This is a genomic window from Pelagihabitans pacificus (assembly GCF_009371985.2).
Classification (GTDB): domain Bacteria; phylum Bacteroidota; class Bacteroidia; order Flavobacteriales; family Flavobacteriaceae; genus Pelagihabitans; species Pelagihabitans pacificus.
The window spans coordinates 576,716-633,234 of record NZ_VIKU02000001.1 but is presented as its reverse complement, the minus strand read 5'-3'; the positions used below and the strand labels follow the sequence as shown (position 1 = coordinate 633,234).

Sequence of the window (56,519 nt, the reverse complement as noted above, 5' to 3'; positions counted from 1 at the left end):
TCGTTCCTGGCCATGAGGGTAACGCTGGCACCACTGGCGGCCAATTGTTGCGCGATGGCCTTGCCGATTCCGCCACTGCTTCCGCCTACAAGTGCTTTCTTTCCTTTGAGTGAGATGTTCATGGCAACCGTTTCCGTTTATTTGTATTCTTCCCTAACGGGACTGAAAATATCCATCAGTTTACAGGGGGTCAGGGCCTTACCACTGTGTTTTTGCCATGAGGAAATGACCACGATATCCCCCGGATGGTATACGTTGGTCGTTCCATCCAGGGTAAACTCAAACTCCCCTTCCAAGACTTGCATCACCTGCTCGTTCATATGTGAGTGTTCGGGCACGACAGCACCTTCTTCGACCTCCCAAAAGGCAATACTCATAGTCGCCGTGTGTACCAATTTGCCATGATAGCCCGGCATGATTTCCTTGGAAGGAAGGTTGTTGGGGTTTACATCCATTTTTCATGTTTTTACGTACGAATATAACAAGAATCCTTTCTTAAAAATAAAGACTCCAAAGGTTTTAAGGCCTTTGGAGTCTTTACTTCAATAGCAATTTAAGCCCTTGTTCCGGGACGGGAGATTATTCCCATTTCACGATTACGAACTCACATCGTCGGTTCCATTCATGGTCTTCTTCGGAACAGGCTTCCTCGGTGGCACACTCAACAATGGGTTGTGATTCCCCATAACCTTTGGCAATTACCCGCTTTTCGTCAATACCATTTTTGATGAGAAAATCCCTCGCAGATTCTGCTCTCTTTTGGGACAGCTTTTTATTGTAACGGGCATTACCACGAATATCGGTATGGGTACCAATTTCCAAAACGATTCCAGGATTGGCTTTCATGATTTTAATTACCTTTCCCAATCGTTCACGAGATTCCCTCCTTAGATACCACAGACTATAATCAAAATGAATTTCCTCGGTTTTGATGACCGTGCGTTGCTGCTCTTTCACGATCGCCTCCTCCCTTTCAATGGCTCCGGCTATTCTCCGTTGCCGTTCTTTTTCTTTATTTTCCATGGCTTGTCTTTCCTCCAAGACCCTCTTTTCCTTTGCGGCGATTTCTTCTTTACGTCGTTTTTCCTCCAATGCCTTCGCCCTTCTTTTCGCTTCCTCCTCTTTTTGTTTTAAGACGATGGCTTCCTGTTTCGCCCTTTCCTCGAACGAATACAAGTCCATAGACCCATCTATTACAGTGTCTCGCTCCTTATTGGTCTGAAAGATTTTTGAGTTTCCTTCATAACTTTCTTTATGCGCTTCAATACGATAACCAGTATTGCATTCCAATTTGAACTTAAACTTGGCATCTTCCTTGGTCACTCGGGTTTCCAATTCGTTACCGGTTGCATCCAACAGTCGTACTTGGACATTGGTAATCGGCTCTTTGGTCGTACGATTGGTAATAGTACCTGCAATGAACTGTTTGCAATCCTCGATAATTAGGGGTTTGGTCTCGCTAAAACTATAGATATCGTCACTTCCCTTTCCTTCGGGCCGATTCGATGCAAAATATCCGGTTTTCCCATCTCGATTCAACGACCACGAGAAATCGTCGTAGCCACTGTTCACAGGTAGTCCGAGATTATCGGGCTTTTGAAAAATTCCGTTTTCATTTGTGGCGATAAAAACATCCAACAAACCAAAACCGGGATGTCCGTTCGAGGCAAAATATAAATTGCCGTTGGTATCCAGGAAAGGAAATTGTTCCTTTTTATCAGTGTTAATGGTAGGCCCAAGATTTATAGGGGCGCCATAAAGGCCATCCGATTGGATCGCCACTTCGTACAGGTCAAAGGAGCCCTGACCACCAGGCCGGTCCGAAGCAAAATAGAGCTTGGTGCCGTCAGGACTTAATGCTGGATGTTCAGTCGAAAAATCATCGCTGTTGAATGGTAATTCGATGATGTTTTGCCATTCACCATCAACCAAGTCGGCCCGATATATTTTTAGTCTGGAAATTTTATCTCCATCGGTTTTTCGCTTTCCGTTCAAAAAATTGTTTCTGGTGAAGTAGAGCGTTTTTCGATCTTGGGTCATGGCAAAGGTACCCTCATGCATCTTGCTATTCACCGTTTTTGAAAAATCGGTGCTTGAAGTATCGCCTTTATCTATCGTAGAAAGAGGTTGGGAATAGAGGTCCAAATAATGTTGGTTGTTCCAACGGTACCGCTTGGCCGTTCCCTCTTTTTTCTTTAGGGCCGCCGAGAAGACGATGTGTGAATCTATTTGAACGGCACCAAATTCGGCCGTTGGGGTATTGATAGCCAAATTCATGATGTCGAAACGATTTCCTAAGGCCCTGATGTTTTCGAGGTACGAGTTCTCTTTTTGCAATTGCTCCAGTTTCTGGGTATTCCCCTGAGCCGTGTAGTAGTCCGTTAGTACTTCCGACGCCTTTTCGTACTCCCCGATTGCCTTAAGCGATTGGCTCCATTTAAAGTGATAATCGCCCTGTATTTTTGAACCATAATTCGAAATAAGGTACTTGTACCAACGGGCGGCATTTTTCATGTCGAAGGTATTATAGTAACAGTCTGCCAAGTTTTGAACAAGCGAGCTACTTTTGTTTTGGGGTAGGGCCGATTCATAGAGCGGAATGGCATCCATATAATACGCTTTCCCAAAATAGGCGTTGGCCCTTTTCAATTCTTGCTGCGCAGAGACCATATGTGCAAAACAAACGGCCAAAACAGTATATGTAATTCTTTGTATCATAGCTTCTAATAGAATCTTGGAGATTTGTCATAGCCTTTGTTGAGGCCTAATAGATCAAGGTCAAAAAGAGCGAATATTTCGTGTGAGCCCGCGCTGAAGTCGCTAAGGTTCGATAAGGTATAATCATAGGCATATCCGATTCGCAAAGAGGGTATAATCGACATGTTGAACATCGCACTAATCGAGTCTTCCAGTCGGTAGGAAGCACCCACTTCAAACCGCTTATTGAAGAGCACGTTCAACGAACCGTCGATACTCAAGGGCGAACCTTTGACCACTTTGGTCATAATCGAAGGTTTTATTTTCAGGTCCGGGCTCATTTCATAGACATAACCTGAGATAAAGAAGAGGTGCAACTCCTCGGAACCCAAGCCAGCAACACCATTTTGATTTTCCAAATGGGTAGAGGTCAGTAGGTTTGGTATCGATACACCGGCATAGAAATTGTCTCGGTTGTAAAAAGCGCCGACCCCGACATTGGGAAAGGTGCTATTTAAATTTTCATTAAAAGCAGGGTCGTCCTGTATTTCCGGTAACTGAAATCCTGTAAAGTCGGTGTTGAAATTGGTGAGCCCAGCCTTGAGCCCCAGCGAGAGATTGCTCATTTCATCCAATTTTAGAATATAGGCAAAATCGACATAGAAATTGTTTTCCTTTACGGCACCATCCCCAATATTATCGGTAATCAGCGAAAGGCCCATCTCGATTTTTTCACTGATCGCGGCATGACTAAAGAAAGTTAGCGTGGTGGGCCCGCCTACGGCACTTACCCATTGAGATCGATAGAGCGTACCCAAGTTGAGCATACCCAATTCGTTGGTTGTATAGGCAGGATTGATGACACTCATATTATACATATATTGCGTGTACTGCGGGTCTTGTTGGGCGCGGAGACCGGCTTGAACAAGTAGCAATAGGATGCCAAAGTGTATTATTTTTTTCATGTTGATCGTATTGATTGCCACTTGGGTTTATTGGTTGAGGTATAGTCGACCCTGGATGGGATCAAATCCTTCCTTATTGTAGTCGATGATATAGAAATATACGCCGTTGGGGGCTATACCTGCGCCATTGCGACCGTCCCAGGCGGGATTGTTTCTGTCGCCCTTGAACAAGGAGGTGCCGTACCTATTGAGGATTTCCAGTGTGAAATCTGGAAAAATGACTTCGATGTTGGGAATAAGGAAAAAGTCGTTTCGGCCATCCCCGTTGGGAGAGAACCCATCCGGGATAAAAAAACCATAGTCTTCGGGATTACAGTTGCTCAATTCGATCGTGACGGCGATTCGATTCGGGTTGATGCAACCTGTATCCGGATTAAAGCTTTCAGCGTAGTACATTACGTTTTCCGAAAGAGGTGTGTCATTGGTGAGAGGAGTGCCATTTTCGGGCTGATCGTACCACAACACGACATAATCGGCATTGGTCTCCAGCTCCCTCAAATCACCTACGGTTGGGTCGTCGAGTCCACAGAGTGCCAGCTCAGTGAACTGAAGGGATACCGGTTCCAGGCCTATAACCGTGGGGATGAATTCCAACCGTTCCGTACTCGAGCATTGCCCGTCAATCTGATTGGCTGCAAAATAACTATTGCCATCCTCCAACAGGGTACCGGGAGGTAGGGGATTGCCACCTGTGTCCGTATCGAACCATACCGCGGAACCTGCTCCCGGCAGTGTCACCGAAAAATCGGTCAGTGTGGGCATATCGGCTCCGCAAAATACCGGATTTGTTTCATTACTGGTGGGTGCCTCCGGGTCTACTAGGGTAACTGTAATTTGAACGCGATCGGACCCTTCACAATTATTATCGGGATCGATATTGGCAACAAAGTAGGCTTCCCCGTCTACCAATGGTGTGGTCAACGATAAAATAGACATATCGGTTGCGGTGGCGTAAAAGAGGATTTGACCGTTCGCGGTCACTTCGATATCTTCGAGTGTGGGCCCGCTGGTTCCGTAGTCGCTTAGACAGAAGATTTGTTGGTCGGCCGCTTCGGGAATGCTCGGAATTCCCTCAATAGCAAAGTTTTCGGATACTTCAAAATCGAAAATCGTTCTACAGGGTGTTGTATCGTTTTGGCTACTGCGTACACTTGCGGTATAATTCCCTTGGGGCAAGGACTCCACGTCAATTTGATAGTTTGCGGTGCCACCATTGAAATTAATGGTATTGGTGGTGAGCACGTTGCTCGAATTCAGTTCGGTGACATCATAAGTGATCGCATAGCTTCCGTTGGGCAAAGTAGGGGCATCGACAATCACATCGATTTGGGTGGCGTCGCAGTTGTTGTCGACTAAGAGGTCTAATTGTATCGCATCGGGTATGGCACTGAGTTCAAAACTACCATCTAAAGTGCAGTCGATGTCAAAGCTTCCAACAATTTCGAGAGAGATATTGTAGGGACCAGGAGTGGTCAAGTTGGTTGACGAAACGGTAAAAGTTGCACTGCCATTGGAAAAGGCAACGTTCTGGGCGGTATCATTGCTGATTCCTCCACTTGTATCCGTTAAGGTATATGAAATATCATAAGTGTCGTTGGAAAAGTTTCCGGCGTGATCCAAAACGTTGGTCACCGATACCATAGCCTCTGTCCCATCGCAAGTGTCGCCGACGTTTACCATGGCATCCGAAACCAAGAACGAAGCTTGGGGTACTAGGATGGTAGGACAGACATCTTGGATGGGATCGATTCCTTCAATTTCCATGATGTCCACGGTAACAAGCTCATTGACCGGTACTAATGTAGCGTCGATTTCGAAAGTAGCTTGCCCATTGCTGAGGATAGTATCGTCGAACGCCTCGCCCGTGGTGCTGTTATTTATTCTATATGTGATGCGATATTCTCCGTTAGGCAAAATTGTATCGTAATACGTCAAGGGAACATCATAAGGGGTTCCAACACAAAAATTCGGTGGGGAAAGCACACCTTCCAGCACTGGAAGTATGATGATGTTCACCGTGGAATAGTTTTCAGGACATACGGGATGGGTTGGAAATACCGTATATCGAAATTCATACGTCCCATAGCCAAAATTATCCCTGATTTCCTCCACATTAATAAAACTATCCGATAAATCGCTCAGCTGATTGGTACTGCCCTCTGACCAGGTGCCATTGGTTTCTTCCCCAGACAGGAGGCTGTTGAGGTCTAAATTGGTATACGCCGAAAGGTCGTCGTTGACACAGACGACTAAATTTGTCGGAATACCTGGGTTGGGTGCGGGATGTACCTCGAGCACTACGGTCGAGAATCTACTTGGGCAACCAGCCACGAAACCGACCGAATAGGTAAAGGTATAGATGCCGGGACCTGCGGCCAAGGCATCGAACATATTATCCACCCGAAAACCGGTAGGGGTCCCTGGCTCTTCTTGCCAAGTACCGTTAAAATCCTGTACCTTGCCATCAATTTCACTACCCAAGAATCCATGAAGGTTTACGAAGGGATTATCACTACAGGCATTGGCGCTCCCATCTATGTTATCCTCCCCCGGATACCCTCCGAGATTAACTGTAACGGTAGCGCTCTCACCGCAAGCATCATTCGTGTATAAAAATTGATGCACCCCGAAGTTGTTGATGCGCCATAGATTTACCGTGCCATTCACGCCATCGAGTGCAAAAAAATTAGCCGGGTTAGTGGTTGACCAGGTGCCTCCTGAGGTCGGGGTGCCCCCGAGGTTGGCGAAGAGGTCGAAGTTTTGTGTGCTGGTATCGGTGTCTTTATTACAGACCGTTACTGTATTATCGGTACCGGCGCATTGGGCTTTTATATCGGGGATACCCAAGACGCACAACAAGGCTATCCATATAGAAATGGGGCCCGCTTTGATAAGGTGGTTCATATTTGGTTGGTTTACTATGTGCCCAGGGCAACATAAGTGATTGTAAATGTATTTGTGTTATGGGCTTTCATCGTAAAGAATGTTGTGAAATGTCAAATTTGAAGGGTGAATCTTACTTTTTTTGATAAAACATCGGTTTTAAAAAGGCGTATTTCGTCGATCATACACCATTTTTAAAGCCGATTCCGTACCTGAAAATTTGTGGTTTATACCTTAAACCTTTGAACTCAATTCCTATCTTTGAGGCTTAAATTCGCATGTATGCAAATTCATTTTATCGCTATCGGCGGAAGCGCCATGCACAATCTGGCTTTGGCCTTACATCATAAGGGATATACGATTACTGGAAGTGATGACGTCATTTTTGAACCCTCGGCGGGTAGGTTGTCCGATAAAGGGCTTTTGCCATCGGCTTTCGGATGGTTCCCCGATAAGATACACGCTGAACTGGATGCGGTTATTCTAGGCATGCATGCAAAACCGAATAATCCGGAGCTTATGAAGGCCCAAGAATTGGGAATTACAATTTATTCCTATCCGGAGTTTTTGTACGAGCAATCCAAGAAAAAGACAAGAGTGGTCATTGGAGGTAGTCATGGGAAGACTACCATTACCTCGATGATTCTACATGTACTGAAGTACCACGGCAAGGATGTAGATTTCATGGTAGGGGCACAATTGGAGGGTTTTGATCGTATGGTCCATCTTACCGAGGAAAATGACTTTATGGTCCTAGAAGGGGATGAATATCTGTCATCACCCATCGATAGGAGACCCAAGTTTCATCTGTACCGTCCGAATATCGCCTTATTAAGCGGTATCGCATGGGATCATATCAACGTGTTTCCGACTTTCGAAAACTACGTGCAGCAGTTCCGTATTTTTGTTGATAGCATTGTCAAGGGGGGTAGCATCACCTACAACGAAGAGGATGAAGTGGTTCGAAAAGTGGTAGAAGCCTCGGAAAATCCCATCCGAAAATTACCCTACCGCACGCCTGAATACAAAGTGGATGACGGACTCACACTTTTGGAAACTTCGGAAGGGCCGATGCCGATCGAAGTCTTTGGCAAGCATAACCTGAATAATCTGGCAGGTGCTAAATGGATATGTCAACATATGGGCGTTGACGAGGACGATTTCTACGAAGCTATCGCTACTTTCAAGGGAGCTGCGAAACGATTGGAAAAAATTGTTGAAAAAGACGCTACCGTGGTGTACAAAGATTTCGCCCACTCCCCAAGTAAGGTAGCCGCTACCACGAAGGCTGTAAAGGAACAATATCCCAATAGAAAAGTAATCGCATGTCTTGAATTACACACCTATAGTAGTTTCAATGCGGAGTTTTTAAATGAATATAAGGGGGCTTTGGATGGTGCCGATCAAGCCGTGGTTTTCTATTTACCTGAGTCGGTGAAAATAAAACAATTGGCCCCGGTGAGTCCTTCACAGATTTCGGAAGCCTTCGGGCGTACCGATCTTCGGATTTTTACTAGAGCTGTCGCTTTCAAGGAGTTTATATTTGATCAGGAATTGAATAATTCGGTGTTGCTGCTTATGAGTTCGGGTAATTATGGTGGCTTGGACCTAGCTGCATTAAAAGCAAAGATTCTCGATTAATTTATGTTCAGCAATCTGAAGATATGTCAGGTATCCAAACAAAGGAACGGATTTTGACCTTGGTGCAGCATGAATTTCTGTACCTTAACCAATGTTGCACGTTCAGTGCATAACTATTTTTTACGGAAAGTGTCGATGCTTTTAATTGCTTTTATGTTGGGCATGTCGAACGTAATCCTGGAAGAGACAAGAATGGTGCACGATACTAGGGAACAGATAGAGCAACAAGAAATAGTACCCGATAATGATTTAGACGATGCCGTGTACTACGAAGACGTTTTCTGAGCATTTTCATGATTTTCAAAAATACGTTTCACAAAGGCGGAAACATCTTTTTTCTGACTTCGAATGAGTTCCTCCTTAGCCAATTCCCGATCTTTTTTAAGCTTGTCCTGTGAGAATTTGAATTTGCCTTCCCAATGGTCGATTTTTATCTCAAAACCTACGATATAGTCTACCAAACGCTCCATCCGGGAATCATCATAATCTAGGGTATATTTTGGATTCTCACCTTCTAGGAACCGGGTCATTCGCACCATCGTTTTTTTTACGGATTCTTTGTCTCTCAACAAACGAACCTTTCCTTTTAGATGGGCAAAAATGTAGTTCCAGGTCGGTAATTGTCGAGTACTATATACGGAAGGTGAAATATAACAATCGGGACCATAAAACACCGTGGTCACATCGGCACCGTCGACCAAGGTGGTAACTTGAGGATTGGAAGCGTCGATATGTGCTACCAACTTTCCATAATCCCCTTCTTTTGGCTCATACACCAAGGGGATATGGGTGATGAACGGTTTATTGTGCTTTACACTGATCAAGGTCCCGAAAGGATAGTTTTTGACCACTTCGATAACATTGTCAAAACTAGCTTCTTGATGGTGTCTAGGTGGATATTTCATAGCGCAATAAGATTCATAGATCGAAGGCGCCTTACACACCGAATTGTCTTAAATGATGGTCGAGATGTTTATATTCAAGTTGGCCCCATTGCTCTGGTGTAAAGGTTCCGAACATCGGGTGCGGATTCCAGGTTTTCCTGTTTCTGGTGTTATGGAAATCGATTACCAACTGCCGTAGTTTTGCCAGCTCCACCTTAAAATCCTTTTCCTCACGGGCCTTGAGCGCAGGGGAGGTTGGCAGGTTTTTACGAAAGGGCTTGTCATTGTAAAGCGAATTTTTAAAGAACAGTTTTGCCAATAAATTGCCGTTGGTCTTCGGTTTCTTGTTTTTCACTGCTATGGCGAGCGGAAATTGACAATGCCATACCATTTGGCCTACGGTCATTTTGCCCCATTGTCTTTTCGAATTTTCATCCAGGTTGTCGATACGGGCCAATACCTCACTATAGACCGATTCGTCAAAAAGTGATTTCATCCACTGCAAATATTAGGCTATAAATTTACGACAAAATAGCTTCTACTAATTTTAAAAGCTATGTGCAAATAACTATTTTTAGGGAATGCAAGAAAAGCCGACCCCATTTTCCATTAAGTACTGGTCCGACGATGATAAACCAAGGGAGAAATTGGTACATAAAGGAAAATCGGTTCTTTCCGATACGGAATTGATCGCCATCTTGATCGGTTCCGGAAGTAGAAACGAAAGTGCGGTGGAATTGTCGAAACGAATTTTGGCGTCCGTCAATAACAGTCTTAACGAACTGGGGAGGCTATCGATCAAACAACTAATGCAGTTTAAAGGTATTGGGGAGGCAAAAGCGGTCACCATTGCCGCTGCTCTTGAAATTGGACGGCGTAGAAGGGGAGAGGGCCTTCTAAAGATTGCAAAAATAAACAGTAGTAAGGACGCCTTTGAGCTTCTTCAACCATCACTAGGCGAGTTACAGCACGAAGAGTTTTGGATTGTTTACCTCAATAACGCCAATAAAGTGTTGCTCACATCACAGTTGAGCAAAGGAGGTCTGACAGGAACCTTGGTCGACGTTCGGATTGTTATGAAACAGGCCTTGGAACTAGGCGCGGTCGCCTTGATATTGGCGCATAATCATCCGTCGGGAACGCTCAGGCCCAGTAAGGCCGATAAGGATGTCACCCAGAAATTGAAAGCCGGCGCAAAAGCACTGGACATAAAGATTCTTGATCATTTGATCATTACGCAAAAAGATTATTTTAGTTTCGCCGATGGCAATTTGCTTTAGTAGCGTTGTTTTCGGGAGAGGCTAGGTCAGTGTATTGAGGCTTCATGGTAGTTTTGCAATTCGCCTATTGGCCCTTAGATTTGAACAGTGGAATCAAAAGAACATATGTTACTCATCTACACCCACAGGATTACTCCTCGCTTCAGTTATACTATGAGGCAGTTGTTCACTAGGATTCTGGGAATAGAGATTACTTTCACGACCAAGGTAGAAGACTTCATTAAACACACGGGTCCTAAGATTACCTATACCAAACAACCCTTGCAAAACGAGTTTTTTATTCGTAGTAATGACCTTCTTTTCGAGCAGGGAATCAATGATATCCAGATACATATTGGGGATTGGGACGGGGTGCCCTGTTTTTTCACTACTGGGGAACGAAGTACGATTCCCTTTGACATTTTTTCGGCTAGCTTTTATTTGCTAAGCCGGTACGAAGAGTATTTGCCACATGTAAAGGATATGCATGGCAGGTTTCCCCCTAAGGCCAGCGTGGCATACAAAAACAGCTTCTTAAAGCGACCGGTGGTCGACATCTGGGCTTTTAAGCTTTTGGAAAAACTACAACAACGGTTCCCCGATATGGAGTATCAACAACGGGAGTATCGCTATACTTCCATTATCGATGTCACTACCTCGCATTGTTTCGCCTATAGGGGGTTCGTACGCGGTGCCGCAGGGTTTTTGTTGGATTTGTTCTCATTCAAGCTCAGACGCGTTTCACAACGCATTTCGGTATGGTTCAATCCCAAGAAAGATCCCTATAATAACTACGCAAGTCTTATAGAACTACACAAAAAGTATCGGATTAACAGTATGTTCTTTTTTCAATTCGCGGATTATTCCACTTATGATAAAAATGTTTCCCCTAATAGCAACCGGTTCAAATTTTTGATAAAGTCAGTGGCGGACTATAGCGTGGTATCCTTGGCTGCATCTTACAGCTCCTTTTCCGATATCGAACTATTGCGAAAAGAAAAAAAGAGGCTCTCCAACGTCATTAACAGGCCCGTTAATTTTTCAAGATTGCGCTATAATAGGGTCGATGTTCCGGAAACCTATCGAAATTTGGTAGATGCGGAGTTCACCGACGATTACACGATGGGGTATACCCATGAGACGGGTTTTAGGGCGGGGACCTGTACCCCATTTTATTTTTACGATATAAATTTGGAAATACAACAACCGATTCGCATCCATCCTTTTGCCATACACGATTATGCTTATATAAATTATAAAAATAAGGAAGCCATTATGGAACAGGTTTCCGTACTATATGAGGAAATAAAGGCTGTAGACGGTGAATTTATTACCGTATTTTCGAATGAACTGTTGGGCGGTGACCAGAAGGTAAATTGGATGAACCTCTATCAAACGATTATAAAAACATATCATGTTTAGAGAGCTTGTAACCGATGTTTTCTTTGATCTGGACCATACCTTATGGGATTTTGAAAAGAATTCGGCGCTTACCTTTGAAAAAATTTTGGACGAGCATCGTGTTGGGGTCGACTTACATGATTTTTTAAAGGTTTACGTCCCTGCGAACCTGGCCTTTTGGAAACTGTATCGAGAGGAAAAAATCAGCAAGGAAGAATTGCGTTACCAACGGTTAAAATCTGTTTTCGATACCCTGGGGCACCCTATCTCGGATGACACGATTAACCTATTGGCAGAAGCGTATATAAAACTGCTTTCAACCCAAACACACTTATTTCCCAATACTCTTGAGATTCTTGAATACTTGAAACCGAAATACCGCCTGCATATTATTACCAACGGTTTTCAGGAAATTCAAGATAAAAAGCTTAAAAATTCCAACATATATAGTTATTTCGAACATGTTGTGAATTCCGAAATGGCAGGGGTAAAAAAACCGAACCCCTATATTTTCGAGTTGGCCTTGGCGCGGGCCAATACTTCTGGAGAGCGCTCGCTTATGATAGGGGACAGTTTAGAGGCTGATATTCAAGGAGCGATGGCTGTCGGACTTCACGCCCTGCATTTCGACCCCCATGAGGGTCCAAAGCACGATTTTTGCGATATGATTCACGATTTACATGAAATAAAAACCTATTTGTAGAGTTATAATAGCAATAACGTTTCACCGTTTTTTTGCTTACAAATAGGTTTTTAAATGAAGGGAATCAATAAAATAACGACTTTCTTTTTGATGGGTATTGCCCTTTTCTCCTCGTGCATTGAAGATCAGGACTTTGACCAGTACGACGATCTTGCACTGGAACCTGTTCTTGAGGCAAGTATCCTATATGTGGAAGCGCCCGAAAGGGTGATTAATTTGGCTACCGCGACGAATTTTTATACCGAAGATTTCAATTTTGATGCTTTTAGCGCCGATGTCTTCGCCGATAGGGTCATCGATGGCTCCATCACCTATATCGTAACGAATACCACCAGCAAAGAATTGGAGGTTTCCATACAGTTTTTGGATGAAGGTGCGAATGTTCTGGATACCGAAAACTTCACCATCGCACCGGCACCTACAGCCGTATTACAACGGGAAATAGCTTACGGCGGTACCGGAAGAAGTATCGATATTATCAGAAATACCTCCAGCATAAGGGTAAGCGCATTGAACCTTGGCGATACGACCAGTACCTCAAACCTTCCGGATCCGAAGGTTACGCTACAATCTAGTGGTAAATTCAGAGTGGAAATAAAATGAGAAAGTGCACATTACTTTTTTTGACCCTTTTTGGGTTGGTTTTCTGTGCGCTCGGTCAAAACAAGCAGCTGCTGTACGACTTTACCGAAATCCCACAATCGTTGATTGTCAATCCCGGGGCTAAAACCGATGTTAGATGGTATAGCGGTATTCCCGTGCTTTCGGGAATTTCTTTTCAGGCTGGTTCAAGTGGCCTTTCTGTAAACGACATTTTTGCCGATGACGGGATCGATATCAATACCAAAGTTCGGGAGCGGGCCATTTTTGGAATGAATCCCAGGGATGAACTTAGCGGTACCTATCAATTGGAACTGATCAATGCAGGATTTAGGGGTAAGAATCCCGATATTTTTTATTCCTTCGGAATTTATAATGAGGGGGATGCCATTGGCTATTGGTTTCAGGATTATGCGATTTTGGCCTTCGAGGGCAACGCAGATCGTTTGAACCAACGATTTGATCTCGGCCACCTAAAAACGAGGGGGGAGCTTATGAACGTTTTCCATTTCGGAATTAACAAAAGAGTGGACAACCAATTGATAGTAGGTGCAAGGGCAAAAATTTACTCCAGCATTTTTGATTTCAATTCCACCAAAAATAAAGGATATTTTGTAACTACCGAAGGACAGAACAATCTGTTTGCCAGTACGTTGGAGGCAGACATGCAATTGAGAACTTCCGGAATCGAGGCCCTAAGGGAGGCCCAGGATGACGGAAATTTGGGATCGACAATCTTAAAAAGAGGCTTTTTTGGCGGCAATCTTGGAGTCGGAGTCGATTTGGGATTTACCTATCACTTGAACGAACAGACCGTTGTCACTGCAAGCCTTTTGGATGTAGGGTTTATTTATCATGCCAACGATGTCAAGAACTATACGTTGAATGGTAGCGCCACCGTTGAGGGTATCGAAGTAATACTCCCTGACGCGCTGACCGACCCAAACGCGGACTTCTGGCAAGATTTGGTCGATGAGATTGAGGAATTCGTGCCATTTGAAGACAATGCGGAAAGTTATATCAGCTTTCGACCGACCAAGTTGAACGCCTCGCTGCGCTATAATTTTGGGGAACAGGTCATGTCTCGAGCCGATTGCGACTGTGAAGACCTGATTTCCGGCGGAAACTTCAGATCAAAATACGCGAATGCCGTTGGAGGGCAGTTGTACGTAATCAATCGACCCCGTGGTCCACAGCCCGCTCTTACTGCCTTTTATCTAAGACGATTGGGGAACATCTTGGCTTTGAAAACGACCTATACGGTCGATAAGTTTTCGTTGAGCAATGTGGGACTTGGATTCAGTCTTCAAGCGGGTCCTGTAAATTTATATCTTTTGGCCGATAATCTATTAGCCTATCGGAATGTTGCCGCCAGCCGTTATACATCTTTCCAGTTCGGATTAAATATTATATCTTGGGGCCGGAACTAATTCTTGATCGCGTTATTACTTTTTCTTGTTGAAGTCGTTTTTGGCACGCTTTTTTCAGTGATAGTTCTATAAACAAAAAATAGAATTCTCTGATGCGCAGTTTACTTTCCATTTTCATAATGATCCTTGTTGTAGGCAATCTGCAAGCGCAGTTGAACGACTATAAATATATTATCGTCCCCAAGAAATTCGATGATTTCAGGGAAGAGAATCAACATATGACCAGTACGTTGGTCAAATACCTCTTCACGCAAAAAGGTTTTAACACGGTTTATGATGACGCCATGCCAGATGATTTGAACAGGAACCGGTGTTTGGGACTCTTGGTAAAACTCGATGATAATTCCTCGATGTTTACGACCAAAACCGCATTGGTTTTGTTGGATTGCAATGGGCAGGAAGTTTTTGTAACCCAAGAGGGTAGGAGCAAGAAAAAAGACTATAAGGCATCCTACAACGAGGCCATCACGAAAGCATTTGCATCTTTTGGTACGCTTGCTTATAGTTATAGTGGAAAAGGAGAGACCGAAGAACCGGTAACCATCAGTTTTAAAGACGACGTAAAGGAACTGAAAGGAAAGGATACGGTACAAAAACCGAAATTGAACAAGTACCAGGACCCTATGGTACAGCAGGAAGCGACCCCGGAAAAGCAATCTTACAAGGATATGAAACCGGTTGAATCGGAATATGGAAAGGCCGAGGAAAAGGCTAAAGACCTGACCGAACAAGTGGCCACTCCCGAGGAGCAAAGGTACACCACCAAAGAGCCGATGCCATCCGATATGGTCAAGGCCGAAGATATGGAAGGGTCAAAAGAAAAGGGGCCTCTTACTGGTCAAGGGCTGCTTTATGCACAAGAAATACCGAATGGGTATCAATTGGTTGATAGTAGTCCAAAGGTAGTCCTTAAGATTTTTAATACTTCGGTAACCGATGTATATACCGCTCAAAGTGATAATAGAACCGGAGTCGTTTATAAAAAGGAAGGGAAGTGGTTTTATGAATATTATGTAGGTGAGGACCTTACCGTTCAAGAATTAAATATTAAGTTTTAGAGCTCATATTTATCCTTCCATCTATTTCTTAGAAAGTCCTTGATCGCTTTTTCCCGCTGGTTGCTACCGGGTTGGTAGAAGGCGCTCCCAACAATTTCTTCCGGTAAATATTCAGCGATTACGAAATTGTTATTGTAATCATGGGCGTACTTATATTCCTCCCCGTACCCTAAGTCTTTCATCAATTTTGTAGGCGCGTTGCGCAATGCCAAGGGTACGGAAAGGTCTCCGGTTTCCCTAACTTTTTGCTGCGCCTTTTTGATAGCCATATAGCTAGCATTGCTTTTCGGGGAGGTAGCCAGATAAATGGCGCACTGACTCAAAATGATGCGAGCTTCGGGATAGCCAATGGTAGTTACTGCCTGAAAGGTCGCATTGGCTATAACCAAAGCAGTCGGATTGGCCAGCCCAATATCTTCCGAGGCGGAAATCAGCATTCTTCGAGCGATAAATTTTACGTCTTCCCCACCTTCGATCATTCTCGCAAGCCAGTACACGGCTCCATTGGGGTCACTACCTCGAATCGATTTGATAAAGGCCGAAATGATATCGTAATGTTGCTCGCCCGTTTTATCGTACAAGACCGTATTTTTCTGTACTTTGCCCATCACCAAACTATCGGTGATGGTTACTGTGTCCGTTTCTTCCGAATTGATAAGGAGTTCGAAAATATTCAGGAGTTTACGACCATCACCACCGGACAGGCGCAATAGGGCTTCGGTTTCCTCAAGCTTGATTTTTTTTGTCCTCAGCACCGAATCTTGTTCCATAGCCCGTTTCAATAGGGCCTCCAGGTCCTCTTTCCCAAAGGCATTTAATACGTATACCTGACATCGCGACAAAAGAGCGGGGATTACTTCAAAACTGGGATTTTCGGTCGTGGCACCGATAAGGGTTACCCAACCTTTTTCCACCGCTGCGAGAAGTGAATCTTGTTGCGATTTGCTAAATCGATGTATTTCGTCGATGAACAGAATCGGATTTTTGGCGGTAAATAACCCGCCGCTTTGTTTCGCTTTTTCAATGACTTCCCGAATATCCTTTACCCCGCTATTGATGGCACTCAAGGTGTAGAATGGCCGTTCGCTTTCGTTGGCGATGATATTGGCCAGGGTGGTCTTGCCGGTTCCCGGAGGTCCCCAAAGTATAAGGGAAGGTATAATGCCTTTCTTGATCTGGTTCGTTAAAGAACCATGTGTTCCCACTAGATGCTGTTGGCTGATGTACTCCTCGAGGGTTTTAGGTCGTATGCGTTCTGCAAGGGGTTCGTTCATACTGTAAAAGTAAAACAAAGTAGCGATAAGGTCGATTCTTTTAATTGATAGATTAAAGCACCTGGCTTTGACTACCGAGATGCTTTTTGGGGGAATGACAATATTTCAGGTAAGGTCGCTGTGGCCGGTTTATTGCTAACTTTGTGCTATGTCGGAAAGCCAATATTTCAAATTTACCAATTCGGTGCTGATTGCTCCTCTAGTGGCCGTATTGCTGATTTGGACCGTTTTTTGGTTGGAACTTCGCTTACAAACGAACTTTAATGACTACGGAATTTTTCCAAAAACGCTTTCAGGTCTTCGGGGCATTGTTTTAAGCCCGTTGATTCACGGTTCTGTCGAGCATTTGTACAATAACACAATTCCATTGGCGGTTCTTATGGCCGCATTGTTCTATTTCTATAGGAACAACGCGTTCAAAGTATTGGTTACGGGAATATTACTATCTGGTTTTATAACGTGGGCGATAGGAAGACCTTCTTACCATATTGGTGCGAGTGGAGTGATTTATTTTTTGGTAAGTTTCATTTTCTTTAAAGGGATAGTTACCAAGTACTACCGATTGATTGCCTTGTCGTTGGTCGTCGTTTTCATCTATGGCAGTATGTTGTGGTATATTTTTCCGGTAAAGGACGGAATTTCGTGGGAGGGTCATTTAGGAGGTTTTATGACCGGATTACTATTAGCCTTTTTAGTGCGGTCAAAAATGCCTTCGCCCAAAAAGTACGATTGGGAAAAAGAGGACTATAACGAAGAGGAAGATGCTTTTTTAAAACATTTTGATGAAAATGGAAATTTTATCGAGTCTAGTGAAGAGGAGATCACTGCTGAATCAAATAAGGTGAATATAAGGTATCATTTTAGGGAAACCCCGACTGACAAGAAAACAGAGTAGACAAAAACCGATAGGCATTTGTATCCCTGTACCTTCAAGATTCCCTTGTTATTTTTTCTGGGCCTCTTTATTGACTACCACGCTGTCGTACCGCCTCGTACAGAAATACGGCACAGGCCACCGATACATTTAATGACCCGATTTCTCCCAACAACGGTAATTTAGCGGTATGGTCTACGACCTTTAAGACGGAAGGGGAGATGCCCTTATCCTCGGAACCCATTACAATAGCACAGGCATCTTTTAGGGAAACGTCGTAAAGCAATTGTTCGGTTTTTTCGCTAGCCGCGATTACGGTGACGCCACTTGCCTGCAAATAAAAAATAGCATCCTTAATATGGTCCACCTTTGCCATAGGAACCAAAAATGCAGCGCCAGCAGAGGTTTTAATGGTATCGGCGGTCACCGGAGCGGCTCCTTTTTTCTGAATGATAATACCATCGACCCCGGTGCATTCAGCTGTTCGAATAATGGCTCCGAAGTTTCGAACATCCGATAATTGATCCAATAACAGAAATAAGGGTTTTTCCTTTTGCTCCATAGCGGCTTCAACTAGCTCTTCAAGTTCTTGGAAGCTAATAGGTGAAATGTTGGCGACAACGCCTTGATGGTTATCTTTGGTAAGCCGGTTCAGCTTTTCAAAAGGAACATAAGAAACATTGATGCCGTTTTTGCGGATCAAACCTTCCAACTCTTTGGACAGGTCTCCTTTAAGTCCTCGTTGAATAAACACTTTATCGATTGGTTTCTGCGCATGTATCGCTTCAATGACCGCTCGGACACCATAGATTTGGGTAGCATTCTTCATGGACTTCAGATAAAAAAACCATCTCGTTCTCGCGAGATGGTTTTTCGTATTTTCCTAGATTATCAATTTACTATAGCTGCTCCAAATATTGGAACGTTTTGATCAAATCTATTTCGTTCTTAATATTGAGATTGTTTTCTTTGAGATATTCCTTTACTCTCCCTTTTTTATCACTGTCTAACATTTTCAGCAACTTATTATTTTTCAACGGAATTTCATCGATTCTATTAACGCCCTCCTTTTGGAAATAGTACTCGGTAAACTGTGTAAAACGCGCGGGTACATCTTTTGTGAATGAATTGGTAGCAGGAGTACCTTCTGTAAACTTGATGTGGATACGTTTGTATAGGTCATACGTTTTCCCGTCTAGCAACGACATTAGATAACCGTTCATCGTTTTGTTTTTTTCGGTGATGAAGGTTTTGAAACTCATCTTTTTATTTCCGTCTACCATAATGCTGACATCCTTGTCCCTGGAAAGACTTCTAATCGGTTCGTCCTCTGAAGTGGTTTTCTTTATCTCAACTTCCTCGTTCAAGGCGTTGTAGCGATAAAAGACTTGCCCATTGTTTTCATCTTGGTAGTAAACCGTGGTTGGAAGAAACGTATTGGCCACATATGGTGATCCCTGCATTTCGCCAAAACGGTTTTTGAGTTTTGCCTCACGTTCCGATATGGAACCTAGATAGCTGTCGACCACCGCCGCGGAATTAATATTTCCGGCGGCACCGGACCCATAGTTCATTACTTGACCTGAATATTGTGCAAATGAAAAGCTTCCCACTCCACAAAAAAGTGCTACATAGAATAATTTTCTCATAATCTTCGGTTATTGAAATGTAAAAATAGGAAATTTTAAGATATCTGGTCTTAAGACAACGTTAATTTGAACCTAGTTTATAAGTAGTTAAACGATTATTATTGCGGGCCGACAACAAATGAGGATGGCCGTTTACGTCGATTAAATCCAAGTCTTTGACATTTCCTTCCAGATACAAACCCGTGTCGTGATATGGCTGCACTTTGTAGCCATCCTTTCCGTTCGACAGTAAAACAATTCCGGAAACCGCATCTAATCTAGGAGTTTCGACCTCCGTTTCATAGATATTTCCAGCCAGAATGCAGTCTTCGTACCCGTCCTTGTCGATGTCATAATGAACGGTGGAAAATAAAGGCAATTGTTGTGCATACTTGGGCAAAGGTTTCTTTTCGAAGATGCCATTTCCTTTATTTAGCACGAGGACCGATTGAAATTCAGTAACCTCATTTTCGTAGGAATCCTTTAACTTTTCCCCGTAGATATCGGTTAACGTCGCATTGGCAAATTCACTGTACGTTCCAAATTTTTCCTTGATAAACGGCATTTGTTGCGAAGAGCACTCGCGGCCTCTTACGGGAACGTATTCCCCTTGATATTTCTTGCTTAAAACGATGTCGTTAATACCATCGTTATCAAAGTCATTGGAATATATTTTAAAAGGTTTTTCAGGACTAGCCTTGAACTTGATATTAAGACCTGCATTACCTATGATATAGTCTTTTAGCCCGTCATTATTTACATCGGTCTCACTAACGGAAAACCACCAGCCTCTTTCCGTGAGCACATCCCCTTCTTTAGACAAAAGCGAGAAAGTACCTTGATTATTTCTAAAAACACCAATGGTTGTCCATTCCCCAACGGCAATGAAATCATCCCATCCGTCATTGTCTATATCGGTGGTTAGGATACTGTTTATAATACCGAAATCTTGAAGTTCCGCCGCTATTTCAGAAGTAACGTCCTTTAAATTTCCCCCAACATTTTCGTACAGGGTAGATGGACTGTAATTGGGATATGATTTGGGGATTATGCGATTGCCGACCAAAATATCCGCATCCCCATCTTTATCGAAATCTATAGTAGTTACCGTTTTACCACTTTTAGGAAAGGAGGCTAGCACCTGACTTTGAAAACGGGTGAAATTACCGGCACCATCATTTAGATAGATACGGTCCGTGTAGTACGATGAATTTTCCTCGAATTCATTACCGCCACTCACTACATAAAGGTCCATGTCGTTATCGCCGTCAAAATCGAAAAAGACCGATTCCATATCTTCAAATCGGCGGTCGGTTTCGAAAACAGGGTTATTGCTTTTCTCAAAACCATTTTTGGTCTGTAGATACAACTGTCCGGCTTGATCTGCAGCCCCACCGATGAATAAATCGATTCTTTTATCACCGTTTACATCTGCTTTGGAGATGAAAGGGCCCAAATTAGACTGCTTATAGGGTAAAAGTACCTCGGTAGAAAAATCGTCATAATCATTCTCACGGTGTACAAAATCGATACCGATGGTGGAGGCATCTACCTTTTTGAAAATACGCTCTTTAGATTTTTCGACGTTCTTGGATGTTTGTAAGGCACTTTTTTGTTCAAAAGTTAAAATACTATTGGTTTTAACATTATATTTCTGTTCAGTTTTGCCATTTAACCATTCCACGGAAACCGTGTCGATAACAAGCGTTTTTCCCAGACCGAAATGTAAGGCGTTTTCATGTGCAGACATGTAACCCCTAACCCTTTTTGACTCCTGTATCTGCGATTTACCCTCATATGAAATTTTGACCTTGGCGAAGCTTTCCGAGTTTTCCCCAACGAGTTTTACCTTAAGAAAATTTCCAAAATTCGAATCAACGGTCCGGTTCCGGTATAGAAATGTATTCTCATCCATATTGTTTACTATCAAATCCAAATCTCCGTCGTTGTCCAGGTCGCCCTGTGCCGCGCCGTTGCTAAAGGAAAAATCGCCCAGACCCCAGTCCTTGGCCTTTTCTTCAAATTCCAGATTCAGATTGTTTTCGTAAAGGATATTTGACAATTTTTCGGAGGGCATGTCGGCATACAATTGTCTTTTTACTTCCAAAGGAATGTTTTTGCCATATCTTTTCCGGGCTTCGAATACTTTTAGTTGAAGATCATTGTCCAGCGCATATCTTCGATAGCCATTGGTAATGAAAATGTCTGCATCTTCATCATTATCGAAATCGGTCATAAGTACGGACCAGCTCCAATCGGTGTTGGCGGTTTCGGTCAATTGCGAAATGTTGTTGAACTTATTATTCCCGATATTGAGATGCAGCGAGTTGAACATATATTGGTGGTGAAAATCCGCCTTGTTTACTAAATAATCGAACCGGGCGGTGTTCATCGATGCCATCAAGGTTTTAGATCTCACATGGTCACTTGAAGACATGTCTAGAACAAAGATGTCCTGTAGTCCGTCATTATTGACATCTGCAATATCCATTCCCATACCAAAAAAGGAGGTGTGTTGGGTATAATCCTTGATGCGATCGGTAAAGGTACCATCCCCATTATTGGTGAATAAAACATCGGGAATATAGTAGTCGCTCGCCATGTAAATATCGAGCCAACCATCATTGTTGATATCGCTCACGCATAGCCCCAGACCAAAGAAAGGTCGTTGCAAACCGGCTTTTTCGGTGACATCTACGAATTTACCTCCCTCGTTTTGATAAAGATGCGAACTGTTGAAGTAAATTTTTTCCTGGTCGTTTCCTATTGTATTGTACAGGCTGATGGGGTCTAATCCGTACAGTTCGTTTTCATTCATGACGAGACAGTCCAAATCGCCATCCTTGTCATAATCGAAGAAGACCGATTGGGTACTGATGCCTAAATCTGCCAGTCCGTATTCCTCGGCTTTTTCTTCAAAGGTAAGATCACCGTTATTGATAAATAGGAGATTTTTGCGATTGAACCTGGTATTTGGCCCTCCTTGGGAAACGTAGATGTCTTTGAAACCGTCGTTATTGATATCGACGAAGGTAACGCCATTTGCCCATTTTTTACCAGAGTTGATACGGGCCGTTTCCGACACATCCTTGAATCGGAGACCACCTTCATTAAGAAACAGTTTGTTGGCTACTTGATTTCCGCAGAGGAAAACATCCAGTAATCCGTCGTTGTTCAAGTCTTCGATGCCCACACCAGCTCCGTTATAGAAGTAGTCAAAACTGAATAAATTGTCCAGGGTTTCCAAGTTTTCGGTAATTCGGTTCTCGAAAACCAAACCTGTTTCGTTCGGGGAAGTCTTTTCAAAGATTTTAGCCCTTTGTTCGGTAGGGACCTCCGAATCGGCAGTTAACCCTGGCTCGCTTTCGTTTGCGTCTTTACAACCGATAAACACCGTTAAAAAACATAAGAAAATCTTCAGAAATCTCATTACTTGCTAAGACTTAATTTGATAATTGCCGGATCATCGGAATAAAAGTTATAAGCTCTCCAGTAGGGTACAGGGCCTTTGAATTTCCATACCACTTCGCCCCTGGGATTAACTTCCCACAATCCAAAATCACCCTCGGTAATCAAAGTATTCCCGTTTCTAAGGCGAACCGCTCCGGAAATTCTCTGGGAGTGTAAGGTAGGGTCGGTGAAACTCCAAACAATTTCCGGGGTTTCGTTTTGCTGCGTAGAAATTACATCAGCGGTGGGGAGTACAAATTCGTACACCGTAGACTCCGAAATATGGTTGCCATTCATAAATAAGAGCATGTGTCTGTTTTCCTCAAGAATATTGGGGTAATGATTATTATAGAATAGTCGATCTTCGGTAGGTCCTCCATACGCTTCGGGATTTCCGAACCGATACAGGATACGACCACCTTTGTTGAAATTACCACCCAAGTTACTTGCGGCTTCTTCGGTCGTTGTACTATGATCGATAACCCATATCTCACTAAAGAAATTTACGCTGAGATAAATCAAATCCATTTCCGGGTCGTACGACAAACCATTCGCATGCATGATATCCCCATTCGTAATGTCACTGTAGTTAATGTCAACCAGGTCTTGCTGCTCCAGAGGCATTCCAAAATTTAATTTTGTTTCATCGTAATTTTGGATAATGTGATTCCAGGAATGCCACTCCCAGACGATTTCTTCACTTTGTATATCGTATTCGATAATCGCTTCGGGATAAATATCGATGGGTAAACGATACCCATTTGCTTCCGCTTCGGCCGCAGGTATTCTTTCCCAGACTAAAAATAGAATGTTCCCATTGGGCAACATTTCAACGTCATGATGTGCTACCTTATCCGCATTTGAATATAGTAATTCCCAAGCGATTGTATTGTCGGAATCGATTAATTGAAGGAGCCCTCCATATCCTCCGTATGTTATTTGTGCATTGGGATCTTTGGAAATATTCAATAATTGTCCGTTAGGCAAAAGGTAGCTATCGTTTCCCAATTTTTGCTTCAGGTCCCATTGAAATAGATTTTCCCCATCCTTGTTCATTAAAAACACCCGATTACCACCTCGTTCATTTACTAAAATATGGGAATCTTCAATTTCTGAAACCTTTAATTTCTCCACTTCACCCTCCAAAATCACGGTGGTCTCTGTATTTCCATCCTCCTGCAGTTCTTCGGTGCTTTCCGTGGTGCCGTCCTGGTTTTGGATTATTTCATCAGGTTCATCAGTATTTTCCTCCGAGCACTGAATGCCAAATAGGGAAAGTAGAATCAAAGGAACAAAAAGAATTTTGTATCCTCTTTTCATAATCTATTTTAGGGTAAAATTAAAAAAAGGGGCTGAAAATACAACCCCTTTACCGTTATTTATGAGAGATATACTTTGATATCAAAAACCTAATAACTCCCAGTCAGAGCCATCCTTGGTTGTCAATGCTACGGTGGCAATTTCACCATATGCACTTTCCCAAGTGAATGTAAGCGTGTCCCCGCTAACCGAAACATCATAGATTTCCCATGGATCGCCAAACTGGTCTGCACCTAAGAACGATAATGTGCCACAGGTATCTTGGATTTCCAAGGTTCCGGCTGCACCATCGCCGCAATCCGATGCGGCACCGCCGTTATACACGGTACAGTAATAACCGAAGTCAAAAAAGCCGGAAGCGGTCGTATAGGTGGTTCCGGTCAAGGCTACGAAGGCATCTTCGCCCGTAGTCGATTCCCCTGCAGCAAAAGGCCCTTGCATATTGGAAGTCACATAGGTGAATTCCTTTGCAAGCTCGGATAAGCATACAACGGCCGGTGTATACAGGAATGGAGAACTAAAGAACGACCCGGTTAGTGTACCGGAGTTATTGGCGAACGAATATCTTCTACCATCGTCCAAAACCAACTCAAAACGAATAGTAAATTGGTCACTACCGTCAATGTCATCATTGTCTAATCCCAAAGCAGCAAGCATTTCAGGCACCGTGATGGTATAGGTTGTTCTTGGAAAACCAAATTCTCCAATACTAAATGAAGCAACATCTAAAGTGGTAATCAATATCTCGTCTTTGTCCAAATCGGTGCCACCTTCCTCAACCGTGTTATCCCTGAAACCAAGGTAGACTTCGATGGTATTTACCAAATCACCACTTTCGACATCTTGAACCTCCACTTCCACGGAAAAATTTGCATCCTCCTGTCCGAGGGGCAATTCGTTGGAAATAAGATTCACGGTTCTTAAAATAGCACCGCGCTCAGTATTTGCGGTAACATCGTCGACTATGGCGTCTCCCTCATCACAGGCATGGAAAAAAAATGCGAGAAGCACAGTTAGACAGGATGTAAAAAGTAATTTTTTAATTTTCATAGAGCTATAATTATTTAGTGGAATGTTGTTGTAAGCAATTTCCTTAAAAATAAGAAAATGATAATCCATTCCCAAATGAATGGGAATGGATCATTTCATTTCTGTATTTGAATAGTATCAACGTATTACTTACTGTTTTACCAGCCTACCTAAAACATTGGCGGCTGTACCACAATCAGCGGCTTCATCTTCGGTAAACCAAAAGGTGATAACGCTATCGTCTTGGGCTGAAATGTCATAAGTGCCGTTCTCTTGGTCATCCGAGGGGGGGCCAAAAGTAATACCGGCCGAACATTGAAGCCCACTAGCTTGACCTGCTGGTATAATCACCTCTCCACAGACCAAATCCATCGTGAACGGACGTGGACCGTTTCCAATACCCAAATCGGCTAAATACACCGCTTCGAATATTCTTTGGGAGCTAGTCTCGCCTACTGTCAACTCAACTTCTACACCTCCATCGGTCCAAGTGGCTCCACCACCGGCAGGACTAGGGGTGGAGGCGTCCGTAGTCAATAAATAAGTTCCTACGAATTTATCGGCAGGTACTTCACAAATAACCGTTGGCGTATAAAGGAAGGGAGAGCTAAAAAACGATCCTGTCAACGTACCGGAATTGTTGGCGAAGGAAAACCTTCTTCCATCATCCAATACTAATTCAAACCGAATACTAAACTGATCGCCGCCATCCAAATCGCCTCCATCCAAGCTTAATGCGCTTAGCATTTCCGGCAAAGTAATGGTATAGGTAGTTCTAGGAAAACCGAATTCTCCAACACTAAATGATGCAACATCTAAAGTGGTTATCAGTATCTCATCTTTGTCCAAATCGGTACCTCCGTCTTCAACGGTATTGTCTCGGAAACCGAGATAAACTTCGACACTGTTTACCAGGTCACCGCTTTCAACATCCTGGACCTCAACCTCAACTGAAAAATTGGCATCGTCCTTACCTATCGGAAGCTCGTTTGAAATCAAATTGACGGTTCTCAAGATTGCTCCTCTTTCGGTCTCGGCGGTCACTGTGTCAACGACAGCATCACCGTCATCACAAGCCGTAAACATCAGCGAAGCGAGAGCGAAAACCGTAAAAATTTTATAATAAGTTTTCATCATTTTTCTTTTATATTGTTAGTTCGCTGGCGGAAAAGTAGGGCTCGCTGGATTCGTGTCCCAGAAAACTTGCTCCGTTAAAGCGGTTCGCTGTTCCAAATTGGGATTCGTGACCACTTCGTTTTGCGGATATAGGAACGTTCTTGGGAACGGACCTGGATTCAACTCCCAGTTTGGCAATACAGTGGTTGGGTATCCTGTTTTCCTATAATAGTTATAAGATTCGGTACCGCCTCCGTACAAGGTTACGAAATACTGTTCGGCAAAGATATTTTCCTTATCATCTCCGGTGGCGGCGTTAAAAGCATCCACAATGCCTGTGATGTAGTCATCAACATCGGTTTCGGAGGGTGCAAGGGATAAGTCGGCCGAGCCATCCAAAGAACCAAAAGATTGTACCTTGGCAATAGACTTTTCCAAACCAGCCTGGAGGGCAGCGGCTTTCTCGCTATCAGATGTAGCCATTTCCCCAATCCAGAAGTCCACGTAGCTTGCCAAAATAATAGGCTCAATACCGGCACCACCGCCTCCGGCGCCAAGGCCGACACCAGGAGCTAGGCCTTCGTCATTGAATTCGCTATCATCGAAAAGACCACCAGCAGGATATACACCAACAGCTGTTCTCAAGAAGTTATCGGGAGGGGTACCTTCGTCGTTACCGTGTGAACGGCCCCAATAGCCGTTATCAACGCTACAATAGGTATAGCCACCATCCAAATAGTGCTGTGGTGGTACCACCAATGAACACGCCAGGGTTTCTTCGTTAGGGTCTACTGGATCTCCGTTAACGTCTAGCGCTCCTGGGGTCCCGTTACTCTGACGGTAGAAGTAATAACGAATTCGCGGATCGTCGTTGTCAAGCATCAGCTCCATCAACCAGTTCGACTGATAAATGTTGGCACCACTAGGAGTATAATCTTGCGCATAGTCCGGGTGCCTTGTATCGGGCTGCAATTCAGAAGTACCGTACTGTAGTTGAAAATCATCCGCAGTACTGCTAATATAATTGCCGCCGGCAATAATGGCGTCAAAGGCTGCCTTGTTCCCTGTGTTCTTATAAGAGCGTAGACGTAGCGTGTTGATTAATTTTACCCATTTGGAAGAATCCTCATCGTAAAACAAATCGGTTGCTCCTTGGGCGGACGGATTGCCTGCCAAAAGGGCCTCAGCTTCGTCCAACAGATTAAAGGCAGCAGCATATACCTCCTCGCCGCTATCCAAAGATGGCGCTGGGAATTCCAAAGGTTGTCCAGCTTGACTGAACGCCGCTTGGCCCAAAAAGTCGACCAATTGGAACAAAGAGTGCGCATAAAGGGTTTTGGCAACTCCTATATGGAAGGAGTAATCAACGTCTGTGTTGGCGTCGATACTTTCCAATGCCTGCAAGTTGGTTAGAATACCCACGGATACAACGTCTCCCACGAAACTCGTATTTGAACTATAAGTCCTCGACCAGGCACCGTTCAAAACGGTACCGGGCAATTGGTTAAAATAATCCCTTCCGAAGAAATAATCGATACGGGTAAGGGCAGCGGCATTATCGCTAAAGGTCTGTTGGTTTGTTGCATACGCCAATTGAACTGCGTTCAACAACAAATTAGGGTCCGCTTGATCTACCGATAGATCGTTGGGGCTCACCCTTCCATCCAAATCGGTAGTTTCGCAGGACTCCGCTAAACCGACTACGAGAAGGATGATTACTAAGTGTTTGAATATTTTTTTCATAATGTAATTCGTTAACAATTTTTATTTAGAAACTTGCTCTTAACGTGATACCGTACCTACGAGCGGATGGCCCGTTGATAAATTCGAATCCGAATCCGTTACCGATACCGGTACCTGCGACGTTAGGGTCGAAGTTGGCACCGTCCGGTGTGTTGTAGGCGTCGTACCACAAGTTAAATCCTTGGGCCGTAATCGTTAGGCTGCCAAACGGAGTCCTGTCCAGGTACTTCGATGGGAAGCTGTAGCTCAAAGAAAGTTCTTGTAAACGAACGACCGATGCATCATATACACGCAGTTCGGTGGGTCCGAAAAGCAAGTTCGAAAAATAATAGGTCGAGTTGTTGATTTGAATATCATTGGCCTGCGTAGCTACTCCCGTGGCAGGGTCGATCGAGCTCTGCTTCACACCAGGCAAGATATAGGTATTTTCCCTGTCTTGGGTTTCAACAATCAATCCACGACCCAACAATGAGGCCACGGTGCTCGACATGATATCACCTCCCTTGGTGTGATTGATTTGGAATCCTAAACTCCAATTCTTGTATCGCAAAGTGTTGATGAAGTTCATTGTGTAATCAGGAACCGCATCCCCGATGATCGGAACATCCCCATTGGCATCCTGTTCGGCCACTACATAGTTACCGGCGTCATTGACCAAGAAATTTCCTTCGGCATCACGGGCGATGGCCGTACCGACCATTGTTCTCAGGGATTCCCCTTTGATTGCTGCGTTAGACCCTCTGAAAAGCCCACCACCAACGGCTAAACTACCGGCGTAAGCGATGAAGTCTTGCTCCTGTTCGGTTACCGTCTCGTTGTTGGTAAAGAAATTGATTCTAGAATTCCAGCTAAAGTTTTCGCTATCGAACAAATCGATACCTAAGTCGGCTTCTAGACCTTCATTCTTAATTTGTCCAATATTACTTTGAGTGAAGCTAAACCCGGTAGAAGGGGATAATGGCTCCAATACGATCAAATCATTTGTTCTTCGATCGTAGTAAGTAACATCCAAGGAAACACGGTTTTTCCAAAAACGCGATTCGATACCTACTTCATACTCCTCCAAAAGCTCTGGCTTTAAGTCAGGATTGGCCCTGAAGTTATCCACCTGATTGGTGGTCAACAAAGCACCACCGAACGGATCGGCAAAACGTTGTGTATTTTGCTCCACTACATTAACCGTAGGATAGGCAAATTGCGTATCGAAGTTTGCCGAAGTACCGTAGCCTGCTCGAATTTTTAAGAAATTCAGCCCATTTTCCGAACGAAGCCCCGAGAAGGCAGCCGTTGGTAGGAATGATAAACTGGCTCCGGGATAGGTCTGGTTTCTGTTTTCTTTGGCAAAGTTAGAAACCCAGTCGGATCTTGCAGAGACGTTCAAGAACAACATATTGTCGTAATCCAAGCTGGCTGCACCAATTAAACCGACGATATTCCTGTTGCGGGTAAATTGAAATGGCAACTGATTTTCGAAGTTAAAGTGTCTCTTTATACCAAATACGATTTGTCCGGTACTACGAACACCTTGGCGGTCGAAGAAATCCTGTCGTGCGTTGGCACCTACCGTAAAGGTCATACCCAACTTTTCCGAAAGGTCATAGTTCCCGTTCAACGAAAGGAAATGGTCCCAAATCGTATTGTTGTTATCAAAAGTTTCGTAGAATCCGAAGATGGCATCGGTAAATTCTACACCTCCTTTGTTCGATCCATTTTCATTGCGCTCGTTGTAGAAGTCGAGACCTGTTCGCCAGGTAGCCGTCAGATTGTCATTGATTTGGTAATCCAAAGCCAAGTTCCAATTGACACGGTTGGTGAACTGACGATAGGTTACGTTCTTCGCTGTCCATCGAGGGTTGATGATGTCGTTACCATTTCGGTAGTAGACACTGGAACCATCGATTGGGTTTTCAAAAGGCAGCCCCATCAAGTCCACACTTATTGGCGTAAAGAAGACATTACCAAAAACCGATAGACCATCCGTACCGTTACCCCTACTGGAGGCAACAGGAGGAGTTCTAACATCGGTTCTGGCGTAGTTCATGGTTCCCCTTACGGTAAACTTGTTGGAGAGTTTTGAGGTCCCCCCAATAGAAACGGTTAACCTGTTCAAGGTGTTACCGGGGGTAAACCCTTCCTCATCGGTGTATCCGATATTGGCATTATAAGTAGTATTGCCTGTTTCACTGGCCCCTGCGATATTCACGGAGGTTACGGTGTTGTATCCAGGACTTAGGAATTCCTCCACGGAATCGTAAGGTCGCCAAGGATACCGCGCGTTCTGTAATTCGGGGAACGCGTCCCTTGTGGCTTGGACTGAAGTAGTAGAATATGGATGTGCCAAAGTACCGTTGTCATCAATGGCAGGTTGATTCCCCCACCCGGAAACACCATCACGGTCAAAGCTAGGTCCCCAGTTACTGAAGAACCATCCGAATGACTGGTCGAAACCATTTCCGTATTGCTGCTGGTAATCGGGCAACGAAGCCAATTCCAAGGTGTTGAAAGACTGGCTTACGGTAATTTCGGTCTTTTTGGGACCGGCTTGTGCAGCTCCTGCTTTGGTGGTAATCAATACGACCCCGTTACGTCCTTGCGAACCATAAAGGGTGGCCGCGGCCAAACCTTTCAGTACTTCTACGCTAGCGATGTTGTTCGGGTCCAAATCCAGGAAACGGGATGAACCGGTATTACCTGAAATGAAATCCGCCTGGCCATCACCACCACCTTGGTTGGTGTCGTTACTAAACGGAACGCCGTCCACGATGAACAAGGCCTGGTTGCTCCCACTAAAGGAACTCAAACCACGAATGTTCACACTCGTACCGGAGCCCGTGGTTCCCCCTTGAGCCGTAATCTGAACCCCTGCCGCCTTACCGGTCAGTACCCTGGCGATATCGGCTTCAGTTCGGTCCTGGATTTGCTCCTCTCCTACAGAAGTTACGGCATATCCTAAGGCTTTCTTCTCCCTTTTGATACCCTGTGCCGTTACAACCACCTCTTCCAAGGCTTGGGCATCCTCCTGCATTTGTACGTTGATGGTATCCGAGGCACCAATGGTCTGTCGTACATCTTTTTGACCTATGTAAGTGAATAGCAGCGTTTGTCCGACACTACCTTTGATGGCATAATTACCATCGAAATCGGTTTGGGTACCGGTGGTTGTACCTTCAACAACTATGTTGACCCCTGGAAGTGGCAGACCGTCCTGGTCTGTCACCGTACCAGTGATCGTTTTGTCTTGTGCAAACGAAACATGCACAACAAACGCCAATAGTAGCGTTAAGAATCCATTTAGTTTTGTTCTCATTTTTTAATTATTTGAATTAGCTAGCGGCAAAAATCAAAAAAGCAAGTTAATTATCCAAACCTTTTTTAATAAAATTTTAAGACTCTCCATGTTAATTATCGGTTATAGCTAAAACAATTGACATAATTTATTACCTATTATATAACAAGCTTGAATTTTAATGATTTCGCAATTATGTTGGAATTTTGTGTTGTTTGGAACGAGGGGTTTTCAATCTGGTACTGACTACCCGTACGTTTTGGCTTAGGGGGATGTCACCAAAGGATGGCCGAATCGGATTCGAAGGTGGTTTTAAAATGTTTATTGTATGGAAAAGGTGAAAATAAAAAAATCGTAAAAATTTAATTGATTGCCATTTGAATTATTGTGAAATATTACTACATTTGCCGACCCTAAAACAAGGGTACATTTATACATATTAATATAGTATGCCAACAATTTCACAATTAGTACGAAAAGGAAGGACCACGATTACTAAGAAGAGTAAATCGGCTGCTTTGGATTCGTGTCCCCAAAGAAGGGGGGTCTGTACACGTGTTTACACTACAACACCTAAGAAACCAAACTCTGCCATGCGAAAAGTGGCAAGGGTTCGGTTGACCAATGGTAAAGAGGTAAATGCCTACATTCCCGGAGAGGGACACAACCTACAGGAGCACTCGATAGTATTAGTAAGGGGCGGAAGGGTGAAGGATTTGCCGGGAGTTAGGTATCACATCGTGAGGGGGGCGCTTGACACTGCAGGTGTTGCAGGTAGAACCCAACGAAGATCTAAATACGGAGCAAAACGCCCAAAGAAGTAAAATGAAAAGACAGGACAACTTGTCTAAAAATTGATGCAATGAGAAAAAGACAGGCAAAGAAAAGGCCATTATTGCCAGATCCAAGATATAATGATCAACTCGTAACCCGTTTTGTCAATATGATGATGTGGGATGGTAAGAAATCGGTAGCATTCAGTGTTTTTTACGATGCGATGGACATCGTCGAGGAAAAAAAGACCGACGAGGAGAAAAGTGCATTGGAACTGTGGAAGGACGCACTATCGAACGTAATGCCCCATGTGGAGGTTCGAAGTAGGCGAGTAGGGGGAGCTACTTTTCAAATACCCATGCAAATTCGACCTGATAGAAAGATTTCCACAGCAATGAAGTGGTTGATCAGCTACGCTAGAAAAAGAAATGAAAAAGGAATGGCCCAAAAACTGGCCGGTGAGGTATTGGCAGCATCCAAGGAAGAGGGTGCCGCGGTTAAGAAAAGAGTTGATACCCATAAAATGGCCGAGGCCAACAAAGCATTCTCTCACTTTAGATTTTAATCAAGATGGCTAGGGATTTAAAATATACAAGAAATATAGGTATTGCTGCGCATATTGATGCCGGTAAGACCACTACTACCGAACGTATTTTGTTCTATACCGGGGTAAGTCATAAAATCGGGGAGGTGCATGATGGCGCTGCCACCATGGATTGGATGGAGCAGGAGCAAGAACGAGGTATCACCATCACGTCCGCAGCGACTACCTGCGAGTGGAATTTTCCCATGAAGAATGGGCAGATCACCGATGAGACCAAACCGTATCATTTCAATATTATCGATACTCCGGGCCACGTGGATTTTACGGTGGAGGTGAATCGATCATTGCGTGTATTGGACGGATTGGTATTCCTATTTAGTGCGGTAGACGGGGTGGAGCCACAGTCTGAAACGAACTGGCGACTTGCTGACAATTATAAGGTGCCACGTATCGGTTTTGTAAATAAAATGGACCGTCAGGGAGCAAATTTCCTGAACGTCTGTAAGCAGGTGCGGGAAATGTTGGGTTCCAATGCGGTACCCATCGTACTGCCAATTGGCGACGAGGCCGATTTTAAGGGTATCGTCGACTTGGCGAAAAATAGGGCCATTGTATGGCACGAGGATAACTTTGGGTCTACTTTTGATGTTATCGATATTCCCGAAGAAATGAAGGCGGAGGTAAAGGAATACAGGGCCGCGTTGATCGAAGCGGTAGCGGAATATGATGAGGAGTTGATGGAGAAATTCTTCGAGGATGAAGAGTCCATCACCGAGGAGGAAGTACACGCTGCCTTAAGGGCTGCCGTGATGGATAGGGCTATCATTCCAATGATTTGTGGCTCTTCCTTTAAAAACAAAGGGGTTCAATTTTTGTTGGATGCCGTATGTAGGTACCTACCATCCCCGGTCGATAAAGATGCTATCGTCGGAATCAATCCCGACACTGGCGAGGAAATTAGTAGAAAACCAGATGTTAAGGAGCCATTTTCAGCCTTGGCGTTCAAGATTGCTACCGATCCATTCGTGGGGCGTTTGGCATTCTTTAGAACCTATTCGGGTCGTTTGGATGCCGGTTCCTACATCTTGAATAACCGTTCCGGCAAAAAAGAACGTATTTCCCGTATCTATCAGATGCACTCCAACAAGCAGAATGCGATTGATTTCATAGAAGCAGGTGATATTGGGGCTGCCGTTGGTTTTAAGGATATCAAGACTGGGGATACCATGTCTTCCGAAAAGCATCCGATTGTTCTTGAAAGCATGGATTTTCCGGATCCGGTAATCGGTATCGCAGTAGAGCCTAAAACCAAGGCCGACGTAGATAAGTTGGGAATGTCCTTGGCAAAATTGGCCGAAGAAGATCCCACTTTCCAAGTAAAGACCGATGAGGCATCGGGGCAAACTATCATCTCCGGAATGGGAGAGTTGCACCTCGATATCATCGTTGACCGTTTGAGAAGGGAATTCAAGGTAGAGGTGAACCAAGGTCAGCCACAAGTTGAGTACAAAGAGGCATTGACCGCCAAAGCCGACCATCGGGAAGTCTATAAGAAACAAACTGGTGGCCGAGGTAAGTTCGCGGATATCGTATTTACCATGGAGCCGGCTTCCGAAGAAACGAAGGCTGGATTGGAGTTCGTAAATGAAATTAAAGGAGGTAATATTCCTAAGGAATACATTCCATCCGTAGAAAAAGGATTTAAGGAAGCCATGAAAAATGGTCCTTTGGCCGGTTTTGAAATGGATAGTATGAAGGTGACTTTAAAAGACGGATCCTTCCATCCAGTGGATTCTGATTCGCTTTCATTCGAATTGGCTGCGAAATTAGGTTACAAAGAGGCTGCCAAAGCTGCGCGTGCCGTGTTAATGGAGCCGATCATGAAGTTGGAAGTATTGACGCCCGAAGAAAATATGGGTGATATTGTCGGGGATTTGAACCGTCGAAGAGGGCAGGTCAATGATATGTCGGATAGAGCGGGTTCAAAAGTAATCAGGGCCGAAGTTCCTTTGTCCGAGATGTTCGGTTATGTAACTTCTTTGCGGACACTCTCTTCCGGTAGGGCTACCTCGACCATGGAATTCTCGCACTATGCGGAAACGCCATCGAACATAGCAGAGGAAGTAATCAAGGCAACAAAAGGGGTAACCGCTTAATTTTTAGAAGATGAGTCAGAAAATTAGAATAAAACTAAAGTCTTACGACCATAATTTGGTGGATAAGTCTGCTGAGAAAATCGTAAAGACGGTAAAGACGACCGGAGCGGTGGTAACTGGCCCCATTCCGTTGCCGACACATAAGAAAATATTTACGGTATTGCGTTCACCGCACGTGAATAAAAAATCCAGGGAGCAATTTCAATTAAGCTCATACAAAAGGCTATTGGATATTTATAGCTCCTCCTCGAAAACCATCGATGCCTTGATGAAGTTAGAGCTTCCCAGCGGTGTCGAGGTCGAGATCAAGGTGTGATTCTGAATTTCGCTTAGGCGGAGGTAGACATGTCCTGAGCTGCGGGCGAGGGAAAAACGGTAAAAAAAATAAATTCAGGGTTGAATTGTTTTTTGACCCTGTTTTTTTGTCAAGTATTTAAGTAATAAATGTAATATAAACATGAGTATGGGTTTTCAGTTTGGAGGCTTGACTCAAAATTCAAAATGAAATGTCTGGGTTAATAGGAAAAAAAGTAGGCATGACCAGCATCTTTGACGAGAACGGGAAAAATGTTCCCTGTACCGTCATTCAAGCTGGCCCGTGTGTAGTTACCCAAGTCAGAACCAAAGAGGTAGACGGGTACAGTGCCCTTCAACTTGGTTTCGATGACAAGGCAGAAAAGCGTGCGAACAAGGCCGAATTGGGCCATAGTAAAAAAGCAGGCACTTCTCCCAAGAAAAAAGTCGTTGAATTCAAGGAGTTCGAAGGGGAATACAAATTGGGAGATACCATCGGTGTCGACATTTTTGTAGAAGGTGAATTTGTTGATGTTGTTGGAACATCCAAGGGAAAGGGATTCCAAGGGGTGGTTAAAAGGCACGGTTTTGCGGGTGTCGGGCAGTCGACCCACGGACAACATAACAGATTAAGGGCACCGGGTTCGATTGGTGCGGGATCAGATCCGTCAAGAGTTTTTAAGGGAATGCGTATGGCTGGCCGAATGGGTGGTGAGCGAGTGACGGTTCAAAACCTAAGGGTGTTAAAAGTGGTTCCTGAAAAAAACCTGATTGTAGTGAAGGGATGTGTTCCCGGACATAAAAACGCTTACATAACCGTCGAGAAGTAATGAAAGTAGCAGTATTAGATATTAAGGGAAAAGAAACAGGTCGGAAAGTAGAGCTTTCAGATGATGTTTTCGCTATAGAGCCCAACAATCATGCGGTTTATTTGGATGTTAAGCAGTATTTGGCGCATCAGCGTCAAGGAACGCATAAGTCTAAGGAGCGCGGTGAGATTGCTGGAAGTACTAGAAAGATCAAGAAGCAAAAAGGTACGGGTACCGCTCGAGCAGGTAGTATCAAATCCCCTATTTTTAGGGGAGGAGGTAGAATTTTTGGTCCAAGACCAAAGGATTATACCCAAAAACTCAATAAAAACGTCAAACGTTTGGCTCGCAAATCGGCCTTGAGTATCAAGTCCAAAGAGAAGGCAATTTTGGTGTTGGAGGATTTCAATTTTGAGACGCCAAAGACGAAGGATTTCGTTCAGATTTTAAAGTCTCTTGGCCTTGAAAACAAAAAATCATTGTTTGTGTTGGGCGATTCAAATAATAGCGTATATTTGGCTTCGCGTAATTTGAGCCGTTCTGAAGTTGTAACTAACTCAGAAATAAGCACTTACAAAATATTGAATGCCAATAATGTCGTGCTGCTGGAAGGTTCATTGGAAGGGCTTGAGGCGAACTTAACTAAATAGGAAGACCATGAGTGTGTTGATAAAACCGATTATAACCGAAAAGATGACTGCCCAAGGGGAGTTGTACAATCGTTATGGTTTCGTAGTGGATACCAATGCGAACAAGATTCAGATCAAGGACGCTGTTGAAGCCGCTTATGGTGTTTCCGTTAAGAAGGTTCGTACCATGAATTATGCGCCGGAAAGGAAAACCCGTTACACCAAGACGGGGGTGCAGCATGGAAAGATCAATGCCGTAAAAAAGGCGATTGTCGATGTTGCGGAAGGAGATATTATTGATTTTTACAGTAATCTATAAAGACAACCAATGTCAGTTAGAAAATTAAAACCAGTAACTCCAGGACAGCGTTTTAGAGTAGTAAACGGATTTGACGCGATTACTACTGATAAGCCGGAGAAAAGCTTGCTTGCTCCGTTAAAAAAGTCCGGAGGTAGAAATAGTCAAGGCAAGATGACCATTCGCCAGAAAGGCGGGGGGCACAAGCGAAGGTACCGTGTCATCGATTTCAAGAGGGATAAACAAGATGTGTTTGCTACCGTAGTATCCATTCAGTACGATCCCAATAGAACTGCTTTTATCGCATTGGTCGAATACGCCGATGGCGAAAAGCGCTATATCATTGCACCGAACGGGTTGCAGGTGGGTCAGCGGATTTCTGCCGGTAAAACGGCCGCTCCGGAGATTGGCAATGCGTTGCCTTTGACCGAGATTCCGTTAGGAACCATTATTTCCTGCATTGAGTTGCGTCCTGGACAAGGGGCCGTTATGGCCAGAAGTGCGGGGACATTCGCCCAGTTAATGGCAAAAGACGGAAAATTCGCTACGGTAAAGATGCCATCAGGGGAGACACGACTGATACTATCTGCGTGTATGGCCACCATCGGTGCCGTATCCAATTCCGACCATCAATTATTGGTGTCCGGTAAAGCAGGTAGAAGTAGATGGTTGGGTAGAAGACCGAGAACCAGACCGGTTGCAATGAACCCTGTCGATCATCCAATGGGTGGTGGAGAAGGAAGAGCTTCAGGTGGACATCCAAGGTCGAGAAACGGAATTCCTGCCAAAGGATTCAGAACCCGTTCCAAAACCAAGAACACAAATAGATACATAATAGAACGTAGAAAGAAATAAAATTAAAAAGCAATGGCACGTTCATTAAAAAAAGGACCTTACGTTCATTATAGTTTGGAGAAAAAAATCCAGCAAGGAGCTTCGTCCGGAAAGAAAACGGTAATAAAGACCTGGTCTCGGGCATCGATGATAACGCCTGATTTTGTAGGCTTTACGATTGCCGTCCATAATGGAAGACAATTCGTACCCGTATACATCACCGAGAATATGGTGGGTCATAAACTAGGGGAATTTTCGCCGACAAGGTCTTTTAGGGGTCATGCCGGGGCAAAGAATAAAGGTAAAAAGTAAGCTATGGGAGTTCGAAAAAGACAGATGGCCGAAAGAATCAAGGCTGAAAAAAAACAGGTAGCCTTTGCCAAACTCAATAATTGTCCTACCTCTCCTCGAAAAATGCGTTTGGTGGCCGATTTGATTAGGGGAGAACAGGTAGAGAAGGCTTTGGCAATTTTAAAGTTCAATTCAAAGGAGGCCTCCAGGCGATTGGAAAAGTTATTGCTTTCCGCCATTGCCAATTGGCAGACAAAGAATGAAGATGCCGACGTAGAGGATGCAGATCTTTTTATCAAGGAAATCCGTGTTGATGGAGGAACAATGTTGAAGCGCTTACGACCGGCTCCACAAGGTAGGGCACACAGAATTAGAAAACGATCCAACCATGTGACATTGGTTTTGGGTTCAAATAATAATATAGAGAGCTAGAATGGGACAGAAAACAAATCCGATAGGGAATCGTCTAGGAATTATCAGGGGATGGGAGTCTAACTGGTACGGTGGTAATGATTATGGGGATAAACTGGCCGAGGACGATAAAATCAGAAAGTATATCCACGCCCGTTTGGCCAAGGCAAGTGTGTCTAGGATTATTATCGAACGCACCCTTAAGCTGATTACCGTGACGGTAACTACCGCAAGACCCGGTATCATTATTGGAAAAGGGGGGCAAGAAGTCGATAAGTTGAAGGAAGAGCTTAAAAAAATCACCAACAAGGAGGTTCAGATCAACATTCATGAAATCAAAAGGCCAGAGGTCGAAGCCAATTTGGTGGCTGCCAGTATCGCCAGACAGATTGAAAGCCGAATTTCTTTTAGGAGAGCCATAAAAATGGCCATTGCCGCGGCCATGCGTATGAATGCGGAGGGAATTAAGGTACAGATTTCCGGTCGTTTGAATGGAGCTGAAATGGCACGTTCGGAATCGTATAAAGATGGTCGTATACCACTTTCTACCTTTAGGGCCGATATTGATTATGCCTTGCACGAAGCCCATACGACCTACGGCCGGTTGGGTATCAAGGTATGGATTATGAAAGGCGAGGTATACGGTAAAAGAGAATTATCTCCCCTGGTCGGTATGTCCAAGGGGTCTGGAGGTAAAGGAAAGCAAGAGGGACCAAGAAAACGTCGCAGAAAGTAACTTTTTAAAGAGACAGTACAATGTTACAGCCAAAAAGAACCAAGTTTCGTAAAATGCAGAAAGGTCGTATGAAAGGCCTCTCTACTAGAGGGCACCAACTTTCAAACGGAATGTTCGGCATTAAATCCTTGGATTCGAAGTTCATTACCTCACGACAGATCGAGGCAGCCCGTATCGCGGCAACAAGGTATATGAAGAGGGAGGGTCAACTTTGGATAAAAATTTTTCCGGACAAACCGATAACCAAAAAACCTCTTGAGGTACGTATGGGAAAAGGAAAAGGTGCTCCTGAATATTTCGTAGCCGTCGTGAAGCCAGGAAGAATCATGTTCGAGGTTGCAGGGGTTCCAATGGAAATCGCAAAGGAAGCATTACGTCTTGCCGCCCAAAAATTGCCTGTTAGGACCAAGTTCATCGTAGCAAGGGATTATGTTGATCAAAATTAATCGATAGAAAGCATGAAAAAACAAGAAGTCAAAGAATTGTCTATCGAAGAGCTTAAAGAAAAGCTTGCCGAATACAAGAAACAGCATGCAGACCTTAAGATGGCGCATTTCGTTACGCCATTGGAGAATCCACTGCAAATACGCAAGGCTCGAAGAACTGCTGCAAGACTGGCAACGGAATTAACTAAAAGGGAAAACCAATAATTGGTTCTGCTTTATGGAAAAAAGAAACTTAAGAAAAGAGAGAATCGGTGTTGTGACCAGTAACAAAATGGAGAAGTCCATTGTTGTCTCCGAGGTTAAAAGAGTAAAACACCCCATGTACGGTAAGTTCGTTTTGAAGACAAAGAAATATGTCGCTCATGACGAGAAGAACGATTGCAAGGAAGGCGATACCGTAAAGATCATGGAAACCCGTCCGATGAGCAAGACCAAATGTTGGAGGTTAGTAGAAATCTTAGAAAGAGCTAAATAATTATGTTACAGCAGGAATCTAGACTAAAGGTAGCTGACAATACTGGAGCAAAAGAGGTGTTGACCATTCGTGTGCTCGGGGGTACCAAAAGACGGTATGCCTCCATTGGTGATAAAATTGTGGTTACCGTAAAGGAAGCTACCCCCAATGGCGGTATTAAAAAAGGTGCGGTATCAACGGCAGTGGTCGTTAGGACCAAAAAAGAAGTAAGAAGGCCAGATGGTTCTTACATTCGTTTTGACGACAATGCCTGCGTTCTTTTAAACCCGACAGGTGAAATGAGGGGCACGCGTGTTTTTGGTCCGGTCGCAAGGGAACTTCGTGAGAAGCAATTTATGAAAATTGTATCATTGGCCCCTGAGGTACTATAATTGAAGAAGAATGAAAAAGTTAAAAATTAAAACAGGCGATACCGTTAGAATCATCGCAGGTGACCATAAAGGCACCGAAGGGAAGGTGATGAAGGTAGATAAGGTAAAGAATAAAGCGATTGTAGAGGGTGCCAATATGGTGTCGAAACATGAAAAGCCAAGCGCCAAGAATCCTCAAGGTGGTATTGTCAAGAAAGAGGCCCCCATACATATTTCGAACCTTTCGCTAATCGACCCAAAATCGGGAGAGGCGACTAGGGTTGGCTACGAAACTCGGGATGGCAAAAAAGTGCGATTCGCTAAAAAATCCAATGAAGTAATTTAGTTATGGGGTACGTTGCAAGATTAAAACAGGAATACAATGATCGTGTGGTAGGCGCGCTCAGAAAAGAGTTTGGTTACAAAAATGTAATGCAGGTTCCCAAGCTCGAGAAAATCGTTGTCAGTAGAGGTGTTGGCGCTGCCGTGGCCGATAAAAAATTAATCGACCATGCGGTGGAGGAATTGACGAATATTACCGGACAAAAGGCTGTAGCCACAGTGTCCAAAAAAGACGTGGCGGCCTTTAAATTGAGAAAGGGTATGCCTATTGGCGCCAAGGTTACCTTGAGAGGGGAAAGAATGTACGAGTTTTTAGACCGTTTGGTGACTACGGCGCTACCCCGAGTAAGGGATTTTCAAGGAATTCGCGCTACCGGATTCGATGGCCGTGGAAATTATAGTCTCGGAGTAACCGAGCAGATCATATTTCCTGAAATAAACATTGACAAGATCAATAGGATCAACGGTATGGATATTACGTTTGTAACCTCCGCACAGACCGATAAAGAAGCTAAATCGTTATTAACCGAATTGGGGTTACCCTTTAAAAAGAACTAGTATGGCTAAGGAATCAATGAAGGCCCGGGAGCGAAAAAGGGCAAAAACAGTTGCAAAGTATGCCGAAAAACGTAAGGCCCTAAAAGAGGCCGGCGATTATGAAGCACTTCAGAAACTGCCAAAAAACGCTTCTCCGGTACGCATGCACAACCGTTGTAAACTTACTGGAAGACCTAAAGGGTACATGAGAACCTTTGGTATTTCAAGGGTTAAATTCAGGGAAATGGCCAATCAAGGTTTGATTCCCGGGGTCAAGAAAGCAAGTTGGTAAGAAAAAATTCAGAAGTTGCCTCCCTAGATTTAAAGGATGAGGTTCATAATTAGAAAAAGATGGTAACAGATACTATTGCAGATTACTTAACAAGGATTAGAAACGCAAGTAGTGCGGGTCATAGGGTCGTGGAGATTCCGGCATCCAACCTTAAAAAGGAAATCACCAAAATTTTGTTCGACCAAGGCTATATCCTTAGCTATAAGTTCGAAGAAGACAAGGTGCAGGGTACGATAAAGATTGCCTTGAAATATGACAAGGTGACCAAAGAACCCGTTATCAGAAAAATACATCGTGTGAGCAAGCCCGGTCTTCGAAAATATACAGGGGCCGAGACCCTACCAAGGGTGCTTAACGGACTTGGGATAGCGATTGTCTCTACTTCGCATGGAGTAATGACAAGCAAGCAGGCGCAAAGGGATAATGTGGGCGGTGAAGTGTTGTGTTACGTATACTAATTGAAAGAAAGAAGTAGAAAATGTCTAGAATAGGTAATAATCCAATCGCAATTCCTGAGGGAGTGACCATAGAGGTCAACGACAACATCATTACGGTAAAAGGCAAGTTAGGTGAATTGACCCAGGAATATTCAGGGGTTTCCGTCAAAATTGAAGATGGGCAGGCATGGGTAACCAGGCCAAGTGATTCGAAGGAACATAAAGCCAAGCATGGCCTTTATCGGTCATTGATCTTGAACATGGTTGAGGGAGTGTCCAAAGGGTGGACGAAAGAGTTAGAGTTGGTCGGGGTAGGATACCGTGCGAGCCATCAAGGTCAAAAGTTGGATTTAGCGCTTGGATTCTCTCACAATATCGTTCTTGAGCTTGCTCCTGAAGTAAAGGTAGAAACGGTGTCGGAGAAAGGTAAGAATCCAATTGTAAAACTAACTTCGCACGACAAGCAATTGGTAGGTCAGATAGCCGCCAAAATACGTTCTTTCCGTAAGCCCGAGCCCTATAAAGGGAAAGGAATCAAGTTTGTCGGTGAGCAGTTAAGAAGAAAAGCAGGTAAATCAGCTTAATAAGAGTGTTATGGGATTGTCAAAGATTCAACGAAAATCTAGAATTAGAAAAAGGATAAGAAAAGTTTCCTTTGGTACCGAAGCGCGTCCAAGGTTATCGGTTTTCCGGAGCAATAGTGAAATCTATGCCCAAATTATCAACGACCAGGAAGGTACGACCCTCGTGGCCGTTTCATCAAGGGATAAAGCTTTGGGCAAAGAAAAGGGGACCAAGTCGGAGATTGCCAATCTTGTAGGTAAGACGATTGCCGAAAAAGCAAAGAAAGTGGGAATCGACAAAGTGGCTTTTGATAGAGGAGGCAATCTATATCACGGTCGGGTCAAGGCCTTGGCCGAGGGAGCAAGGGAAGCAGGACTTGAATTCTAAATAAAATTTATGTACCAGAAATATAAAAACGTAGAGACTGTAAAACCGGGAGGTTTAGAGCTAAAGGATAAATTGGTAGGTGTTCAACGCGTGACCAAGGTGACCAAAGGAGGTAGGGCTTTTGGGTTTTCGGCAATTGTCGTGGTAGGTGACGAACACGGAGTTGTAGGACACGGTCTGGGTAAATCAAAGGAAGTGGCAACCGCAATCGCCAAGGCTATTGAGGACGCCAAGAAGAACTTGATCCGTATACCTTTGAACGGCCATACCCTTCCTCACGAGCAAAAAGGGAAATTTGGAGGCGCCCGCGTCTATATTCAACCTGCCTCACATGGTACAGGGGTAATTGCGGGTGGGGCCGTAAGAGCCGTATTGGAATCCGTAGGTGTGCACGATGTACTGTCAAAATCCCAAGGTTCTTCCAACCCACACAATGTGGTGAAGGCTACTTTCGATGCCCTATTGCAGTTAAGGGATGCAGGTACGGTTGCCCGTCAAAGAGGTGTTTCCTTGGAAAAAGTTTTTAAAGGATAATTACAGGAATAGTTATGGCTAAAATTAAAGTAAAGCAGGTACGTAGTAGCATTAAAAAGCTACAGAACCAAAAAAGAACCTTAAAGGCTCTTGGCTTAAAGGGAATAGGGCAAGTGGTAGAACACGAAGCCACGCCGAATATTCTTGGAATGATAGATAGAGTTAAACATTTAGTTTCTACCGAGGAAGCTTAATATACACTGTTGTAATGAATTTAAGCAATTTAAAACCAGCAAAGGGTGCCGCCAATAAGGCGGGAAAAACAATTGGTAGAGGTCAGGGCTCCGGTAAAGGAGGTACGGCTACCAGAGGTCACAAAGGAGCCAAGTCAAGATCTGGTTATTCGAAGAAAATTGGTTTCGAAGGGGGCCAAATGCCTTTGCAAAGACGTGTTCCCAAGTTCGGTTTTACGAACATTAACCGGAAAGAGTATCGAGGAATTAATCTTGATACACTTCAGGAGCTGGTCGATAACAAGGTTATCAAGGATGCGGTGACATTCGAAGACCTGGTAGAGAACAGATTGGCTAGAAAGAACGATTTGGTAAAAATTTTAGGGAGAGGCGAATTGAAGGCTTCCCTTAAAGTTACGGTACATAAGTTTACTGCCACTGCAAAAGCGGCCATAGAAGCGGCCGGAGGAGAGGCAATAAGTTTATAAGCTAAAGACGACTATGAAGAAATTTTTCGAGACCATATCGAATATCTGGAAAATTGAAGAGCTCAGGAATAGGATCATCATTACATTGGGGCTGCTCTTGGTATATCGTTTTGGTTGCCAAATTGTGCTTCCAGGTATCGATTCTACCCAATTGGGCTCCCTTGTCGAAGGAACCGATCAGGGGATATTCGGTCTTTTGAATGCATTTACCGGTGGGGCATTTTCCAATGCTTCCATTTTTGCTTTGGGAATCATGCCTTACATCTCCGCCTCGATCGTGGTTCAGTTGATGGGAATTGCAATTCCGTACCTTCAAAAACTTCAGAAGGAAGGCGAGAGCGGTAGAAAAACCATCAACCAGATAACAAGATGGTTGACGATCGGTATTTGTATCGTGCAGGCACCTGCCTATTTGTACGGTCTTGAAGCTTTTGGTGTTCCTGATAGTGCTTTCGTACTCGGGAAAGGACTTGACTTCATGGTGCCCGCCGTTATTATCTTGGTAACAGGATGTGTGTTTGCAATGTGGTTGGGTGAAAAAATTACGGATAAGGGAATCGGTAACGGTATATCGCTACTGATTATGATTGGAATTATTGCTACGATGCCACAGTCGTTCGTACAGGAATTCGTCTCCAGAACGGCAAACAATACGGGAGGACTGATGTTCGTATTGATTGAGGTCATTGTTTGGTTTCTTGTTATCCTTGCGAGTGTTCTGTTGGTAATGGCTACCCGACAAATTCCGGTGCAATATGCCAGAAGAACGGCATCCGGGGGATATGAGAAGAATGTAATGGGATCAAGACAGTACATTCCCCTAAAATTGAACGCGTCTGGGGTGATGCCAATTATTTTTGCACAAGCGATTATGTTCGTTCCCGGATTGATCGGGGGCGCATTTGACGATACGGCCGCCGGACAATGGATTCAGGTACAGTTTAGTGATATCTTCGGATGGGCCTATAACATTCTATTCGCTCTTTTGATTATCATTTTTACTTATTTCTACACCGCGATTACCGTGCCTACCAATAAGATGGCCGATGATTTAAAGCGAAGCGGAGGATTCATACCAGGCATACGACCCGGAAAGGAAACAGGTGATTTCTTGGATAAAATTATGTCGTTGATAACCCTACCAGGATCTATCTTTTTGGCATTTTTGGCCGTATTGCCGGCCATCGTTGTAAAACTGATGGATGTACAGGCCGGTTGGGCCCTATTTTATGGTGGAACTTCCCTTTTGATTATGGTAGGTGTCGCAATCGATACGGTACAACAGGTAAATGCCTATTTGTTGAATCGGCATTATGATGGCCTTATGAAGACAGGAAAAAACAGAAAAGTAGCATAATTTATGGCTAAACAGGCAGCAATAGAACAAGATGGAAGTATCATAGAGGCATTGTCAAATGCGATGTTTCGTGTTGAACTTGAGAATGGCCACGTAGTGACCGCACACATCTCGGGAAAAATGCGTATGCATTACATCAAATTACTTCCCGGGGATAAGGTGAAATTGGAGATGAGTCCGTACGACCTAACAAAGGCTAGAATTACTTATAGATATTAAGACACAGGGATGAAAATTAGAGCATCAGTAAAGAAAAGAAGTGCCGACTGCAAGATTGTTCGCAGAAAGGGCAGGTTGTATGTAATCAACAAAAAGAATCCTAGATTTAAACAAAGACAAGGATAATTATGGCAAGAATTGCAGGTATAGATATACCAAAACAGAAAAGGGGTGTAATTGCCTTGACCTATATCTTCGGAATCGGTAAAAGCAGGGCCAAAGAGATTTTGGAAAAAGCAAAGGTGAGCGAGGACACCAAAGTGTCCGATTGGAACGACGATGAAATAGGTCGTATCCGTGAAGCAGTAGGTTCATACACAATCGAAGGTGAGCTGCGTTCCGAGACTCAATTGAGTATCAAACGTTTGATGGATATCGGATGTTATCGTGGTATACGTCATAGATCTGGTCTTCCACTAAGGGGTCAACGTACCAAAAACAACTCCCGAACAAGAAAAGGAAAGAGAAAAACGGTCGCCAATAAGAAGAAGGCTACCAAATAATACGATGGTACCGAGCATTGAGTAAACAGTATCAAGTAGGTTTTGCTTCAGAAGCCCGAAAAATACATACTACTTACTGTTTAGTACCGAATACAAGTAGAATATGGCAAAGTCAAGTGCAAAAACAGCGAAAAAGCGTAAAGTAATCATCGAGTCGGTTGGTGAGGCTCATGTTACTGCGTCGTTCAACAATATTATTATCTCCTTGACCAACAAAAAGGGAGATGTAATTTCTTGGTCCTCGGCCGGAAAAATGGGATTCCGAGGCTCCAAGAAGAATACGCCCTATGCTGCGCAAATAGCTGCCGAAGATTGTGCTAAGGTAGCACACGAAGCAGGTCTTAGAAAAGTAAAGGTATACGTAAAAGGCCCCGGTAACGGTAGGGAATCCGCTATCCGATCCATTCACAATTCAGGAATTGAGGTAACCGAAATTATTGACGTTACCCCAATGCCGCACAATGGTTGTAGACCTCCCAAGCGAAGAAGAGTTTAATAATCATAATCATTAATTTATATTTCAATCGAAGTGTAGTGAACGATTATCGAAGGATAAGCCTTAATTCATAATCACACTTCTAACTATAAGAAAATGGCAAGATACACAGGACCAACTAGTAAGATAGCACGTAAATTCGGGGAACCGATCTTCGGAGACGACAAGGCCTTCGAAAAGAAGAGCTATCCTCCGGGGCAGCACGGACAGAACAGACGTCGCGGCAAACAATCGGAATATGCTATCCAGTTGATGGAGAAGCAAAAGGCTAAATATACCTACGGTATTTTAGAAAAACAATTTAGGAACATTTTTGCCAACGCGAAGCGAAAGGAAGGTGTAACCGGTGAAATTTTGCTTCAATTATGCGAGTGCCGTCTAGACAATGTCGTGTACCGTATGGGTATTTCCAACTCGAGAAGGGGAGCAAGACAGTTGGTTTCCCATAGACACATTACCGTAAACGGAGAGTTGGTCAATATCCCATCCTATACATTGAAGGCCGGTGACGTCGTAGGGGTAAGGGAAAAATCAAAATCACTTCAAACCATCGGTGATGCCTTGGCTGCCAATAGCAAGGTATACGAATGGATTACCTGGAATTCCGAAAAAATGGAGGGAACCTTTGTTTCCGTTCCCGAGAGAATTCAAATTCCGGAAAACATCAAAGAACAATTAATCGTCGAGTTATACTCAAAATAAACCAACACGGATCCACATTATGGCATTATTTAATTTTCAGAAACCCGATAAAGTAATAATGATCGATTCCTCAGATTTCAAAGGGAAGTTTGAATTCCGCCCTTTGGAGCCTGGTTATGGATTAACAGTTGGGAACGCATTAAGAAGGGTATTGCTTTCAGCATTGGAAGGCCATGCGATTACATCGGTTCGTATCGATACCGTAGAGCATGAGTTTTCTGTAATTCCCGGTGTAGTCGAAGATGTTACCGAAATCATCCTCAACTTAAAACAGGTTCGGTTTAAGAAGCAAATCGATGATTCGGAGGCAGAGACCGTATCGATTTCAGTAAGTGGGAAACAGCAAATGACCGCAGGGGATTTTCAAAAATTCATTTCAGGATATCAGGTACTGAATCCTGATTTGGTTATCTGTAATATGGACCCCAAGGTAAACATCAATATGGAGATTACCTTGGACAAAGGGCGAGGATACGTACCTGCGGAAGAGAATAAAAAATCAGGTATGCCCTTGGGCACCATTGCAGTCGACTCAATCTTTACCCCTGTAAAGAACGTTAAATACAGCATCGAGAATTTCAGGGTAGAGCAGAAAACCGATTATGAAAAGTTGGTTTTTGAAATCGAGACCGATGGCTCCATTCATCCGAAAGATGCATTGACCGAAGCGGCAAAAGTATTGATTCACCATTTTATGCTCTTCTCCGATGAGCGAATCACCCTTGAAGCCGATGAAATTGCACAAACGGAAACCTATGATGAGGAGTCGTTGCACATGCGACAGTTGTTGAAGACCAAATTGGTCGATATGGATTTGTCGGTACGCGCCTTGAATTGTCTAAAAGCTGCCGAGGTTGATACCTTGGGGGATTTAGTTTCCTTTAACAAGAATGATTTGATGAAGTTCAGGAACTTCGGTAAAAAATCACTGACCGAATTGGAAGAATTGGTCATCAACAAAGGTCTGAGCTTCGGTATGGACCTTTCAAAATACAAATTGGATAAAGATTAATTTACTTCTATTAGAAGGGAAAATCCCGGACAAGGAAGTCAATAGCAATAAAAATGAGACACGGTAAGAAAGTCAATCATTTAGGGAGAAAAGCGGCCCACAGAAAGGCAATGTTGGCCAATATGGCATGTTCCCTGATTGAACACAAAAGAATAAATACCACAGTGGCCAAGGCCAAGGCCTTGAAACAGTTTGTGGAGCCCTTGATTACCAAATCAAAGGCAGAAAATAATCTCACTACTGAAAAAGGCACCCATAATCGCCGCGTGGTTTTCAAGAGCCTGCGCGATAAATATGCGGTAACCGAGTTGTTCAGCGTAGTTTCCGAAAAAGTAGGAGACAGGCCGGGAGGTTATACGCGGATTATAAAGTTGGGGAATCGGTTGGGAGATAATGCCGATATGGCGATGATAGAGTTGGTCGATTTTAACGAGTTGTACAATGCCGACAAGCCTAAGAAGAAAACTACCAGAAGAAGTAGAAGAGGCGGCAGCGGAAGTAAAACACAGACGCCACCGGTTGCCGTGGCTCAGCCAGCAACGGAAGCACAGAGCGACACTGAATCAAAGGCAGATGACTCGGAAGAATAAGATGTCGATAAATAATAATAATTTAAAAGGATAAGCCTAAAAGCTTATCCTTTTTTTATGTTTTTTTGTAAAACCCTTAAAAAGTTGAAGTACATATGAAGTACCAAGCAAGAAAGAAAGCATTGATATTATTGGCCGATGGCACTATTTTTTATGGAAAGTCGGTAGGCGACAAAGACGGTACCGCGTTCGGTGAGGTATGTTTCAATACCGGTATGACCGGTTATCAGGAGATTTTTACAGACCCCTCCTATTACGGACAGTTGATGGTGACCACGAACGCCCATATCGGGAACTATGGAACCAATGAGGATGAAGTAGAATCCGAGTCCATTAAAATAGCAGGTCTTATTTGTAGAAATTTCAGTTACGATTACTCACGTCCGGCCGCAGATGCCAGCTTACAGGAGTTTTTGGATAAGAACAACCTTTTTGCCATCTCGGATGTCGATACCCGTGCGCTGGTGAGCTATATACGGGACCATGGAGCCATGAATGCCGTTATTTCCACGGATGTTGAGAACGTGGAAGGCTTGAAAAAGCAGTTGGCGGAAGTTCCCAGCATGGAGGGGCTGGAGCTAGCATCGAAGGTATCGGCCAAAAAACCTTACTTCTTTGGTGACGAAAACGCGACCTACAAGATTGCCGCCTTGGATATCGGAATCAAAAAGAATATCCTGAGGAACCTGGCGAAAAGGGATGCCTATATCAAGGTATTTCCTTACAATGCGTCCTTTTTGGACATGGCGGCATGGAATCCAGATGGATACTTCATTTCAAACGGGCCAGGCGACCCGGAACCCCTGACCGATGCAATTGAAACCGCCAAAAAAATGATCGCTACGGACAAACCGGTTTTTGGTATCTGTCTCGGCCATCAGGTCATTGCGTTGGCCAACGGTATATCTACCTACAAAATGCATAACGGGCACAGGGGTATTAACCACCCTATAATCAACCTGCTTACCGGTAAGGGAGAGATAACCTCCCAAAACCACGGTTTTGCCATTAATAGGGAAGAAACGGAGGCGAACCCCGATATTGAAATTACCCACGTGCATTTGAACGACCAAACGGTTGCCGGTATTCGAATGAAGGACAAGAATGTTTTTTCAGTACAATACCATCCGGAAGCAAGCCCGGGTCCGCACGATGCCGAGTATTTGTTCGATCAATTTTTCGAGATGATCAAGTCGGTCGACACGGTATCGGTTTCCTAGTTTAAATTAGCGTTATATCTGGATGAATAACCCTGTCGCCAACGGCCTTTTGAGCCGCTGGTTTCGTATCTTTGGGTTATCGAAAACCAATCATAAATAAGAAACAAATGAGTATCATATTAAGCGTACACGCAAGACAAATATTAGATTCAAGAGGCAATCCCACAGTAGAGGTCGATGTCATTACCGAAAATGGCATCATGGGTAGGGCAGCGGTTCCATCAGGAGCCTCTACCGGAGAACACGAAGCAGTCGAACTTCGCGACGGTGGCAGTGCTTTTATGGGCAAGGGGGTAGCCAATGCAGTGAAAAATGTAAATACGTCCATCGCCGACGAAATTTTAGGGATGTCGGTTTTCGAACAAAATCTAATCGATCGGATAATGATCGACCTTGATGGTACCCCGAATAAATCAAAATTAGGCGCCAATGCCATTTTGGGGGTTTCATTGGCAGTCGCGAAGGCTGCTGCGAACGAGTTGGGTTTACCGCTATATAGATACGTTGGCGGCGTTAGTGCCAATACCTTGCCGGTTCCGATGATGAATATTATCAATGGAGGTTCCCACTCCGATGCGCCCATTGCTTTTCAGGAATTTATGATTATGCCGGTGAAGGCGAAGAGTTTCTCCCATGCGATGCAAATGGGTACTGAAATTTTTCACAACCTCAAAAAGGTACTACATGATAGAAATTTGAGTACCGCTGTGGGAGACGAAGGAGGTTTTGCGCCGAATTTACCCGGAGGTACCGAAGATGCCTTGGACACGATTGCCAAGGCGGTCGATAAGGCCGGTTACCGATTAGGAGAGGATGTAAAAATCGCCTTGGATTGCGCATCGGCCGAATTCTACGTTGATGGCAAGTACGACTATACAAAGTTCGAGGGTGATAAAGGAGTAGTTCGTACCTCGGAAGAACAGGCGCAGTACTTGGCTGAGCTCTGTGGAAAGTATCCGATTATTTCCATTGAGGACGGCATGGATGAAAACGACTGGGACGGCTGGAAAGCCTTGACCGATAAAGTAGGGGATAAAGTACAACTGGTGGGAGATGATCTGTTCGTGACCAATGTGGAAAGACTCTCCAGAGGTATCGAAAATGGTATTGCCAACTCGATTTTGATCAAAGTGAACCAAATAGGCACCTTGACCGAGACCATTGCAGCGGTGAATATGGCGAAAAACGCGGGATATACCTCGGTCATGTCGCACCGTTCAGGGGAAACGGAGGACAATACGATAGCAGATTTAGCAGTCGCCTTAAATACGGGACAGATTAAAACCGGCTCCGCTTCCCGTTCCGACAGGATGGCCAAGTACAACCAGCTTCTACGTATCGAGGAAGAATTGGGTGATATGGCCCACTATCCCAAAGAGAAGGCGTTCAAGGTGCAATAGTAGGTAAGGAGATTGACCTAAGCCCCTTCACTTCCAATCGTTGAACTGAAGGGGTTTTTTTATGAAATGGGTCCTATTGGTACGATTAATTTGAATATCTTGTAACTTCTCAAAAACCATGAACGCTTCATGAACAACTTTCTTTTCGTAGCGGCTGAGAACGATGCATTACCTGATTGCAAGGCCGGAGGTATGGGAGACGTAGTACGTGATGTACCCCGACAGATTTCGGAAAGGGGAGATAGGGCACATGTGGTGGTGCCTTCCTATTCCCGATTGCACCAAAACGGCACTTTAAAGACCCATCTTCATTTTCGGTTAAGGGGTATCGACTATACCGCAGAGCTATATGAGGTAGTTCCTAAAAAGGAGTTTGGGAACCTTCACCACTATGTCATCCACCATCCCGAAATAGAGGAAGGCGATATTGCCCACATTTATCACAACGATCCAACAGAACCTTTCTATACCGACGCCATCAAGTATATCATCTTTTGTACGGCCGTGGCGGAGGCTTTAAAAAGGGAGGCTTTTGGAAAAGTAGACGTGGTGCACATGCACGATTGGCATTCTAGCTTGGTCTTGTTTTTAAAAAAATATCATCCTTCCTATAATGGCCTAAAAAAAATGCGCTACGTGTATAGTATCCATAATTTGGCGATTCAGGGTATACGACCTTTTGGGGATAATTATTCTTCCCTTGAAAATTGGTTTCCGGAATTGGAATTGGATTATGGGGCACTCATGGATTATAGATACCAAGATTGTGTAAACCTTATGGCGGTTGGTATTCGTTTTGCAGATGCAGTGCATACCGTATCCCCTTCGTATAAGGAAGATGTTCTACGACCAAGTTCACCCCCGGAATTCATAGGTGGTGAGGGCTTGGAAAAAGATTTGTTGGAAGCGGATAACGAGGGGAGGTTGTTCGGCATATTGAACGGGTGCAATTATAGCAATATCCGTGTAGCCGCTAAAGGAAAGCTCTATCGAAATACGGTCAAGGCGCTGTTTAGATGGTTACAGGAAGAATCTAAAAAATACAAAGCCGATTTTCTCGCCCATACCGGGGAAAAGGTGATGCGATACGTACAAAATCACCCCAAGTTCATCGTCTCGAGCGTAGCGCGACTCACCGAGCAGAAGTTTTATTTTTTTAAACGTTCACCGGAAGCTTTTGTTGAAATTCTTAAGAAGCTCGAGAAGATCGACGGTATTTTTATGTTGCTAGGGACCGGAGCCCCAGAGTATGAAGATCTCTTTAGACAGATGAGCTACGACCACAAGAATTTTATTTTTACCAATGGTCAGTCCGAAGACCTTATAGACTCTATTTATTTGGAATCAGATCTCTATTTCATGCCCAGCTTGTTCGAGCCTTGTGGTATAAGCCAGATGTTGGCCATGCGTAATGGAAATCCCTGTTTGGTGCACCATACGGGGGGGCTTAAAGACACCGTATCACATTTGAAAACGGGCTTCTCTTTTGACGGTGATACCTATGACGAAAAAATAAGGAATATGTTGACATGTTTCGACCTCGCTCTGGACGTTTATACCAATGACCGGCCACAGTGGAAAAGAATCAAGGCAAATGCAAAAAGAAAGCGGTTTACCTGGAAGAAATCCGTGGATGAATATTACCGCTCCCTATATTTACTCTGATGCCTTTTGTTTACTGATTATGGGGCTTTCGGACTTTGTTAATTAAACTCTAAATAGAAATACCAAATTGTTAAAACGGGCTGTTTTTATTAAGTTTACAGTTCATTTTAATCTTAAGTAAACCCAACATATGTCAGACAAAGCTACCTTAGAATACAACGGTCAGAAATACGAATTTCCAGTCATAAAAGGCTCCGAGGACGAGCTTGCCATTGATATAAAAACACTTCGCGCCAGTACGGGTGGTTTGATTACTATCGATCCCGGTTATAAGAATACGGGCTCCTGTACAAGTGCGATCACTTTTTTGGACGGTGAAAAAGGAATTCTGAGGTATCGAGGGTATTCCATAGAGGACTTGGCTGAAAAGGCCGATTTTCTGGAAGTGGCCTATTTGCTGATATTTGGGGAACTCCCCGACAAAGAACAACTGCAAAAATTTCATAACGACATCAGGGAAGAGTCCCACGTCGATGAGGAAATGAAAAAAATATTGGATAGTTTTCCAAAGTCTGCCCATCCGATGGGCGTACTTTCCTCCTTAACGAGTGCTTTAATAGCCTTTAATCCTTCCACCGTCGACGTTTCGTCGGAAGCTGCCATGTACCACGCCATAGTCCGAATTCTGGCCAAGTTTCCAGTATTGGTCGCATGGACCTTAAGAAAGAAAAAGGGGTTGCCGCTAGAATATGGGGACGATACACTGGGTTATGTGGAGAATATACATAAAATGATGTTTAGAAGGCCCGGCAAGACCTACGAAAAAAATGAAATCGTGATAGAGGCCTTGGATAAATTATTGATCTTACACGGGGATCACGAACAGAACTGTTCGACTTCTACCGTACGTATTGTGGGGTCATCGCATGCCGGCCTTTTCGCTTCCCTTTCTGCCGGTATCTCAGCGCTATGGGGTCCATTGCACGGTGGTGCCAATCAAGCAGTACTCGAAATGTTGGAAGCCATCCAAGCCGATGGCGGGGATACAAAAAAGTACATGGCGAAGGCAAAGGATAAAAACGACCCCTTCCGGTTAATGGGTTTTGGTCATAGAGTGTATAAAAACTTTGACCCTAGGGCTAGAATCATCAAAAAGGCAGCGGATGAGGTATTGGGTGATTTGGGTATAGAGGACCCCATCTTGGAGATTGCCAAAGGATTGGAGAAAGAGGCCTTGGAAGACCAATATTTTGTAGATCGGAAACTCTATCCAAACGTAGATTTTTACTCTGGGATTATCTACAGGGCTTTGGGGATTCCAACCGATATGTTTACGGTGATGTTTGCCTTAGGCCGATTGCCCGGATGGATTTCCCAATGGAGGGAAATGCGTTTGAACGGCGAACCCATCGGTCGCCCCAGACAAATTTATATAGGTGAAAATCATCGACCTTTTGTGGCGCTGGATGCACGTTAGTCCCGGTTTCTCACTAAAAGACAAAAAAGTACCCTTCCAACTTGTTGGGAGGGTACTTTTTTTACACGCTTCAACAATACTATATTTGCGAAAAATTTTAGGCCATGCTCCATTTGAATGTCAATGACGAAATATCGACCTTAAAAGCCGTGGTACTCGGAACAGCGGAAAGCTGTGGGCCTGTTCCGAAGCCCGAGGACGCCTATGATCCAAAATCTTTGGAGCATATCCTGGCCGGTACCTATCCCAAAGAAGCCGATATGGTCAAGGAGATGGAAGCGTTCTCCCAAGTACTTAAAAAGCACGGAGTGCAAGTTTTTCGTCCAGAGGTCTTGAAAGATTGCAACCAAATATTTTCGCGGGATATTGCCTTTGTAATCGAGAACAAGTTGATAAAGGCAAACATACTGCCTGATCGTGAAAAGGAATTTGACGCCATTCTGCATGTCTTGGACCGGATTGCGGATGAAGATATCATTATGTGTCCCGAAGAGGTGCATGTAGAAGGAGGGGACGTAATGCCCTGGAACGACTATATTTTTATCGGGACCTATACCGCGCCCGATTACCCAAATCAGATTACCGCACGAACCAATCAAGAAGCGGTGGATTTTATTTCGCAAAAGTTTCCGCATAAAACGATCAAGTCATTTGAACTGAGGAAGTCTACGAATCCACGCGAAAATGCCTTGCATTTGGACTGTTGTTTTCAGCCCTTGGGAAAAGGAAAGGCAATTCTGCATAAAAACGGATTTTTGGTGGAAGAGGAATATCAGTGGCTTGTAGACTATTTTGGGAAAGACAATATTTTCGAAATCACTGCCGATGAAATGTATGAAATGTTTAGTAATGTCTTTTCAATTTCACCCGAGGTGGTCGTTTCCGAACAGCATTTTACGCGACTCAACAGTTGGATGAGAAAACAAGGGTTCATCGTTGAAGAAGTCCCCTATGCTGAAATCGCCAAACAAGAAGGGTTGCTTCGGTGTAGCACATTGCCGTTGGTAAGGGAGTAAGCATATCAAACGCAGACGCCCTCGCTTACATTGAAGGTCCTCTGTTCAACAATGGTCACCACCCCCTCAAAGGATATATCCAGCAAAAATTGATCGGTTTGTACGGGGAGGCAATATTTAACGGTTCGTAAAGCGATGATCTGATATCCCGAGGAAGTAGTTTTTATTCCACTGGCACCAACGTCATCGTATCGATAGAAATATCCCATTGCCTCTATCAAATTTAAGGCGTCGCTCTCTGAATCAATAGTGCCTAGGAAGCTTTGAAATTCCTCTAAAGTATCGAACAGGAAAAAGTCATTTCCTTCCCTAGCGAGTACATAATCCGCGCAACATCCCGGCAAACAACCGATACTGTACCCCTGTACTTCCGATACGAGGGTATTCAGGGCATCCGCACAGTCAACGGCAGTTGACGGGCAGGCAGTTCCAACCGAATGGATTATCCTGAAATATTCCTTATCCATACAGTCCCCGTTTCTGAATTCATAGAAATCATAGGGTTTCGCAGGGGCAAGGGATTCAAAAATCATCGGTTGGGAGATGGCCTTGAAACCCGAGACATCCAACGAATCATCCGATTTATTACAACCGAGGAATAGGGAGAAAAACAGTACTGCACATATCCTTAAAATGGCACCACGGCTTCGTAAACGAAATGTTGATTTTTTTTGGTTGATCATAAGCGGGAAAAACTACCTTTGTTTACTAAGATACTATTTTAGACAATGGTTGCTTAAAAAAGAAGAAATGCAGATTACGAATACCATTTTGATGGTTCGCCCGGTTAATTTTCGAATGAACGAGCAGACGGCGGTGAACAATTATTTTCAGGAAGACCTTGACCTTCAGAACAAGGAAATCAATAAAAAGGCCCAGG

General features: G+C 44.0%; 64 protein-coding genes (2 of these 64 running past the window's edge). 47 read left to right on the top strand and 17 right to left on the bottom strand.

Annotated features, from left to right (window positions below; all coding sequences use genetic code 11):
- The 5 genes from FK220_RS02860 to FK220_RS02840 form a co-directional block, all read right to left on the bottom strand.
- Positions 1–122 carry the beginning of an SDR family oxidoreductase gene (locus FK220_RS02860; RefSeq protein WP_152572765.1) on the bottom strand. Its footprint begins 664 nt before the window's first position, so only the first 122 of its 786 coding nucleotides appear in the window; its start codon is at positions 120–122; its stop codon lies beyond the left edge, outside the window.
- A gap of 15 nt (positions 123–137) precedes the next feature.
- On the bottom strand, positions 138–455 hold the full coding sequence (locus tag FK220_RS02855; RefSeq protein ID WP_152572764.1) for a cupin domain-containing protein: 318 nt from the start codon (positions 453–455) through the stop codon (positions 138–140).
- A 124-nt stretch (positions 456–579) separates the two neighbouring features.
- Positions 580–2,718, bottom strand: coding sequence for an OmpA family protein (locus tag FK220_RS02850; RefSeq protein ID WP_152572763.1), 2,139 nt, complete (start codon positions 2,716–2,718; stop codon positions 580–582).
- A gap of 5 nt (positions 2,719–2,723) precedes the next feature.
- Complete coding sequence (locus tag FK220_RS02845) at positions 2,724–3,662, bottom strand: PorP/SprF family type IX secretion system membrane protein (protein ID WP_152572762.1); 939 nt, start codon at positions 3,660–3,662, stop codon at positions 2,724–2,726.
- Positions 3,663–3,689: 27 nt separating this feature from the next.
- A complete protein-coding gene (locus tag FK220_RS02840; protein ID WP_152572761.1) occupies positions 3,690–6,566 on the bottom strand; it encodes a gliding motility-associated C-terminal domain-containing protein in 2,877 nt (958 codons plus the stop codon).
- A 261-nt stretch (positions 6,567–6,827) separates the two neighbouring features.
- Here FK220_RS02840 and FK220_RS02835 point away from each other — a divergent pair, with 261 nt between their 5' ends.
- Positions 6,828–8,186, top strand: coding sequence for a UDP-N-acetylmuramate--L-alanine ligase (locus tag FK220_RS02835; protein WP_152572760.1), 1,359 nt, complete (start codon positions 6,828–6,830; stop codon positions 8,184–8,186).
- A gap of 69 nt (positions 8,187–8,255) precedes the next feature.
- Positions 8,256–8,471, top strand: coding sequence for a hypothetical protein (locus FK220_RS02830; protein WP_152572759.1), 216 nt, complete (start codon positions 8,256–8,258; stop codon positions 8,469–8,471).
- On the opposite strand, the gene FK220_RS02825 is transcribed toward FK220_RS02830, so the two are convergent.
- The gene (locus tag FK220_RS02825; RefSeq protein ID WP_152572758.1) at positions 8,453–9,091 is read right to left on the bottom strand and encodes an FMN-binding negative transcriptional regulator; all 639 of its coding nucleotides are present in this window, start codon (positions 9,089–9,091) and stop codon (positions 8,453–8,455) included. The two genes, FK220_RS02830 and FK220_RS02825, sit on opposite strands and share 19 nt — an antisense overlap.
- Positions 9,092–9,122: 31 nt before the next feature.
- Entirely contained in the window at positions 9,123–9,566 is a 444-nt protein-coding gene (locus FK220_RS02820) for a DUF1569 domain-containing protein (protein WP_152572757.1), read from the bottom strand.
- An 85-nt stretch (positions 9,567–9,651) separates the two neighbouring features.
- Between FK220_RS02820 and radC the strand changes: the two genes are divergently transcribed.
- The 6 genes from radC to FK220_RS02790 all read left to right on the top strand — a co-directional run bounded on the left by radC (position 9,652) and on the right by FK220_RS02790 (position 15,521).
- A complete protein-coding gene (radC, locus tag FK220_RS02815) occupies positions 9,652–10,350 on the top strand; it encodes a RadC family protein (RefSeq protein ID WP_152572756.1) in 699 nt (232 codons plus the stop codon).
- Positions 10,351–10,455: 105 nt separating this feature from the next.
- Positions 10,456–11,751 carry a polysaccharide deacetylase family protein gene (locus tag FK220_RS02810; protein ID WP_152572755.1) on the top strand — a complete coding sequence of 432 codons (1,296 nt, stop codon included), beginning with the start codon at positions 10,456–10,458 and terminating at the stop codon, positions 11,749–11,751.
- Complete coding sequence (locus tag FK220_RS02805) at positions 11,744–12,433, top strand: YjjG family noncanonical pyrimidine nucleotidase (protein ID WP_152572754.1); 690 nt, start codon at positions 11,744–11,746, stop codon at positions 12,431–12,433. The genes FK220_RS02810 and FK220_RS02805 overlap by 8 nt, the downstream gene beginning before the upstream one ends.
- A 54-nt stretch (positions 12,434–12,487) precedes the next feature.
- A complete protein-coding gene (locus tag FK220_RS02800) occupies positions 12,488–13,036 on the top strand; it encodes a hypothetical protein (RefSeq protein ID WP_152572753.1) in 549 nt (182 codons plus the stop codon).
- On the top strand, positions 13,033–14,463 hold the full coding sequence (locus FK220_RS02795) for a DUF5723 family protein (protein ID WP_152572752.1): 1,431 nt from the start codon (positions 13,033–13,035) through the stop codon (positions 14,461–14,463). The genes FK220_RS02800 and FK220_RS02795 overlap by 4 nt, the downstream gene beginning before the upstream one ends.
- 92 nt (positions 14,464–14,555) lie before the next feature.
- Entirely contained in the window at positions 14,556–15,521 is a 966-nt protein-coding gene (locus FK220_RS02790) for a hypothetical protein (RefSeq protein ID WP_152572751.1), read from the top strand.
- Here the strand turns inward: FK220_RS02790 and FK220_RS02785 are convergent.
- On the bottom strand, positions 15,518–16,795 hold the full coding sequence (locus FK220_RS02785; RefSeq protein WP_152572750.1) for a replication-associated recombination protein A: 1,278 nt from the start codon (positions 16,793–16,795) through the stop codon (positions 15,518–15,520). The genes FK220_RS02790 and FK220_RS02785 overlap by 4 nt on opposite strands.
- A 148-nt stretch (positions 16,796–16,943) precedes the next feature.
- Here FK220_RS02785 and FK220_RS02780 point away from each other — a divergent pair, with 148 nt between their 5' ends.
- The gene (locus FK220_RS02780; RefSeq protein ID WP_152572749.1) at positions 16,944–17,690 is read left to right on the top strand and encodes a rhomboid family intramembrane serine protease; all 747 of its coding nucleotides are present in this window, start codon (positions 16,944–16,946) and stop codon (positions 17,688–17,690) included.
- Between the two features lie 67 nt (positions 17,691–17,757).
- Here the strand turns inward: FK220_RS02780 and rlmB are convergent, their stop codons facing one another.
- From rlmB to FK220_RS02740, 8 genes are all read right to left on the bottom strand, one after another.
- Entirely contained in the window at positions 17,758–18,498 is a 741-nt protein-coding gene (gene rlmB / locus FK220_RS02775; RefSeq protein WP_152572748.1) for a 23S rRNA (guanosine(2251)-2'-O)-methyltransferase RlmB, read from the bottom strand.
- Positions 18,499–18,568: 70 nt separating this feature from the next.
- Positions 18,569–19,318 carry a hypothetical protein gene (locus FK220_RS02770; protein ID WP_152572747.1) on the bottom strand — a complete coding sequence of 250 codons (750 nt, stop codon included), beginning with the start codon at positions 19,316–19,318 and terminating at the stop codon, positions 18,569–18,571.
- Between the two features lie 61 nt (positions 19,319–19,379).
- Positions 19,380–22,727, bottom strand: coding sequence for a VCBS repeat-containing protein (locus tag FK220_RS02765; RefSeq protein ID WP_152572746.1), 3,348 nt, complete (start codon positions 22,725–22,727; stop codon positions 19,380–19,382).
- On the bottom strand, positions 22,727–24,067 hold the full coding sequence (locus FK220_RS02760) for an aryl-sulfate sulfotransferase (protein WP_152572745.1): 1,341 nt from the start codon (positions 24,065–24,067) through the stop codon (positions 22,727–22,729). Before FK220_RS02760 ends, FK220_RS02765 begins: the two co-directional genes overlap by 1 nt.
- An 81-nt stretch (positions 24,068–24,148) precedes the next feature.
- A complete protein-coding gene (locus FK220_RS02755) occupies positions 24,149–25,117 on the bottom strand; it encodes a hypothetical protein (RefSeq protein WP_152572744.1) in 969 nt (322 codons plus the stop codon).
- 129 nt (positions 25,118–25,246) lie between these two features.
- On the bottom strand, positions 25,247–26,233 hold the full coding sequence (locus FK220_RS02750) for a hypothetical protein (protein WP_152572743.1): 987 nt from the start codon (positions 26,231–26,233) through the stop codon (positions 25,247–25,249).
- A 15-nt stretch (positions 26,234–26,248) separates the two neighbouring features.
- The gene (locus FK220_RS02745; protein ID WP_152572742.1) at positions 26,249–27,955 is read right to left on the bottom strand and encodes a SusD/RagB family nutrient-binding outer membrane lipoprotein; all 1,707 of its coding nucleotides are present in this window, start codon (positions 27,953–27,955) and stop codon (positions 26,249–26,251) included.
- 25 nt (positions 27,956–27,980) lie between these two features.
- Entirely contained in the window at positions 27,981–31,262 is a 3,282-nt protein-coding gene (locus FK220_RS02740; RefSeq protein ID WP_152572741.1) for a SusC/RagA family TonB-linked outer membrane protein, read from the bottom strand.
- A gap of 428 nt (positions 31,263–31,690) precedes the next feature.
- Here FK220_RS02740 and rpsL point away from each other — a divergent pair, with 428 nt between their 5' ends.
- From rpsL to FK220_RS02555, 37 genes are all read left to right on the top strand, one after another.
- A complete protein-coding gene (gene rpsL, locus FK220_RS02735) occupies positions 31,691–32,065 on the top strand; it encodes a 30S ribosomal protein S12 (protein WP_138853415.1) in 375 nt (124 codons plus the stop codon).
- Between the two features lie 38 nt (positions 32,066–32,103).
- Entirely contained in the window at positions 32,104–32,580 is a 477-nt protein-coding gene (rpsG, locus tag FK220_RS02730; RefSeq protein ID WP_152572740.1) for a 30S ribosomal protein S7, read from the top strand.
- Between the two features lie 5 nt (positions 32,581–32,585).
- Positions 32,586–34,715: an elongation factor G gene (fusA, locus tag FK220_RS02725; protein ID WP_152572739.1), complete on the top strand. Its 2,130-nt coding sequence runs from the start codon at positions 32,586–32,588 to the stop codon at positions 34,713–34,715.
- A 10-nt stretch (positions 34,716–34,725) separates the two neighbouring features.
- Complete coding sequence (rpsJ, locus tag FK220_RS02720; protein WP_007094989.1) at positions 34,726–35,031, top strand: 30S ribosomal protein S10; 306 nt, start codon at positions 34,726–34,728, stop codon at positions 35,029–35,031.
- A gap of 190 nt (positions 35,032–35,221) precedes the next feature.
- A complete protein-coding gene (gene rplC / locus FK220_RS02715) occupies positions 35,222–35,839 on the top strand; it encodes a 50S ribosomal protein L3 (RefSeq protein WP_152572738.1) in 618 nt (205 codons plus the stop codon).
- The gene (gene rplD / locus FK220_RS02710) at positions 35,839–36,468 is read left to right on the top strand and encodes a 50S ribosomal protein L4 (RefSeq protein WP_152572737.1); all 630 of its coding nucleotides are present in this window, start codon (positions 35,839–35,841) and stop codon (positions 36,466–36,468) included. Before rplC ends, rplD begins: the two co-directional genes overlap by 1 nt.
- 7 nt (positions 36,469–36,475) lie before the next feature.
- Positions 36,476–36,766 (top strand): 50S ribosomal protein L23, encoded by a 291-nt coding sequence (rplW, locus tag FK220_RS02705; RefSeq protein ID WP_152572736.1) that lies wholly within the window; start codon positions 36,476–36,478, stop codon positions 36,764–36,766.
- Positions 36,767–36,775: 9 nt separating this feature from the next.
- Positions 36,776–37,600 (top strand): 50S ribosomal protein L2, encoded by an 825-nt coding sequence (gene rplB / locus FK220_RS02700; RefSeq protein ID WP_152572735.1) that lies wholly within the window; start codon positions 36,776–36,778, stop codon positions 37,598–37,600.
- Between the two features lie 12 nt (positions 37,601–37,612).
- Entirely contained in the window at positions 37,613–37,891 is a 279-nt protein-coding gene (rpsS, locus tag FK220_RS02695; protein ID WP_152572734.1) for a 30S ribosomal protein S19, read from the top strand.
- 3 nt (positions 37,892–37,894) lie between these two features.
- Positions 37,895–38,302 (top strand): 50S ribosomal protein L22, encoded by a 408-nt coding sequence (gene rplV / locus FK220_RS02690; protein WP_152572733.1) that lies wholly within the window; start codon positions 37,895–37,897, stop codon positions 38,300–38,302.
- A 1-nt stretch (position 38,303) separates the two neighbouring features.
- Positions 38,304–39,017 (top strand): 30S ribosomal protein S3, encoded by a 714-nt coding sequence (gene rpsC, locus FK220_RS02685; protein WP_152572732.1) that lies wholly within the window; start codon positions 38,304–38,306, stop codon positions 39,015–39,017.
- Between the two features lie 20 nt (positions 39,018–39,037).
- A complete protein-coding gene (rplP, locus tag FK220_RS02680) occupies positions 39,038–39,463 on the top strand; it encodes a 50S ribosomal protein L16 (protein WP_152572731.1) in 426 nt (141 codons plus the stop codon).
- Positions 39,464–39,475: 12 nt separating this feature from the next.
- Complete coding sequence (rpmC, locus tag FK220_RS02675; RefSeq protein ID WP_152572730.1) at positions 39,476–39,667, top strand: 50S ribosomal protein L29; 192 nt, start codon at positions 39,476–39,478, stop codon at positions 39,665–39,667.
- A 13-nt stretch (positions 39,668–39,680) separates the two neighbouring features.
- Positions 39,681–39,938 carry a 30S ribosomal protein S17 gene (gene rpsQ / locus FK220_RS02670; protein WP_152572729.1) on the top strand — a complete coding sequence of 86 codons (258 nt, stop codon included), beginning with the start codon at positions 39,681–39,683 and terminating at the stop codon, positions 39,936–39,938.
- Between the two features lie 2 nt (positions 39,939–39,940).
- Positions 39,941–40,309, top strand: coding sequence for a 50S ribosomal protein L14 (rplN, locus tag FK220_RS02665; RefSeq protein ID WP_120712450.1), 369 nt, complete (start codon positions 39,941–39,943; stop codon positions 40,307–40,309).
- Between the two features lie 10 nt (positions 40,310–40,319).
- Positions 40,320–40,634 carry a 50S ribosomal protein L24 gene (gene rplX, locus FK220_RS02660; RefSeq protein ID WP_152572728.1) on the top strand — a complete coding sequence of 105 codons (315 nt, stop codon included), beginning with the start codon at positions 40,320–40,322 and terminating at the stop codon, positions 40,632–40,634.
- 2 nt (positions 40,635–40,636) lie between these two features.
- Positions 40,637–41,188 carry a 50S ribosomal protein L5 gene (rplE, locus tag FK220_RS02655; RefSeq protein ID WP_152572727.1) on the top strand — a complete coding sequence of 184 codons (552 nt, stop codon included), beginning with the start codon at positions 40,637–40,639 and terminating at the stop codon, positions 41,186–41,188.
- Position 41,189: 1 nt separating this feature from the next.
- On the top strand, positions 41,190–41,459 hold the full coding sequence (gene rpsN / locus FK220_RS02650; protein ID WP_152572726.1) for a 30S ribosomal protein S14: 270 nt from the start codon (positions 41,190–41,192) through the stop codon (positions 41,457–41,459).
- Between the two features lie 59 nt (positions 41,460–41,518).
- Complete coding sequence (gene rpsH, locus FK220_RS02645; protein WP_152572725.1) at positions 41,519–41,917, top strand: 30S ribosomal protein S8; 399 nt, start codon at positions 41,519–41,521, stop codon at positions 41,915–41,917.
- Positions 41,918–41,937: 20 nt separating this feature from the next.
- Positions 41,938–42,480: a 50S ribosomal protein L6 gene (rplF, locus tag FK220_RS02640; protein ID WP_152572724.1), complete on the top strand. Its 543-nt coding sequence runs from the start codon at positions 41,938–41,940 to the stop codon at positions 42,478–42,480.
- A 10-nt stretch (positions 42,481–42,490) separates the two neighbouring features.
- Positions 42,491–42,847: a 50S ribosomal protein L18 gene (gene rplR / locus FK220_RS02635; protein WP_152572723.1), complete on the top strand. Its 357-nt coding sequence runs from the start codon at positions 42,491–42,493 to the stop codon at positions 42,845–42,847.
- A 9-nt stretch (positions 42,848–42,856) separates the two neighbouring features.
- The gene (gene rpsE, locus FK220_RS02630; RefSeq protein WP_152572722.1) at positions 42,857–43,381 is read left to right on the top strand and encodes a 30S ribosomal protein S5; all 525 of its coding nucleotides are present in this window, start codon (positions 42,857–42,859) and stop codon (positions 43,379–43,381) included.
- A 14-nt stretch (positions 43,382–43,395) separates the two neighbouring features.
- On the top strand, positions 43,396–43,575 hold the full coding sequence (gene rpmD, locus FK220_RS02625) for a 50S ribosomal protein L30 (RefSeq protein WP_152572721.1): 180 nt from the start codon (positions 43,396–43,398) through the stop codon (positions 43,573–43,575).
- A 14-nt stretch (positions 43,576–43,589) separates the two neighbouring features.
- A complete protein-coding gene (gene rplO, locus FK220_RS02620; protein WP_152572720.1) occupies positions 43,590–44,042 on the top strand; it encodes a 50S ribosomal protein L15 in 453 nt (150 codons plus the stop codon).
- A 13-nt stretch (positions 44,043–44,055) separates the two neighbouring features.
- Positions 44,056–45,399, top strand: coding sequence for a preprotein translocase subunit SecY (secY, locus tag FK220_RS02615; protein ID WP_152572719.1), 1,344 nt, complete (start codon positions 44,056–44,058; stop codon positions 45,397–45,399).
- Positions 45,400–45,402: 3 nt separating this feature from the next.
- Positions 45,403–45,618 (top strand): translation initiation factor IF-1, encoded by a 216-nt coding sequence (gene infA / locus FK220_RS02610; RefSeq protein ID WP_013305172.1) that lies wholly within the window; start codon positions 45,403–45,405, stop codon positions 45,616–45,618.
- A gap of 9 nt (positions 45,619–45,627) precedes the next feature.
- Entirely contained in the window at positions 45,628–45,744 is a 117-nt protein-coding gene (gene ykgO, locus FK220_RS02605; RefSeq protein WP_152572718.1) for a type B 50S ribosomal protein L36, read from the top strand.
- A 2-nt stretch (positions 45,745–45,746) separates the two neighbouring features.
- Positions 45,747–46,121, top strand: a complete 375-nt coding sequence (gene rpsM / locus FK220_RS02600; protein WP_152572717.1) for a 30S ribosomal protein S13 — start codon at positions 45,747–45,749, stop codon at positions 46,119–46,121.
- 103 nt (positions 46,122–46,224) lie between these two features.
- Entirely contained in the window at positions 46,225–46,617 is a 393-nt protein-coding gene (gene rpsK, locus FK220_RS02595; protein WP_152572716.1) for a 30S ribosomal protein S11, read from the top strand.
- Positions 46,618–46,713: 96 nt separating this feature from the next.
- Positions 46,714–47,319, top strand: a complete 606-nt coding sequence (gene rpsD, locus FK220_RS02590) for a 30S ribosomal protein S4 (RefSeq protein WP_152572715.1) — start codon at positions 46,714–46,716, stop codon at positions 47,317–47,319.
- A gap of 19 nt (positions 47,320–47,338) precedes the next feature.
- A complete protein-coding gene (locus tag FK220_RS02585; protein ID WP_152572714.1) occupies positions 47,339–48,331 on the top strand; it encodes a DNA-directed RNA polymerase subunit alpha in 993 nt (330 codons plus the stop codon).
- A 53-nt stretch (positions 48,332–48,384) separates the two neighbouring features.
- Positions 48,385–48,921 (top strand): 50S ribosomal protein L17, encoded by a 537-nt coding sequence (rplQ, locus tag FK220_RS02580; protein WP_152572713.1) that lies wholly within the window; start codon positions 48,385–48,387, stop codon positions 48,919–48,921.
- A 95-nt stretch (positions 48,922–49,016) separates the two neighbouring features.
- Positions 49,017–50,141, top strand: coding sequence for a glutamine-hydrolyzing carbamoyl-phosphate synthase small subunit (gene carA, locus FK220_RS02575; RefSeq protein ID WP_152572712.1), 1,125 nt, complete (start codon positions 49,017–49,019; stop codon positions 50,139–50,141).
- A 107-nt stretch (positions 50,142–50,248) separates the two neighbouring features.
- Positions 50,249–51,541, top strand: a complete 1,293-nt coding sequence (eno, locus tag FK220_RS02570; RefSeq protein ID WP_152572711.1) for a phosphopyruvate hydratase — start codon at positions 50,249–50,251, stop codon at positions 51,539–51,541.
- Positions 51,542–51,670: 129 nt separating this feature from the next.
- On the top strand, positions 51,671–53,206 hold the full coding sequence (locus tag FK220_RS02565; protein WP_152572710.1) for a glycogen synthase: 1,536 nt from the start codon (positions 51,671–51,673) through the stop codon (positions 53,204–53,206).
- Between the two features lie 130 nt (positions 53,207–53,336).
- A complete protein-coding gene (locus FK220_RS02560) occupies positions 53,337–54,623 on the top strand; it encodes a citrate synthase (RefSeq protein WP_152572709.1) in 1,287 nt (428 codons plus the stop codon).
- A 104-nt stretch (positions 54,624–54,727) separates the two neighbouring features.
- The gene (locus FK220_RS02555; protein WP_152572708.1) at positions 54,728–55,639 is read left to right on the top strand and encodes a dimethylarginine dimethylaminohydrolase family protein; all 912 of its coding nucleotides are present in this window, start codon (positions 54,728–54,730) and stop codon (positions 55,637–55,639) included.
- A 5-nt stretch (positions 55,640–55,644) separates the two neighbouring features.
- Here FK220_RS02555 and FK220_RS02550 read toward each other — a convergent pair whose 3' ends face one another.
- Positions 55,645–56,322, bottom strand: coding sequence for a hypothetical protein (locus FK220_RS02550; RefSeq protein ID WP_152572707.1), 678 nt, complete (start codon positions 56,320–56,322; stop codon positions 55,645–55,647).
- Positions 56,323–56,389: 67 nt separating this feature from the next.
- Between FK220_RS02550 and ctlX the strand changes: the two genes are divergently transcribed.
- On the top strand, positions 56,390–56,519 hold the 5' end (the start) of the coding sequence (gene ctlX, locus FK220_RS02545) for a citrulline utilization hydrolase CtlX (RefSeq protein ID WP_152572706.1). Its footprint extends 800 nt past the window's final position; only the first 130 of its 930 coding nucleotides appear in the window; its start codon is at positions 56,390–56,392; the stop codon falls past the right edge of the window.

What these genes read in the sequence shown, in the direction of transcription:
- rplP (WP_152572731.1), top strand. Translation starts at nt 39,038, where the DNA reads ATGTTACAGCCAAAAAGAACCAAGTTTCGTAAAATGCAGAAAGGTCGT.
- carA (WP_152572712.1), top strand. Translation starts at nt 49,017, where the DNA reads ATGAAGTACCAAGCAAGAAAGAAAGCATTGATATTATTGGCCGATGGC.
- rplC (WP_152572738.1), top strand. Translation starts at nt 35,222, where the DNA reads ATGTCTGGGTTAATAGGAAAAAAAGTAGGCATGACCAGCATCTTTGAC.
- FK220_RS02795 (WP_152572752.1), top strand. Translation starts at nt 13,033, where the DNA reads ATGAGAAAGTGCACATTACTTTTTTTGACCCTTTTTGGGTTGGTTTTC.
- FK220_RS02825 (WP_152572758.1), bottom strand. Translation starts at nt 9,091, where the DNA reads ATGAAATATCCACCTAGACACCATCAAGAAGCTAGTTTTGACAATGTT.
- FK220_RS02765 (WP_152572746.1), bottom strand. Translation starts at nt 22,727, where the DNA reads ATGAGATTTCTGAAGATTTTCTTATGTTTTTTAACGGTGTTTATCGGT.
- FK220_RS02800 (WP_152572753.1), top strand. Translation starts at nt 12,488, where the DNA reads ATGAAGGGAATCAATAAAATAACGACTTTCTTTTTGATGGGTATTGCC.
- rpsQ (WP_152572729.1), top strand. Translation starts at nt 39,681, where the DNA reads ATGGAAAAAAGAAACTTAAGAAAAGAGAGAATCGGTGTTGTGACCAGT.
- FK220_RS02550 (WP_152572707.1), bottom strand. Translation starts at nt 56,322, where the DNA reads ATGATCAACCAAAAAAAATCAACATTTCGTTTACGAAGCCGTGGTGCC.
- rplW (WP_152572736.1), top strand. Translation starts at nt 36,476, where the DNA reads ATGAGTGTGTTGATAAAACCGATTATAACCGAAAAGATGACTGCCCAA.
- rpsE (WP_152572722.1), top strand. Translation starts at nt 42,857, where the DNA reads ATGTACCAGAAATATAAAAACGTAGAGACTGTAAAACCGGGAGGTTTA.
- FK220_RS02820 (WP_152572757.1), bottom strand. Translation starts at nt 9,566, where the DNA reads ATGAAATCACTTTTTGACGAATCGGTCTATAGTGAGGTATTGGCCCGT.
- rpmC (WP_152572730.1), top strand. Translation starts at nt 39,476, where the DNA reads ATGAAAAAACAAGAAGTCAAAGAATTGTCTATCGAAGAGCTTAAAGAA.
- FK220_RS02835 (WP_152572760.1), top strand. Translation starts at nt 6,828, where the DNA reads ATGCAAATTCATTTTATCGCTATCGGCGGAAGCGCCATGCACAATCTG.
- rplQ (WP_152572713.1), top strand. Translation starts at nt 48,385, where the DNA reads ATGAGACACGGTAAGAAAGTCAATCATTTAGGGAGAAAAGCGGCCCAC.
- rplF (WP_152572724.1), top strand. Translation starts at nt 41,938, where the DNA reads ATGTCTAGAATAGGTAATAATCCAATCGCAATTCCTGAGGGAGTGACC.
- FK220_RS02565 (WP_152572710.1), top strand. Translation starts at nt 51,671, where the DNA reads ATGAACAACTTTCTTTTCGTAGCGGCTGAGAACGATGCATTACCTGAT.
- FK220_RS02810 (WP_152572755.1), top strand. Translation starts at nt 10,456, where the DNA reads ATGTTACTCATCTACACCCACAGGATTACTCCTCGCTTCAGTTATACT.
- FK220_RS02855 (WP_152572764.1), bottom strand. Translation starts at nt 455, where the DNA reads ATGGATGTAAACCCCAACAACCTTCCTTCCAAGGAAATCATGCCGGGC.
- rlmB (WP_152572748.1), bottom strand. Translation starts at nt 18,498, where the DNA reads ATGAAGAATGCTACCCAAATCTATGGTGTCCGAGCGGTCATTGAAGCG.
- rpsS (WP_152572734.1), top strand. Translation starts at nt 37,613, where the DNA reads ATGGCACGTTCATTAAAAAAAGGACCTTACGTTCATTATAGTTTGGAG.
- FK220_RS02830 (WP_152572759.1), top strand. Translation starts at nt 8,256, where the DNA reads ATGAATTTCTGTACCTTAACCAATGTTGCACGTTCAGTGCATAACTAT.
- FK220_RS02780 (WP_152572749.1), top strand. Translation starts at nt 16,944, where the DNA reads ATGTCGGAAAGCCAATATTTCAAATTTACCAATTCGGTGCTGATTGCT.
- rplX (WP_152572728.1), top strand. Translation starts at nt 40,320, where the DNA reads ATGAAAAAGTTAAAAATTAAAACAGGCGATACCGTTAGAATCATCGCA.
- rplE (WP_152572727.1), top strand. Translation starts at nt 40,637, where the DNA reads ATGGGGTACGTTGCAAGATTAAAACAGGAATACAATGATCGTGTGGTA.
- FK220_RS02745 (WP_152572742.1), bottom strand. Translation starts at nt 27,955, where the DNA reads ATGAAAAAAATATTCAAACACTTAGTAATCATCCTTCTCGTAGTCGGT.
- rpsG (WP_152572740.1), top strand. Translation starts at nt 32,104, where the DNA reads ATGAGAAAAAGACAGGCAAAGAAAAGGCCATTATTGCCAGATCCAAGA.
- rpsH (WP_152572725.1), top strand. Translation starts at nt 41,519, where the DNA reads ATGGTAACAGATACTATTGCAGATTACTTAACAAGGATTAGAAACGCA.
- rplV (WP_152572733.1), top strand. Translation starts at nt 37,895, where the DNA reads ATGGGAGTTCGAAAAAGACAGATGGCCGAAAGAATCAAGGCTGAAAAA.
- eno (WP_152572711.1), top strand. Translation starts at nt 50,249, where the DNA reads ATGAGTATCATATTAAGCGTACACGCAAGACAAATATTAGATTCAAGA.
- FK220_RS02740 (WP_152572741.1), bottom strand. Translation starts at nt 31,262, where the DNA reads ATGAGAACAAAACTAAATGGATTCTTAACGCTACTATTGGCGTTTGTT.
- FK220_RS02760 (WP_152572745.1), bottom strand. Translation starts at nt 24,067, where the DNA reads ATGAAAAGAGGATACAAAATTCTTTTTGTTCCTTTGATTCTACTTTCC.
- infA (WP_013305172.1), top strand. Translation starts at nt 45,403, where the DNA reads ATGGCTAAACAGGCAGCAATAGAACAAGATGGAAGTATCATAGAGGCA.
- rplN (WP_120712450.1), top strand. Translation starts at nt 39,941, where the DNA reads ATGTTACAGCAGGAATCTAGACTAAAGGTAGCTGACAATACTGGAGCA.
- rpsC (WP_152572732.1), top strand. Translation starts at nt 38,304, where the DNA reads ATGGGACAGAAAACAAATCCGATAGGGAATCGTCTAGGAATTATCAGG.
- FK220_RS02750 (WP_152572743.1), bottom strand. Translation starts at nt 26,233, where the DNA reads ATGATGAAAACTTATTATAAAATTTTTACGGTTTTCGCTCTCGCTTCG.
- radC (WP_152572756.1), top strand. Translation starts at nt 9,652, where the DNA reads ATGCAAGAAAAGCCGACCCCATTTTCCATTAAGTACTGGTCCGACGAT.
- ykgO (WP_152572718.1), top strand. Translation starts at nt 45,628, where the DNA reads ATGAAAATTAGAGCATCAGTAAAGAAAAGAAGTGCCGACTGCAAGATT.
- rpsJ (WP_007094989.1), top strand. Translation starts at nt 34,726, where the DNA reads ATGAGTCAGAAAATTAGAATAAAACTAAAGTCTTACGACCATAATTTG.
- rpmD (WP_152572721.1), top strand. Translation starts at nt 43,396, where the DNA reads ATGGCTAAAATTAAAGTAAAGCAGGTACGTAGTAGCATTAAAAAGCTA.
- secY (WP_152572719.1), top strand. Translation starts at nt 44,056, where the DNA reads ATGAAGAAATTTTTCGAGACCATATCGAATATCTGGAAAATTGAAGAG.
- FK220_RS02555 (WP_152572708.1), top strand. Translation starts at nt 54,728, where the DNA reads ATGCTCCATTTGAATGTCAATGACGAAATATCGACCTTAAAAGCCGTG.
- FK220_RS02840 (WP_152572761.1), bottom strand. Translation starts at nt 6,566, where the DNA reads ATGAACCACCTTATCAAAGCGGGCCCCATTTCTATATGGATAGCCTTG.
- rpsK (WP_152572716.1), top strand. Translation starts at nt 46,225, where the DNA reads ATGGCAAAGTCAAGTGCAAAAACAGCGAAAAAGCGTAAAGTAATCATC.
- rpsL (WP_138853415.1), top strand. Translation starts at nt 31,691, where the DNA reads ATGCCAACAATTTCACAATTAGTACGAAAAGGAAGGACCACGATTACT.
- rpsM (WP_152572717.1), top strand. Translation starts at nt 45,747, where the DNA reads ATGGCAAGAATTGCAGGTATAGATATACCAAAACAGAAAAGGGGTGTA.
- rplO (WP_152572720.1), top strand. Translation starts at nt 43,590, where the DNA reads ATGAATTTAAGCAATTTAAAACCAGCAAAGGGTGCCGCCAATAAGGCG.
- FK220_RS02755 (WP_152572744.1), bottom strand. Translation starts at nt 25,117, where the DNA reads ATGAAAATTAAAAAATTACTTTTTACATCCTGTCTAACTGTGCTTCTC.
- rpsN (WP_152572726.1), top strand. Translation starts at nt 41,190, where the DNA reads ATGGCTAAGGAATCAATGAAGGCCCGGGAGCGAAAAAGGGCAAAAACA.
- FK220_RS02845 (WP_152572762.1), bottom strand. Translation starts at nt 3,662, where the DNA reads ATGAAAAAAATAATACACTTTGGCATCCTATTGCTACTTGTTCAAGCC.
- rpsD (WP_152572715.1), top strand. Translation starts at nt 46,714, where the DNA reads ATGGCAAGATACACAGGACCAACTAGTAAGATAGCACGTAAATTCGGG.
- FK220_RS02560 (WP_152572709.1), top strand. Translation starts at nt 53,337, where the DNA reads ATGTCAGACAAAGCTACCTTAGAATACAACGGTCAGAAATACGAATTT.
- rplR (WP_152572723.1), top strand. Translation starts at nt 42,491, where the DNA reads ATGGGATTGTCAAAGATTCAACGAAAATCTAGAATTAGAAAAAGGATA.
- FK220_RS02805 (WP_152572754.1), top strand. Translation starts at nt 11,744, where the DNA reads ATGTTTAGAGAGCTTGTAACCGATGTTTTCTTTGATCTGGACCATACC.
- FK220_RS02850 (WP_152572763.1), bottom strand. Translation starts at nt 2,718, where the DNA reads ATGATACAAAGAATTACATATACTGTTTTGGCCGTTTGTTTTGCACAT.
- FK220_RS02585 (WP_152572714.1), top strand. Translation starts at nt 47,339, where the DNA reads ATGGCATTATTTAATTTTCAGAAACCCGATAAAGTAATAATGATCGAT.
- rplD (WP_152572737.1), top strand. Translation starts at nt 35,839, where the DNA reads ATGAAAGTAGCAGTATTAGATATTAAGGGAAAAGAAACAGGTCGGAAA.
- fusA (WP_152572739.1), top strand. Translation starts at nt 32,586, where the DNA reads ATGGCTAGGGATTTAAAATATACAAGAAATATAGGTATTGCTGCGCAT.
- FK220_RS02770 (WP_152572747.1), bottom strand. Translation starts at nt 19,318, where the DNA reads ATGAGAAAATTATTCTATGTAGCACTTTTTTGTGGAGTGGGAAGCTTT.
- FK220_RS02790 (WP_152572751.1), top strand. Translation starts at nt 14,556, where the DNA reads ATGCGCAGTTTACTTTCCATTTTCATAATGATCCTTGTTGTAGGCAAT.
- rplB (WP_152572735.1), top strand. Translation starts at nt 36,776, where the DNA reads ATGTCAGTTAGAAAATTAAAACCAGTAACTCCAGGACAGCGTTTTAGA.
- FK220_RS02785 (WP_152572750.1), bottom strand. Translation starts at nt 16,795, where the DNA reads ATGAACGAACCCCTTGCAGAACGCATACGACCTAAAACCCTCGAGGAG.